Annotated in this window: 48 protein-coding genes (2 of these 48 cut by a window edge); 24 read left to right on the top strand and 24 right to left on the bottom strand. The window is 62.6% G+C overall.

Features of this window, described 5'->3' with window-relative positions:
• From BSG19_RS14750 to BSG19_RS14735, 4 genes are all read right to left on the bottom strand, one after another.
• Window positions 1-134: the beginning of an MFS transporter gene (locus BSG19_RS14750; protein WP_092988779.1), read on the bottom strand. It extends 1,192 nt beyond the left edge of the window; only the first 134 of its 1,326 coding nucleotides appear in the window; the start codon lies at window positions 132-134; its stop codon lies beyond the left edge, outside the window.
• An 83-nt stretch (window positions 135-217) separates the two neighbouring features.
• Window positions 218-2,344: an acetate--CoA ligase family protein gene (locus BSG19_RS14745; protein ID WP_092988778.1), complete on the bottom strand. Its 2,127-nt coding sequence runs from the start codon at window positions 2,342-2,344 to the stop codon at window positions 218-220.
• A 106-nt stretch (window positions 2,345-2,450) separates the two neighbouring features.
• Window positions 2,451-3,290, bottom strand: coding sequence for a p-hydroxycinnamoyl CoA hydratase/lyase (locus BSG19_RS14740; protein ID WP_092988777.1), 840 nt, complete (start codon window positions 3,288-3,290; stop codon window positions 2,451-2,453).
• 131 nt (window positions 3,291-3,421) lie between these two features.
• On the bottom strand, window positions 3,422-4,885 hold the full coding sequence (locus BSG19_RS14735) for an aldehyde dehydrogenase (RefSeq protein WP_092988776.1): 1,464 nt from the start codon (window positions 4,883-4,885) through the stop codon (window positions 3,422-3,424).
• A gap of 87 nt (window positions 4,886-4,972) precedes the next feature.
• Here BSG19_RS14735 and BSG19_RS14730 point away from each other — a divergent pair, with 87 nt between their 5' ends.
• Window positions 4,973-5,446 carry a MarR family winged helix-turn-helix transcriptional regulator gene (locus BSG19_RS14730; protein WP_092988775.1) on the top strand — a complete coding sequence of 158 codons (474 nt, stop codon included), beginning with the start codon at window positions 4,973-4,975 and terminating at the stop codon, window positions 5,444-5,446.
• 136 nt (window positions 5,447-5,582) lie between these two features.
• On the opposite strand, the gene BSG19_RS14725 is transcribed toward BSG19_RS14730, so the two are convergent.
• Window positions 5,583-6,500, bottom strand: coding sequence for a LysR substrate-binding domain-containing protein (locus BSG19_RS14725; protein WP_092989087.1), 918 nt, complete (start codon window positions 6,498-6,500; stop codon window positions 5,583-5,585).
• A gap of 124 nt (window positions 6,501-6,624) precedes the next feature.
• On the opposite strand from BSG19_RS14725, the gene BSG19_RS14720 reads away from it, so the two are divergent.
• The 7 genes from BSG19_RS14720 to BSG19_RS14690 all read left to right on the top strand — a co-directional run bounded on the left by BSG19_RS14720 (window position 6,625) and on the right by BSG19_RS14690 (window position 15,884).
• Window positions 6,625-7,590 carry a tripartite tricarboxylate transporter substrate-binding protein gene (locus tag BSG19_RS14720; RefSeq protein WP_092988774.1) on the top strand — a complete coding sequence of 322 codons (966 nt, stop codon included), beginning with the start codon at window positions 6,625-6,627 and terminating at the stop codon, window positions 7,588-7,590.
• Between the two features lie 52 nt (window positions 7,591-7,642).
• Window positions 7,643-8,095, top strand: coding sequence for a tripartite tricarboxylate transporter TctB family protein (locus tag BSG19_RS14715; RefSeq protein WP_092988773.1), 453 nt, complete (start codon window positions 7,643-7,645; stop codon window positions 8,093-8,095).
• 6 nt (window positions 8,096-8,101) lie between these two features.
• A complete protein-coding gene (locus tag BSG19_RS14710) occupies window positions 8,102-9,607 on the top strand; it encodes a tripartite tricarboxylate transporter permease (RefSeq protein ID WP_092989086.1) in 1,506 nt (501 codons plus the stop codon).
• 18 nt (window positions 9,608-9,625) lie between these two features.
• Entirely contained in the window at window positions 9,626-10,708 is a 1,083-nt protein-coding gene (locus tag BSG19_RS14705) for a tartrate dehydrogenase (RefSeq protein WP_244529258.1), read from the top strand.
• Window positions 10,709-11,001: 293 nt separating this feature from the next.
• The gene (gene dctA / locus BSG19_RS14700) at window positions 11,002-12,309 is read left to right on the top strand and encodes a C4-dicarboxylate transporter DctA (protein WP_092988771.1); all 1,308 of its coding nucleotides are present in this window, start codon (window positions 11,002-11,004) and stop codon (window positions 12,307-12,309) included.
• Window positions 12,310-12,373: 64 nt separating this feature from the next.
• Entirely contained in the window at window positions 12,374-13,537 is a 1,164-nt protein-coding gene (locus tag BSG19_RS14695; protein ID WP_092988770.1) for a mandelate racemase/muconate lactonizing enzyme family protein, read from the top strand.
• A 61-nt stretch (window positions 13,538-13,598) separates the two neighbouring features.
• Window positions 13,599-15,884, top strand: coding sequence for an NADP-dependent malic enzyme (locus BSG19_RS14690; protein ID WP_092988769.1), 2,286 nt, complete (start codon window positions 13,599-13,601; stop codon window positions 15,882-15,884).
• On the opposite strand, the gene BSG19_RS14685 is transcribed toward BSG19_RS14690, so the two are convergent.
• Together BSG19_RS14685 and BSG19_RS14680 are read right to left on the bottom strand one after the other, a co-directional pair.
• Entirely contained in the window at window positions 15,873-16,496 is a 624-nt protein-coding gene (locus BSG19_RS14685) for a TetR/AcrR family transcriptional regulator (RefSeq protein ID WP_092988768.1), read from the bottom strand. The two genes, BSG19_RS14690 and BSG19_RS14685, sit on opposite strands and share 12 nt — an antisense overlap.
• 193 nt (window positions 16,497-16,689) lie before the next feature.
• Window positions 16,690-17,772 carry a LacI family DNA-binding transcriptional regulator gene (locus BSG19_RS14680; protein WP_092988767.1) on the bottom strand — a complete coding sequence of 361 codons (1,083 nt, stop codon included), beginning with the start codon at window positions 17,770-17,772 and terminating at the stop codon, window positions 16,690-16,692.
• A gap of 143 nt (window positions 17,773-17,915) precedes the next feature.
• Between BSG19_RS14680 and BSG19_RS14675 the strand changes: the two genes are divergently transcribed.
• From BSG19_RS14675 to kduD, 8 genes are all read left to right on the top strand, one after another.
• Window positions 17,916-19,016 carry a beta-galactosidase BglB gene (locus BSG19_RS14675; protein WP_092988766.1) on the top strand — a complete coding sequence of 367 codons (1,101 nt, stop codon included), beginning with the start codon at window positions 17,916-17,918 and terminating at the stop codon, window positions 19,014-19,016.
• On the top strand, window positions 19,013-19,849 hold the full coding sequence (kduI, locus tag BSG19_RS14670) for a 5-dehydro-4-deoxy-D-glucuronate isomerase (protein WP_092988765.1): 837 nt from the start codon (window positions 19,013-19,015) through the stop codon (window positions 19,847-19,849). Before BSG19_RS14675 ends, kduI begins: the two co-directional genes overlap by 4 nt.
• Window positions 19,846-22,338: a hypothetical protein gene (locus tag BSG19_RS14665; RefSeq protein WP_092988764.1), complete on the top strand. Its 2,493-nt coding sequence runs from the start codon at window positions 19,846-19,848 to the stop codon at window positions 22,336-22,338. The genes kduI and BSG19_RS14665 overlap by 4 nt, the downstream gene beginning before the upstream one ends.
• A 55-nt stretch (window positions 22,339-22,393) precedes the next feature.
• Window positions 22,394-23,662, top strand: a complete 1,269-nt coding sequence (locus BSG19_RS14660) for an ABC transporter substrate-binding protein (protein WP_092989085.1) — start codon at window positions 22,394-22,396, stop codon at window positions 23,660-23,662.
• A 157-nt stretch (window positions 23,663-23,819) separates the two neighbouring features.
• Window positions 23,820-24,776 (top strand): carbohydrate ABC transporter permease, encoded by a 957-nt coding sequence (locus BSG19_RS14655; RefSeq protein ID WP_092989084.1) that lies wholly within the window; start codon window positions 23,820-23,822, stop codon window positions 24,774-24,776.
• Window positions 24,773-25,840: a carbohydrate ABC transporter permease gene (locus BSG19_RS14650; protein WP_092988763.1), complete on the top strand. Its 1,068-nt coding sequence runs from the start codon at window positions 24,773-24,775 to the stop codon at window positions 25,838-25,840. The genes BSG19_RS14655 and BSG19_RS14650 overlap by 4 nt, the downstream gene beginning before the upstream one ends.
• Window positions 25,841-25,850: 10 nt before the next feature.
• Window positions 25,851-26,936, top strand: coding sequence for an ABC transporter ATP-binding protein (gene ugpC, locus BSG19_RS14645; protein WP_092988762.1), 1,086 nt, complete (start codon window positions 25,851-25,853; stop codon window positions 26,934-26,936).
• Window positions 26,920-27,678 carry a 2-dehydro-3-deoxy-D-gluconate 5-dehydrogenase KduD gene (kduD, locus tag BSG19_RS14640; RefSeq protein ID WP_170865984.1) on the top strand — a complete coding sequence of 253 codons (759 nt, stop codon included), beginning with the start codon at window positions 26,920-26,922 and terminating at the stop codon, window positions 27,676-27,678. Before ugpC (BSG19_RS14645) ends, kduD begins: the two co-directional genes overlap by 17 nt.
• 223 nt (window positions 27,679-27,901) lie before the next feature.
• Here kduD and BSG19_RS14635 read toward each other — a convergent pair whose 3' ends face one another.
• On the bottom strand, window positions 27,902-29,035 hold the full coding sequence (locus tag BSG19_RS14635) for a GGDEF domain-containing protein (protein ID WP_244529257.1): 1,134 nt from the start codon (window positions 29,033-29,035) through the stop codon (window positions 27,902-27,904).
• 358 nt (window positions 29,036-29,393) lie between these two features.
• The gene (locus BSG19_RS14630; protein WP_092988759.1) at window positions 29,394-30,794 is read right to left on the bottom strand and encodes a helix-turn-helix domain-containing protein; all 1,401 of its coding nucleotides are present in this window, start codon (window positions 30,792-30,794) and stop codon (window positions 29,394-29,396) included.
• A gap of 126 nt (window positions 30,795-30,920) precedes the next feature.
• Between BSG19_RS14630 and BSG19_RS14625 the strand changes: the two genes are divergently transcribed.
• Window positions 30,921-32,513, top strand: coding sequence for an isocitrate lyase (locus tag BSG19_RS14625; protein WP_092988758.1), 1,593 nt, complete (start codon window positions 30,921-30,923; stop codon window positions 32,511-32,513).
• Window positions 32,514-32,597: 84 nt separating this feature from the next.
• Here the strand turns inward: BSG19_RS14625 and BSG19_RS14620 are convergent, their stop codons facing one another.
• The 6 genes from BSG19_RS14620 to BSG19_RS14595 all read right to left on the bottom strand — a co-directional run bounded on the left by BSG19_RS14620 (window position 32,598) and on the right by BSG19_RS14595 (window position 39,311).
• Window positions 32,598-32,801 carry a hypothetical protein gene (locus tag BSG19_RS14620; RefSeq protein WP_092988757.1) on the bottom strand — a complete coding sequence of 68 codons (204 nt, stop codon included), beginning with the start codon at window positions 32,799-32,801 and terminating at the stop codon, window positions 32,598-32,600.
• Between the two features lie 150 nt (window positions 32,802-32,951).
• A complete protein-coding gene (ugpC, locus tag BSG19_RS14615; protein ID WP_092988756.1) occupies window positions 32,952-34,055 on the bottom strand; it encodes an ABC transporter ATP-binding protein in 1,104 nt (367 codons plus the stop codon).
• Window positions 34,056-34,065: 10 nt separating this feature from the next.
• The gene (locus BSG19_RS14610) at window positions 34,066-36,009 is read right to left on the bottom strand and encodes a glycoside hydrolase family 127 protein (RefSeq protein ID WP_092988755.1); all 1,944 of its coding nucleotides are present in this window, start codon (window positions 36,007-36,009) and stop codon (window positions 34,066-34,068) included.
• Window positions 36,010-36,038: 29 nt separating this feature from the next.
• Window positions 36,039-36,908: a carbohydrate ABC transporter permease gene (locus tag BSG19_RS14605; protein ID WP_092988754.1), complete on the bottom strand. Its 870-nt coding sequence runs from the start codon at window positions 36,906-36,908 to the stop codon at window positions 36,039-36,041.
• A complete protein-coding gene (locus BSG19_RS14600) occupies window positions 36,908-37,834 on the bottom strand; it encodes a carbohydrate ABC transporter permease (RefSeq protein ID WP_092988753.1) in 927 nt (308 codons plus the stop codon). Before BSG19_RS14600 ends, BSG19_RS14605 begins: the two co-directional genes overlap by 1 nt.
• A gap of 232 nt (window positions 37,835-38,066) precedes the next feature.
• A complete protein-coding gene (locus BSG19_RS14595) occupies window positions 38,067-39,311 on the bottom strand; it encodes an ABC transporter substrate-binding protein (protein ID WP_092988752.1) in 1,245 nt (414 codons plus the stop codon).
• Between the two features lie 197 nt (window positions 39,312-39,508).
• On the opposite strand from BSG19_RS14595, the gene BSG19_RS14590 reads away from it, so the two are divergent.
• Together BSG19_RS14590 and BSG19_RS14585 are read left to right on the top strand one after the other, a co-directional pair.
• Window positions 39,509-40,522 (top strand): LacI family DNA-binding transcriptional regulator, encoded by a 1,014-nt coding sequence (locus BSG19_RS14590; protein WP_092988751.1) that lies wholly within the window; start codon window positions 39,509-39,511, stop codon window positions 40,520-40,522.
• A complete protein-coding gene (locus BSG19_RS14585) occupies window positions 40,483-40,752 on the top strand; it encodes a calcium-binding protein (protein WP_092988750.1) in 270 nt (89 codons plus the stop codon). Before BSG19_RS14590 ends, BSG19_RS14585 begins: the two co-directional genes overlap by 40 nt.
• 525 nt (window positions 40,753-41,277) lie before the next feature.
• Here BSG19_RS14585 and BSG19_RS14580 read toward each other — a convergent pair.
• The 4 genes from BSG19_RS14580 to BSG19_RS14565 are packed head-to-tail and all read right to left on the bottom strand — an operon-like array spanning window position 41,278 to window position 46,049.
• Entirely contained in the window at window positions 41,278-41,961 is a 684-nt protein-coding gene (locus BSG19_RS14580) for a hypothetical protein (RefSeq protein ID WP_092989083.1), read from the bottom strand.
• A 5-nt stretch (window positions 41,962-41,966) separates the two neighbouring features.
• Window positions 41,967-43,097, bottom strand: a complete 1,131-nt coding sequence (locus tag BSG19_RS14575; protein ID WP_092988749.1) for a glycosyltransferase — start codon at window positions 43,095-43,097, stop codon at window positions 41,967-41,969.
• 13 nt (window positions 43,098-43,110) lie between these two features.
• Entirely contained in the window at window positions 43,111-43,986 is an 876-nt protein-coding gene (locus BSG19_RS14570; RefSeq protein ID WP_092988748.1) for a glycosyltransferase family 2 protein, read from the bottom strand.
• Window positions 43,983-46,049: an HAD-IIB family hydrolase gene (locus BSG19_RS14565; RefSeq protein ID WP_092988747.1), complete on the bottom strand. Its 2,067-nt coding sequence runs from the start codon at window positions 46,047-46,049 to the stop codon at window positions 43,983-43,985. The genes BSG19_RS14570 and BSG19_RS14565 overlap by 4 nt, the downstream gene beginning before the upstream one ends.
• Before the next feature lie 30 nt (window positions 46,050-46,079).
• Here BSG19_RS14565 and BSG19_RS14560 point away from each other — a divergent pair, with 30 nt between their 5' ends.
• From BSG19_RS14560 to BSG19_RS14540, 5 genes are all read left to right on the top strand, one after another.
• A complete protein-coding gene (locus BSG19_RS14560; protein WP_092988746.1) occupies window positions 46,080-47,150 on the top strand; it encodes a glycosyltransferase family 4 protein in 1,071 nt (356 codons plus the stop codon).
• Complete coding sequence (locus BSG19_RS14555) at window positions 47,150-48,352, top strand: glycosyltransferase family 4 protein (RefSeq protein WP_092989082.1); 1,203 nt, start codon at window positions 47,150-47,152, stop codon at window positions 48,350-48,352. The genes BSG19_RS14560 and BSG19_RS14555 overlap by 1 nt, the downstream gene beginning before the upstream one ends.
• Window positions 48,349-48,942: a hypothetical protein gene (locus BSG19_RS14550; RefSeq protein ID WP_092988745.1), complete on the top strand. Its 594-nt coding sequence runs from the start codon at window positions 48,349-48,351 to the stop codon at window positions 48,940-48,942. The genes BSG19_RS14555 and BSG19_RS14550 overlap by 4 nt, the downstream gene beginning before the upstream one ends.
• Before the next feature lie 10 nt (window positions 48,943-48,952).
• Window positions 48,953-49,948: a glycosyltransferase family protein gene (locus BSG19_RS14545; protein WP_092988744.1), complete on the top strand. Its 996-nt coding sequence runs from the start codon at window positions 48,953-48,955 to the stop codon at window positions 49,946-49,948.
• Between the two features lie 94 nt (window positions 49,949-50,042).
• Window positions 50,043-51,236, top strand: coding sequence for an SMP-30/gluconolactonase/LRE family protein (locus BSG19_RS14540; protein WP_244529256.1), 1,194 nt, complete (start codon window positions 50,043-50,045; stop codon window positions 51,234-51,236).
• A gap of 42 nt (window positions 51,237-51,278) precedes the next feature.
• Here the strand turns inward: BSG19_RS14540 and BSG19_RS14535 are convergent, their stop codons facing one another.
• From BSG19_RS14535 to BSG19_RS14515, 5 genes are all read right to left on the bottom strand, one after another.
• Entirely contained in the window at window positions 51,279-53,675 is a 2,397-nt protein-coding gene (locus tag BSG19_RS14535) for a trimethylamine N-oxide demethylase (RefSeq protein WP_244529255.1), read from the bottom strand.
• Window positions 53,676-53,712: 37 nt separating this feature from the next.
• On the bottom strand, window positions 53,713-55,068 hold the full coding sequence (locus BSG19_RS14530) for an NAD(P)-binding domain-containing protein (RefSeq protein WP_092988742.1): 1,356 nt from the start codon (window positions 55,066-55,068) through the stop codon (window positions 53,713-53,715).
• A 66-nt stretch (window positions 55,069-55,134) separates the two neighbouring features.
• On the bottom strand, window positions 55,135-56,268 hold the full coding sequence (locus tag BSG19_RS14525; protein WP_092989080.1) for an aminomethyl transferase family protein: 1,134 nt from the start codon (window positions 56,266-56,268) through the stop codon (window positions 55,135-55,137).
• 57 nt (window positions 56,269-56,325) lie between these two features.
• Complete coding sequence (locus BSG19_RS14520) at window positions 56,326-57,366, bottom strand: heme-dependent oxidative N-demethylase family protein (protein ID WP_092988741.1); 1,041 nt, start codon at window positions 57,364-57,366, stop codon at window positions 56,326-56,328.
• Window positions 57,367-57,378: 12 nt separating this feature from the next.
• On the bottom strand, window positions 57,379-57,671 hold the end of the coding sequence (locus BSG19_RS14515) for a PDR/VanB family oxidoreductase (RefSeq protein WP_092988740.1). It continues 673 nt past the right edge of the window; 293 of the gene's 966 nt are visible here — the last part of the coding sequence; the start codon falls outside the window, past its right edge — the gene reads right to left on this strand; it ends in the stop codon at window positions 57,379-57,381.

Raw genomic sequence — 57,671 nt, 5'->3', positions numbered from 1 at the left:
CCGGGTGACGCGAAGCTGATCGACAGAACGTCGAACCCGTCGAGCGCGTTCAGAAGAACGCAAAGACCGACGGCCCAGATCTGCATCGGGCTCATCGGCGTCTGCGCAATAATGTGTTTCGGATCCTCGTTCATGGCTGCTCCTCCCTCAAGGTTGAAATGAAATCCAGGGTCCTGCCCGCGCGGCGCGGATGCAGGACCCTGCCGTCGCGTCCGTCTCAGTCGCCGACCGTCATCAGCGCGTCGAGAATGATGGCGCCTTGGCGTCCGGGATGGACGACGACGGGATTAAGGTCGATCTCGCGGATCGACGGTTCCGCTCGGAGAATCCGGCCGAGATGGCCGACGATGTCGGCCACAGCTCCGACATCGCAGGGGGCGGCCCCGCGAAAGCCGCCAAGAAGAGCGGCGCATTTCAGCCGTCCGATTTCCCCGATGATGGCCTCCGGTGTCAGGTCCGGTGCGAGCAGGCGGACGTCTTTCAAAATTTCCGCCTGGACGCCGCCGAAGCCGAGGAGAATGACCGGACCCCATTCCGGATCGTTTCGCGCGCCGACGATCAGTTCGATGCCGCGCGGGCTCATCGTCTCCACCAGAACGCCGTCGAGCACGATCCCCGGCCTGTGGCGGGCGATATTGGCCGACAGTTCGGCCCAGCCCTTTGCGACGGCGACGTCGTCGGACAGGCCGACGACAACCCCGCCCGCATCGCTCTTGTGCGAGAGATCAGGGGACTGGGCCTTGAGAACGACTGGGTAGCCGATCTCGCGCGCGATGCGGCAGGCATCTTCCGGCGTTGTGGCCAGCGCACCATCCGGGAAAGTGAAACCGGCCTGCCGCAGAAGGTCCTTGGCCCGGTATTCCGGAACGACCGCCGGGCCGCCGGGCAATCCCGCCAGTGTCGCCGGCTCGACGCCGCTTACCGCAAGGTTACGGCGCGCGCGCTCGTCCAGTCTTGAGACGGCCCGCATCACCCGGTCGGTGGAGGGGAAATAGGCGATGCCAAGGGCGCGAAGGCCATCCACATAGGCGGACGGGATCGGCGCACCCTCGTCCAGGCCGGCAATGATGATGGGCTTTTTGGGCTTCAGGTCCGCGATGGCGCTGAGGATGGAAGGGAATTTCAGGGTGCAGGTGGCAGCGTCCGTCTGGATGATGCCGAGCACGATGGTTTCGACGCGATCGTCGCCGAGAAGGGCCGCGAGCGTGCGCCGGTAGAGGTCCGGATCGACCAGCGATTGCGCCGTGAGATCGACCGGGTTGCTGACCGGCACGAAGGGCGGCAGGGCGGCGCGAAGGTTCGGGCTGTCCTCGTCGGTCATCGGCGGCAGGGGCAAAGCGAGTGCTTCCGCCAGATCGAGCGTCAAGGCCTTGAAGGCGCCGGATTCGCCGACCACCGCAGTGCCGCCGCCGCCGATCCTGCCGTAGCGGGCGGTAAGCTCCAGGCAGTCGCCGAACTCCTCGAGCGTCTCCACGAGTATGACGCCCACCCGCTCGACACTGGTCTTCATGACCTGATAGTCGCCAGCCATGGCGCCGGTGTGGGTGGCGGCCGATTCCCGCGCGGCGCTGCTGCGGCCGGGATGCAGGAGAACGATGGGCTTGCCCGTCGCGATGCAGCGCCGCGCGGCTTTCAGGAAGCGCGCCGGCTTGCGGAACTGCTCGACGACCATGCCGATGACGCGGGTATGGGGATCGTCGATCAGATAGTCCACATAGTCCTCGACGCCGCTTGCCGCTTCGTTTCCGGTCGAGATCGAGAAGGACAGGCCGAGGCCGCGCGCAAGCAGTGTGGTATCAACGACGGCAGCGATCGCGCCCGATTGGGAGACGATGCCGATGCCCGGACGGCCGTTAAGCCTGATGTCGGGCGTCTCGATGAATGTCAGGGGAATGCCATCGACGAAGTTGACGAGGCCGAGGCAGTTCGGCCCTTCCACGATCATGCCGCTGCGCGCGGCGATGGCGGCGATCTCGCGCTGTTCCGCCAGCCCTTCCGGGCCGCCCTCGGCAAAGCCGGCCGAGAAGATCACCGCCGCGCCGGTCTTGCGCAAGGCGAGCGCGTTCACGGCCTCCAGGACGGAGGCGCGCGGTATGGCGAGGATCGCCACGTCGACACCCTCCGGCAGGTCGGCGATGGCCTTCAGGCAGGCACGGCCGCCGATCTCCGCCCGGTTGGGGTTGACGAGAAAGACCTCGCCGGGAAACCGCAGACGGTCGAGATTGGCAAGAACGGAAGCCCCGAGGGCGCCGGGCTTGTCGGATGCGCCGATGATCGCCACGGAGGCCGGACGAAGCAGGCGGCCGATGGCATGGGCAGGCAGGAACCGGATGTCTTGGTCCATAGTCGTCTCTCCTCCACGGGGCCGCGCGTCCATGGGATGGCGGCTTTTGCTGCATGCGATTGATGGGGCCGCATCGCCTCCCGGTGCGATGCGGTTCCGATACGGCTTACGCTTGCGACTTCGACCGGTCGTAGGCGCCAAGACCCGGCTTGTAGCTCTTCTCGTCGATGAACTGCCGGATGCCTTCCTTGCGGCCCTCGTTGTCGTAGCTGTTGGCGGCTTCCTGCGCGCGGACCAGATAGTCTTCCGCTTCCTCGTAGGTCATGGTGCCGACCCGTCGCACGGCATCCTTGGTGGCCTTCAGGGCAACCGGGTTCTTCTTCAGCAGCACCTGAGCGACCTCGCCGACGCGGGCTTTCAGCTGGTCGAGCGGCAGAGCCTCGTTGACGAAGCCCCATTCGGCCGCCTTCCTGCCGTCGATGTTCTCGCCGGTCAGCGCGTGGTACATCGCGTTGCGGAAATTGGTCAGTTCGAGCGCGACCTTGGTGGCCCCGCCGCCCGGAAGGATGCCCCAGTTGATCTCGGAAAGCCCGAACCGGGCCTCTTCGGCGGCAAAGGCGAGGTCGCAAGCAAACAGCGGGCCGTATCCTCCGCCGAAGCACCAGCCGTTGACCATGGCGATGGTGGGCTTCTGGTACCACCGCAGGCGGCGCCACCAGCCGTAGCTTTCGCGCTGCGCCTTGCGTGTGCCGCGCAGGCCCTGGCTCTCGGTCTCGCGGAAATACTCCTTGAGATCCATGCCGGCGGACCATGCGGTGCCTTGCCCGGTGAGCACGAGAACGCCAACATCCTCGGAAAATTCGAGTTCGTCCAGAACCTCCATCATCCGGCGGTTGAGCGCCGGGTTCATGGCGTTACGCTTGTCGGGACGATTGAAACTGACCCACGCGACCCGATCGACGATCTCGAATGTGACGGTGTCCTGATCCTGGCGATGCAGATCCATGGCTTATCTCCTTGTTGACGAATGTCGGTGGTTTGATGAAGTCTCGTGAAGACAGTCGACCTCCTCAAGGCCGGCCGGTTCTCAACCGGACACGCACCCCGTGGATGTCGTTTGCTTTTTTGCAGGAGGCGTCAGATCGGGAAGTGACCGTTCTGGGTCTCGATGGTGATCCAGCGCAGTTCCGTGAAGGCGTCGATGCCGGCCTTGCCGCCGAAACGGCCGTAGCCCGAGTTCTTGACACCGCCGAACGGCATCTGCGCCTCGTCATGGACGGTCGGTCCGTTGATGTGGCAGATCCCGGATTTGATCCGCCGGGCGACACGCAAACCCCGCGCGGTATCGCGGGTGAACACGGCGGACGACAGGCCGTATTCGGTATCGTTCGCCAGTTCGATGGCGTGCTCCTCGTCCCGCGCCCTGACGACGGCAACAACGGGACCGAAGCTCTCGTCGCGAAACAGCCGCATGGCCGGCGTCACGCGGTCCACGACATGGGCCGGCATGAGGACGCCTTCTGCGGGGCCGCCATTGACGAGCGTGGCCCCGGCGGCGACAGCATCGTCGACCAGCGATTGCACATGATGGACGGTCTTCATGTCCGCGACGGCGCCGAGCGGCGCGGCACCCGTGCGGGGATCGCCGACATCGAGCGTTGCGACCTTTGCCTGGAAGCGGGCGATGAAGGCGTCCGCAACGGCATCCACCACGATGATCCGCTCGGTCGACATGCAGATCTGGCCCTGGTTCATGAAGGCGCCGAAGGCCGCAGCCCTGACCGCTTGGTCCAGATCCGCATCGTCGAGGACGATAAACGGCGCCTTGCCGCCCAGTTCCAGCAGAACCGGCTTGAGATGTTCGGCAGCCCGCTTCGCGATGATCCGGCCGACCGCGGTCGATCCGGTAAAGTTGATACGGCGGATGGCGGGATGGTCGATCAGCGCTCCGACGACCGCGCCGGCATCTGCCGCCGCATGGGTGACGATGTTGACCGCGCCGTCCGGCAGCCCGGCATCCATGAAGGACGAGACGATGAGGCTGTGCGTTCGGGGGCAAAGCTCGGACGCCTTGAGAATGACCGTGTTGCCGCAGGCAAGCGGCATGGCGATTGCCCGGACGCCGAGGATGATGGGCGCGTTCCACGGTGCGATGCCGAGAATGACGCCAACCGGTTCGCGGATGGTCATGGCGAGGCATCCGGGCTTGTCCGAGGGGATGACCTCGCCGCCGATCTGCGTGGTCATGGCCGCGGCCTCGCGGATCATTCCGGCGGCCAGCATGATGTTGAACCGCGCCCAGCCCTCGGTCGCGCCGATCTCCGACATCATGGCATCGATAAAATCGGCGGCCCTCGCCTCCAATGCCGCCGCCGCTTTGGATAGGGCCGCGCGCCGGGCATTCGGCCCGAAGCTGCTCCAGACGGCAAACGCCGCCTCTGCCTTCTCGGCAATCCCGCTGATATCGTCGACCCGGAAGGCGCTTGCGACAGTCGCCACCGTGCCGTCGAGCGGGTTGATCCGCTCGAATGTGGCCTGACGATCCTGCTGGTCCGGTTGAGCCGGCCGATGGGACTGAGCCGGAATTTGAACGATGGTCATAACCTTTGAGCCTCCCGCCTCATTGCTATGTTATATAGCATGACAAATTTGTTTGAGTTGGCAAGAGAAATTTTCTAAAATCGAAAGATGACAGCCAACGACGCCGATACGCCTACAAAAAACACGCCCACCTCAGCCACCCCGAGCAATACGCTCGAAGACCATCTCGGCTACCAGCTTCGCAGGGCTTCGAGTTATTTGATGGGCGTGCTTGCCCAGAGGCTCGCGCAGATCAATCTGACACCGAGCGAAGGGTCCGTCATCATCCTGATCGCCGGCAATGAGCGCATTATCCAGAGCGAGATCGGCCGGATCCTCGGCATCAAACGGGCCAATATGGCGCCGCTTACGGCATCTCTCGAGAGACGCGGCCTGGTCGAAAGGCAGGCGATCGGCGGAAAAGCCTTCGGGCTCACGGTGACGCCGAGCGGCAGGCAGGCAGCGGAGGATGCCGAGCGCGTGATGCTGGAGCATGACCGCGAATTCTTCGGGGCAATATCCCCCCAGTCGCGCCAGTTGCTGACGGACTTGCTGGGTCAATACTGGAAGAACGCCGAATGAACGGACGCACTGCCGTTGACACGGGTTTGCCTGTCCATCATCGACCGCAGCATCATGCAAATGCGTGTTACCTCCGCTACTGCGTATTGAGATCGCACGACCATTCGGCTCATCAAGGGCTATCGTGAAACAGGCGTCAGACCGTCTTCCGCCTGGATGCACTTTCGACCGTCGTCCAGAATTTTTCGGCCAACTCCGTCATGCGTGACCGGGATCGGATCAGCACGATCTTGACCGGCACGTTCCACTTTTCGTCGCCGGCAACCGTAAGCTTTCCCTCCGGTTCCAGCTCGGAAATGGCCAGGCTGCGTGGTATCCAGGCGACGCCTTTCCCTTCCAGCGCCAGTGCTTTCAAGACCATCGCCAGGTGAGATGTGAACACACGGGCGAGATGCAGTTCGCTCCCGACATGCGGCAGGTTCGCGGCCAGGATTCTGCCCATTCCAGACTTCTCGTCGAACGATATATGCGCGACAGGATCTGATGGCGTGCCGGGCAGCCTGTGGATTGGCGCTCCATGCTTATCTTTTTGCGCCACCGGGAGAAGAACGTCGCTGGCTAGTTCCAGATATTTGAAATCCGTGTCGTGCAGGCGAATTTCGCTGTTTGGATGAAAGTGGCAGAGAAGAAACTGGGCTCGCCCTTCGGCCATCATCTTCTCACACGCGTTCATATTGTCCGAGAGCAGCCGGATCGGGACAGTCGCGACCGATGAGCCCAGACTTTGAACCCAACCGGGGAAGAAGGTGAACGACAAGGCGTGCGTTGCCGCGAATGTCAGGGTGGCGGTTGCGGAGCGTTCCTGACTTAATTCCTGGGTTGCCCTCTCGATCCTCTGGAGAATGTCGTTTGCGGCATCCAGCATGATTTCGCCTGCAGGCGTAATCCTGATGCGGTGCGTCGACCGGTCGACCAGGACCGATCCGCTCCAATCTTCAAGGGCCTTTATCCGGCGACCAAAAGCGGGCTGGGTAATGTTGCGCGCCTCTGCGGCCCTCGAAAAGTTGAGGGTGTCGGCAAGCGCGCGCAAATCCAGAAGCCAGGCAGTATCCATCCTCATCCCCTCACTTACGGCACCAATTGAAGCCGAAACGGCATTGGACCGTCAATCGCTTGTTCGCGACTGTGTTGCATTGAGGAGTGCCGTTGTTGGAGACGACGGCAAATGGAGGAAGAAAATGAAACTAATACCAATCATAGCTGCATTGACGCTATCCGTCACCCCGGTTTTTGCGGCCGATTACCCGGAACGCAATATCTTCATGGTGGTCCCATACGCCGCGGGCGGGCCGACCGATACCATTGCCCGCCTGACCGCCGATGCGATGTCGAAGTCCCTCGGCCAGCAGATACTCGTGGAGAACGTCGCAGGAGCGGGCGGAACGATCGGCGCGCGCCGTGTCGCGGATGCCGACCCGGACGGCTATACGATCCTCGTCCATCACATCGGCATGGCCACGGCTCCAGCCCTTTACAGGCAGCTGCCCTACAAGCCGATGGAGGCCTTCGAGCCCATCGGCCTCGTGAGCGACGCCCCGATGACCGTCGTCGCGCGCAACGATTTTCCGGCCGGGACCTTTCAGGAACTCGTCGCCTACATCAAGCAGAACAGCACCCAGATCACCTATGCTCATGCCGGGATCGGGGCTGCGTCCCACCTCTGCGGAACGCTGTTCATGTCCCTGATGGGCACGCAGATGACCACCGTTCCCTATAAGGGAAATGGCCCGATCATGACCGACCTGCTGGGCGGCCAGATCGACATGACCTGCGACCAGGCGACGAACACCGTCGGCCCGATCACGCAGAAACAGGTCAAGGCCTATGCGATGACGGGAGAAACACGGGCCGCCACGCTGCCTGACGTGCCCACGACGACCGAGGCTGGAATGCCCGAATTCAAGCTCGGTGTCTGGCATGGCCTCTATGCGCCCAAGGGCACCCCGAAGGAGATCACGGACAAGCTGACCTCGGCTCTTCAGGCCGCGATGGACGACGCCGTTCTGAAGGAGCGCTTCGCACAGATCGCTACCCTTCCGGCAACGAAGGAGCAGGCGACGCAGGACGCGCTCCGCTCCAAGCTCGACAGCGAAATCAAGCGCTGGGATCCCATCATCAAGGCGGCCGGTCAGTTCGCAGATTAACGGTGATGGTTCGGCTGGGGGATGACGTCCCCCGGCTGAACGGAGGTCTTCCATGGATATCAAGAATATGGCCGCCTCCGGCACGCTTCTGGCTGTCGGCCTAGGCTTCGGCATATCGTCGGTCTTCACGATGGACGTCGGATCGGCGCTCCGGATGGGCCCTGGTTATTTTCCCCTGATCCTGTCGATCGTCATCACGGTGATCGGGGCCGTGATCGGCGTAAAGGCCCTTCGCGATACCGAGGCCTTCCGCCCGCAGATCGCGCCCTTGCGCGCTCTCGCTGCCCTCATCGTCGCGCCGATCCTGTTCGGCCTGACGGTTCGTGGATTTGGCTTCATTCCGGCAGTGGCACTCACCACTCTGTCTGCCGCATCCGCCGCCAAAGGGCAGAAGCCGCTCATCGTCATGGCGATCACGCTCGGCATCACCGTCTTCTGTCTCGGCGTTTTCTACTACGGCCTCGGGCTTCCCGTCCGTCTCATTGGCCCCTGGTTTGGAGTTTAGGCCATGATGGACCTCATCGGAAATCTGGGGATGGGCCTGAGCGCGGCCCTGACGCCTTACAATATTCTCTTTTGCTTCGTGGGCACGCTGCTCGGAACGCTGGTCGGCGTTCTCCCCGGCATCGGCCCGACCGCGACGATTGCGATGCTTCTGCCGATCACGCTGTCGCTTTCGCCCGAAACATCGCTGATCATGCTTGCCGGCATCTATTACGGCGCACAATACGGTGGCTCCACCACGGCGATCCTGATCAATCTGCCCGGCGAGTCCTCGTCGGCCGTAACGGCTCTGGATGGATACCAGATGGCACGGCAGGGCAGGGCAGGGCCGGCGCTTGCAGCCGCCGCACTCAGTTCCTTCTTTGCCGGCACCATCGCGACCATCGTCGTTGCCGCTCTCGCACCGCCACTGACCTCGATCGCGCTGAAATTCGGCTCGCCGGAATATTTCGGGCTGATGGTGCTCGGCCTTGCCGCCTCCATCGTTCTTGCTCGCGGCTCGGTGCTGAAGACGATCGCCATGGTCTCGATGGGCCTCGTCTTCGGGCTCGTGGGAACAGACATCAACACCGGCGCAATGCGTTTCACACTCGGTCGGCCCGAGCTGGCGGATGGCCTGAATTTCGTCGCCGTTGCCGTGGGGCTGTTCGGCATCGCCGAAATCCTGCGGAACCTGGAAACGACGATGGAGCGAACCGCCGTCGTCAAACGCGTAGCGGGCCTCTGGCCCAGCCGCGCGGATCTGAAGGCCATGATCGGGCCGGCCTTCCGTGGAACGGTGCTCGGCTCCGCACTCGGCGTCCTTCCGGGTGGCGGCGCGATCCTTGCGTCCTTCGCTTCCTACGCGCTGGAGAAGAAAATCTCCAAAACGCCGGAACGCTTCGGCAATGGCGCGATCGAGGGCGTCGCCGGACCGGAGGCCGCCAACAATGCCGGGGCTCAGACATCCTTCATTCCGATGCTGACCCTCGGCGTGCCAGCCAATCCCGTCATGGCGCTGATGATCGGCGCGATGATCATCCAGGGCATCGTGCCGGGCCCGCAGGTGGCAACCGAGCAACCCGTCCTTTTCTGGGGATTGATCGCCTCGATGTGGATCGGCAATCTGCTGCTCGTCATCCTCAATCTGCCATTGATCGGCCTGTGGGTTAAGCTTCTGACCGTTCCCTACACGGTGCTGTTTCCGGCAATCCTCGCCTTCGCGTCGATTGGTGTCTATAGTGTGAACTCCAACACCTTCGATCTCTATGTGATGGCGGCGTTCGGCATCTTCGGCTATGCCTTGTCGAAACTTGATTTCGAGCCTGCGCCCATGCTGCTGGGCTTTGTGCTCGGCCCCCTGCTGGAGGAGCATCTGCGCAGGGCGATGACGATTTCGCACGGCGACATCTCCGTCTTCTTTACCCGGCCCATCAGCGCAGGACTTCTGACGGTTGCCGTCATCGTGCTGATCGTCGCCTTTCTCCCCAACATCGCGAGACGTCGCAACGAGGTCTTCGTCGAGGAAGACTGATTGAATTGGAGCATGACTTTGGAAAACAGAACCAACCGCATCCACAAAATCGCTTCTATTGCCGGAGACGGCATCGGTAAGGAAGTCGTACCGGAAGGGCTGCGGGTTCTCGAAGCGGCATCGAAGAAATTCGGCTTCGAACTCCGGATCGACACATTCGACTTTGCCTCCTGCGACTACTACGTCAAGCACGGGCAGATGATGCCGGATGACTGGAAGGCGCAGATCGGCAGCCATGACGCGATCTTCTTCGGCGCGGTTGGCTGGCCGGATGTCGTGCCCGATCATATCTCGCTCTGGGGCTCACTCATTCAGTTCCGGCGCGAGTTCGACCAGTATGTGAGCCTGCGGCCCGTGCGGCTGATGCCGGGCGTAACCTCGCCGCTCGCCGGCAGAGGACCCGGCGATATCGACTTCTACGTCGTGCGCGAGAACACCGAAGGAGAATATTCCTCGGTCGGCGGGCGCATCTTTCCGGGGACGGAGCGGGAAACGGTCCTGCAGGAAACGGTCATGACGCGCATCGGCGTCGATCGGATCCTCAAGTTCGCCTTCGATCTTGCCCAGACCCGCCCTCGCAAGCGGCTGACGTCAGCAACCAAATCGAACGGTATCTCTATTTCGATGCCCTATTGGGACGAGAGGGTCGAGGAGATGGCGAAAGCCTATCCGGATATCGCCTGGGACAAATATCACATCGACATTCTCTGCGCCCATTTCGTTCTCAACCCGGACCGCTTCGACGTCGTCGTCGCTTCGAACCTGTTCGGTGACATCCTGTCGGACCTCGGGCCTGCCTGCACCGGCACGATCGGCATCGCGCCGTCGGGAAACATCAACCCGGAGCGGAAATTTCCCTCCTTGTTCGAACCCGTTCACGGATCGGCGCCTGACATTGCCGGGCAGGGGATTGCGAACCCGATCGGCCAGATCTGGTCGGCTGCGATGATGCTGGATCATCTCGGAGAACATGAGGCCAGCGCGGCCGTGATGGCAGGAATCGAGACAGTGCTTGCTGATGGCAGGCTTCGAACACGCGACCTGGGCGGCAGCGCCGACACTGTCACGTGCGGGAAGGCTGTTGCGGAGACGCTTCGGTAGGTGCCAACCCGCGCGGGCCATCTGCCTGCGCGGTGCACCTTGAAGCCGGATCGGCATCGCATGCTAGCCGCGATGCAAAGCGGCAGCGGGCATAACCATGAAAAGTAAATCCTTTTTGCCGTGAAGGCGACCCACTTCAACAGGGAAAGTCCGAATATTAGTGCCGAAATGGCATCAATACAAATCATTTAGGCATTGGGGATTTGCGCCGCCTTCCGATAATTTCGACCTCAGCCGGCTGGTCCGGCGCTGCGCTGCGGAGGTCAGCAAAGAATATCCAGGAGGAGGTCGCCATGGCACGAAGGTTGCTAGGTCAGCTATATGTACAGGTTCTCATCGGGATCGCCATCGGCATCGCGGTAGGGCTTGCATTCCCGGACGTGGCCACGAAGCTCCAGCCGCTTGCGGATGGCTTCATCAAACTCATCAAGATGCTTCTGGCGCCCGTTATCTTCGCGACGGTAGTGCTCGGCATCGCCAAGATGGGCGATATCAAGGAGGTCGGCAAGACCGGCGCTCTCGCGCTGCTCTATTTCGAGGTCGTCTCGACCATAGCTCTCGTGCTCGGCCTGATCGTCGTCAATATCATGCAGCCGGGCGTTGGCATGAACATCGACGCCAGCACGCTCGATGCCGGCGCGATCTCCCAATACCAGCAGACCGCGCAGACGCAGGGCGGCTTCGTCGAGTTCGTGATGAACATCATCCCGACCACGATGGTGGACGCTTTCGCCAAGGGCGCGATGCTGCAGGTCATTCTTCTGGCCGTGCTGGTCGGTATCGCCCTCGTGCAGATCGGCGAGCGCGGCAAGCCTGTCGTCGATGTGCTCGATGCGTTTCTCCTGGCCCTGTTCCGCATCGTCGGAATGGTGATGCGGCTTGCGCCCATCGGTGCCGGCGCCGGCGTCGCCTACACCATCGGCAAACACGGCATCGGCACGCTCTGGTCGCTGGGCCACCTGATGCTCGCCGTCTACCTGACCTCGGCGCTGTTCGTCGTCTTCGTTCTCGGCACGGTCGCGCGCTGGTCGGGCTTTCCGCTGCTGCATTTCTTCCGCTACTTCAAGGACGAGATCCTGATCGTCCTTGCCACCTGCTCCTCGGAAGCCGTGCTGCCGCGCATGATGACGAAGCTCGAGCGCCTCGGCTGCAAGAAGTCGGTCGTCGGTCTGGTCCTGCCCACAGGGTACACGTTCAATGCCGACGGGACCTGCATCTACCTGACAATGGCCGCCGTCTTCGTCGCACAGGCCACCAACACGCCGCTCGGCATCGAGGGCCAGTTGCTCATCCTCGGCGTTCTCCTGCTGACGTCGAAGGGCTCGGCCGGCGTTGCGGGCGCTGGCTTCGTGACGCTTGCCGCCACGCTTTCGAGCTTCCACGCCATTCCAATTGCCGGCCTCGTGCTGCTGCTCGGCGTCGATCGCTTCATGAACGAGGCGCGGGCGGTCGTTAATCTCATCGGCAACGGCGTGGCGACCATCGCCATCGCCAAATGGGAAGGCGCGCTCGATCGGGAGACCGTCGAAGCCGTCATCGCCGAACAACGCGGAGAGATCCCTCGCCGTATCACGGCTGTCGCACACGAGGCGACGCACTAGCTTGCCGTTCCAGCCTTGCCTGCCCATTACCGAACACCGTCTTTAACCTGAACCGGAGATTACAATGCGTATCATCGACGTCTGCGAAGTCACAAAGCCCATCGCTTCGCCCATCCGCAACGCCTATATCGACTTCTCGAAGATGACGGCGAGCCTTGTCGCCGTCGTGACGGATGTCGTGAAGGACGGCCGGCGCGTCGTCGGCTACGGCTTCAATTCGAACGGCCGGTATGGTCAGGGCGGCCTGATCCGCGAGCGGTTCAAGGACCGTATTCTCGAAGCAGACCCGGCAGAACTGATCAACGACGCCGGCACAAATCTCGACCCGCACAAGATCTGGGCGAAGATGATGATGAACGAGAAGCCCGGCGGTCACGGCGAGCGCTCGGTCGCCGTCGGCACCATCGACATGGCGATCTGGGATGCCGTCGCCAAGATCGAGGGCAAGCCGCTGTTCCGCCATCTCGCCGACATGAAGGGCCGGGAAGCCAACCCGAAGGTCTTCGTCTACGCCGCCGGCGGCTACTACTATCCCGGCAAGGACAACAGCGCGCTCCGCAAGGAAATGCGCGGCTACCTCGACCGCGGCTACAATGTCGTGAAGATGAAGATCGGCGGCGCTTCTGTCGATGAAGACCGAGGCCGGATCGAGTCCGTACTGGAGGAAATCGGGTCCGAGGCAAAGCTCGCGGTGGACGCGAACGGCCGCTTCGACCTGGAAACTGGTATCGCCTACGCCAAGATGCTGCGCGATTATCCGCTCTTCTGGTACGAGGAAATCGGCGATCCGCTGGACTACGCGCTTCAGGCCGCGATTTCGGAATTCTACGATGGCCCGATGGCCACAGGCGAAAACCTGTTCTCGCACCAGGACGCCCGCAACCTGCTGCGCTACGGCGGCATGCGGCCTGACCGCGACTTCCTGCAGTTCGACTGCGCCCTGTCCTACGGTCTCGTCGAATACCTGCGCACTCTGGATGTCTTGCGCCAGTTCGGCTGGTCGCCGTCGCGCTGCATCCCGCACGGCGGTCACCAGATGTCCCTCAACATCGCTGCCGGCCTCGGGCTCGGCGGGAATGAGAGCTATCCCGATCTGTTCCAGCCCTATGGCGGCTTTCCGGACGGCGTCAAGGTCATCGACGGCCACATCACCATGCCGGAACTGCCGGGTATCGGCTTCGAAGGCAAGTCTGACCTGATCAAGGTCATGCGCGAACTCGCCGAGTAACGGAGACGGCGCGGGGAGGGGACGCCGCTCCCCGCGCTTTCATATCAAGGATAACCTCGCCATGATCGATGACGTGCGCCAAGCCGCTCTTGACTATCATCGTCATCCGGAACCGGGGACACTCGGTATTCAGACGACCAAGCGGATGGAAACGCAGCGCGATCTGGCGCTTGCCTATTCGCCCGGCGTCGCGGCTCCATGCGAGGCCATCGTCGCAGATCCAGCCGCCGCTCGTGATTATACCGCACGCGGCAATCTCGTCGGCGTCATCACCAATGGAACGGCGGTCCTGGGCCTCGGCAACATTGGACCCCTCGCCGCCAAACCGGTCATGGAGGGCAAAGCTGTCCTCTTCAAGAAATTCGCGGGCATCGACTCCTTCGACATCGAGGTGGATACGACGGACGTCGATGCCTTCTGCGATGCGGTCGCCCTGCTGGAACCGACATTCGGCGGCATCAATCTTGAAGATATCAAGGCGCCGGAATGCTTCCTGATCGAAGCCAACCTTCGATCGCGGATGAAGATCCCGGTCTTCCACGACGACCAGCACGGAACCGCCATCGTCTGCGCAGCGGCCGTGACCAATGCGCTGCTGCTACAGGGCAAGCGGATCGAGGACGTCCAGCTCGTCACATCCGGCGCGGGGGCGGCCGCCATCGCCTGCGTGGAACTCTTGACCGCGATGGGAATGAAGCACGAAAACATCACGCTGACCGATATCGACGGCGTCGTGCATGCCGACCGCACGACCCCGATGCTGCCCAACATGCGCCGGTTCGCCCACCGGACCGATGCGCGCAAGCTGGCCGATGTGATCGCCGGTGCCGATATCTTTCTCGGCCTGTCTGCCCCCGGCGTCTTCAAGCCGGAATGGCTGCCGCTGCTAGCCCCCAAACCGCTTATTCTGGCGATGGCCAATCCCAATCCGGAAATCATGCCGCATCTGGTAAAAGACGCGCGCCCCGATGCCATCATCGCCACCGGACGCTCCGACTTCCCCAATCAGGTCAACAATCTTCTGTGCTTTCCCTACATCTTCCGCGGCGCGCTCGATTGTCAGGCAACCGAGATCAATGAAGCGATGAAGATGGCGGCGGTGTCGGCCATCGCAGCGCTGGCTCGCGTCGAACCGGATGAGACCGTCGCAAACGCCTATGGCGGAGAGGCGCTGTTGTTCGGCCCCGAACACATCATTCCCAAGCCCTTCGATCCCCGCCTGATCCTCGAAGTCGCACCCGCCGTCGCCAAGGCAGCGGAGGATACAGGCGTGGCACTCAGTCCGATCGCGGATCTTCCAGCCTATCGCAGTCGGCTGGAACGGCATGCCTTCAACTCCACGCAGCTGATGATGCCCGTCTTCGAGGCGGCACGGCGCGCGCCGAAACGCGTGGCCTACGCTGCGGGGGAGACGGACCCAGTTCTGCGCGCAGCCCAGATCATCGTGGATGAGAAGCTCGCCCGCCCGGTCCTCGTCGGCCGCACGTCCGTGATCGAAGCGGCTATCGGCAGGCTTGGTCTGCGGGTACGGGTAGGCGAGCATATCGAGGTTTTCGATCCAACGGTTGAAACCGAGACCCTCGTCATGCTTCAGGATCGATATGTGGATATCGTCGAGCGCAGGGGCGTCACGCCGTTGGCCGCACGGCGTCGCCTGCGCCAGCAGCCAACCGTCGTCGCCGCCATGCTGCTTCAGGCAGGTCTTGTCGATGGTGCACTCTGCGGAACGCCTGCCGACTGGTCGCAGGAAACGCGGCTGGCGCTGGAGATCATACCCAAGGCTCCCGGCGTCGGGCGCGTGTCGGCTTTGACGGCCCTGATCCACAGCCAGGGCACGCTGTTCTTCGCCGACACCCACCTCAATGTGGAACCGGATGCCGAGCAGATAGCGGAACTGACGATGATGGCAGCCGAGCAGATCCGCCGCTTTGGCCTCACCCCCACCGTCGCGCTAACCTCGCATTCGAATTTCGGGGCGTCGAAATCCCCGAGCGCCCGGAAGATGCGCGATGCCCTCGAGATCCTGAGGAACCGCGCGCCGGATCTCGACATCGATGGCGAAATGCATGCGGATGCCGCGATCAATCCCGCCATTCGTGCAAGGGCGATTTCCAAGAGTACCCTTGATGGCGCGGCCAATCTTCTGGTGATGCCATCCCTCGACGCGGCCAATATCTCCCTGACCTTGCTGACCTCGGTCACGAAGGGCGTGGCGGTCGGTCCTCTGCTCCTTGGCTTGTCGAAACCGCTGCATGTCCTTGTGCCATCGACCACAACCCGGGGCATCGTCAACATGACAGCGCTCGTGGTGACCTACGGGCGCCTGCCTGACGGATCATTCCGATAAGGCATGCTCCAATAGCAGTTCGGCTGCCTCACGGTTCGCCTCGACAATTCCAAGACCGGGAAGGGATTGGGCCATCACAAACGAACCCTGAACAAGCGATAGAATCTGGACGACGGCTCGCTCGGGATTGTCTAAGTCGAGCGGCTTGATGAGCGATGCTACGAATTCATGGAGTTCCGCGAAATACTCCGCAATCGTCGCCTGCACCTCCGGCGTATTTGCCTCGGGTCCGAATTCTGCCAGTCCTCTCGTGATTGAGCACCCGCGGAAAGTGGGTGCCCGCAGCGGTCCATCGATCGCATCGAAAATCGCCAGAACGCGCCCGGTCGATGATAGGCCAGGCTCTTCTGTCGCGGTCGCAAGCATCTGGAACCACATGGCTTTCTGGTGACGCAAGTAGCTCGCGATGAGGGTGGCCTTCGAGGGGAAGTGCTTGTAAAAAGTCATCTTCGCCACGCCGCTCTCGGCGATGATCCGGTCTATCCCGACAGAGTTGATGCTGAGCCGGTAAAACAGGTCCGATGCAGTCTTCAGGATGCGTTCTCGCGGTGCGAGGGCATCGAGCGACTTTCCATCCACATCCGCAAAAACAAGCTCGCTGCGCCTCTGCATTTCCGTCACCTCAGTTCAGCATATGTACATAGACAGACTACTCCGTATATCTTCGGATTTCAAATATATACAGGTCTGTCTATGCGGCTGTGTCGCGGATGTCAGAAAAAGAACTGAAGTTGAGCGACCTAGTCGTTGTTGACGGGCGCAAGCTCGGGTTTTGGATATAATGCCAAGGTCCGAAAAGGGCGATCTAGACGCGGCGAGAGCCGAGCGACGAAGTGGAAACAGATGTCCTGCCTGTCACGGATGCGCGTTCGACGAGATGGCAGGCCAGTTCGATCCGCCGGGCGGGCATGGGGGAGCCTGTAATACTGTCGCGCAGGAGGTCGAGCGCGACGGAGCCGAGTTCGCGCATGGGAATATGCATGGTCGTCAACGGCGGATGGACGAATGCTGCCTGGGGCAGATCGTCTATGCCCATGACGGAGACATCCGCAGGTACCGAGTAGCCTTGTTCCTGAAGGCCTGTCATGGCGCCAACGGCAAGACTGTCCCCGGCCGCGAGAATTGCGGAGAAGTCCAGCCCATTCTCCCTGATGCGCGCCGCGATAGCTTGGGCTGCGAGATTGGGGAGCCAGTCGTCCACGAGCACCACGAGATCATCCGGACAGGCAAGGTTTCTGTGAAGGAACGCATCACGCCAACCTTCGCGACGGCGCTCGATCGTATGGCGGCCGGGCCGCATCAGGAAGAGAATGCGTTCGTGACCGAGACCAATCAGGTGCTCGGCGGCAAGTCGCGCTGCGGAGCGATTGCACGGCGTTACGCTTGACAGGCGCATCAGCGGATCGTCCCCGTTGATCATCACGACAGGCTTGGCAAATGCGCGGGTGGCGGCAAGCATGGCTTCGTCATCGACGGTGAGGAAGAGAAGGCCCAGCACATCCGGATCGGCTGCGGCCTCGTCCAGCATCGTTCTTTCCTCGGCCTGGCCGGCTACCGACCGCGTGACGATTTCCAGACCAAGTGCCTGTGCCCGGTCGCGCAGTCCTTCCAGAACGTACAGCGTGAACTGGTTGCGGACATAGTCGATCATCGCCGCACTCGATGCCGCGAGAATGACCTTCTTGCCAGCAATCGGTGTCGGGACCACGTAATTCGCCGTTCTCGCCGCCTCCAGAATGCGCTCGCGGATGTCGGCGCGCACGCCCTTTTCGCCGGATAGCGCGCGCGAAACAGTGCTGAGCGAGACGCCTACCTTTTCGGCGATATCCTCAAGCCGCACACGGCGGCTTCTGGTTCCGCGTTTACCGGGCAGGGGCGATATAGCCATGAGCGCGTTCTCCTTGAGACCGCATACTGCAAAAAATTTTCAGATTGCGCAAACTTTGCGAGAGTGATTTCATCAGCTCACCGCTCGGGAGAAGCGGAACGGCCGGTCGGTTCCAAACCGTCCGGGGGAGAGGAGACAACACCATGCTGCTATCCGCAGGAGAGATCCGTGCGAAGCTCGACCTGATCGTTGCGGGCATGACCGGCCTGCGCCACGACGGTCGCTTCGATGAGCCGAACCTGGATGGCACGGCTGGCGATTACATCTCGTTCGACAGCTGGGAATGGCCGCAGGGCGTCGGGCTTTACGGTCTCGTCCGTCTCTGGCAGTTCACGGGCCGCGACGATCTCAAGCTTCTCATCGAAGGATGGTATGAAAAGCGGCTCGCTGCCGGTCTGCCCCTTCTCAACGTCAACACCACGGCGCCCATGTTGGGGCTTTCCGTGCTCTGGAACGAGACTCGCGATCCGCGCTGGGAAAAGCCGCTGGACGAATGGGCAAGCCGCGTGATTGCCGAAATGGGCCGGACGTCCGAAGGCGCCTTCGAGCATCACGTTTCCGATAAGGTCAACGACAACGAACTCTGGGACGACACGCTCTACATGGTCGCCTTGTTCCTTGCCTCCTACGGACAGGCAAGCGGCCGCAAGGAGCTGACCGATGAGGCGGCCCTTCAATTTCTCGTCCACACCCGCTACCTCGCCGACACCAAAACCGGGCTCTGGTTCCATGGATGGACGTTCGACGGACGGCATAACTTCGCGGAGGCACGCTGGGCGCGGGGCAATGCCTGGATCACGGCCGGCATGCTGGACCTTTTCGATCTCGCCGAGATGCCGCAGCCGGTGAAGACGTATCTGCTCGGTGTGCTCGTTGCGCAGGTGAATGCCCTCCTGCCGTTGCAGGCGCGGTCGGGCGCCTGGCGGACGCTGCTCGACGATGAAGGCTCCTATGAGGAGATCTCCGCCACGGCCGGCATCGGCTACGGCCTTCTCAAGGGCTACCGACTGGGACTGGGTACGCCGGGCTGGAAGGAGGCCGGCCTGCGGGCGGTGCAGGCGGTCCTCGACAATATCGACGAGAGCGGCACCGTGCTCAACGTGTCCTACGGAACCCGCATGGGCCACGACCTTCAATTTTACCGGGATATTCCCATCCAGCCGACGGGATACGGGCAGGCGCTCGCCATTCTCTGCCTGTCCGAGGCACTGCGGCACGTCGAAACCGGAGACCAGACGTCATGACGATGAACATTCTCTACGGAGCCGGTCCAACCGATACGAAGAGCTACGATACCGCGCGGCTGCGGGCGGAGTTCCTGATGGAAGACCTGTTCCAGCCGGGCAAGATGCAGTTGACCTACACGCATGTCGATCGCCTGATCGTCGGCGGCGCGGTTCCCACCGGTGAACCGATCGCCTTCGGCGCCGGCGAGGAGATCGGCACGCCGTTTCTCCTGTCGGCGCGGGAAATGGGCGTTGCCAATCTCGGCGGCTCCGGCACGATCTCCGTCGACGGCGAGAGCTTCGCGCTCGATAATCGCGACGTGCTCTATATCGGGCGCGGCGCGCGCGAGATCGTCGTCGCAAGTCGCGATCCGAATGCTCCGGCCCGCTTCTATATGAATTCGGTTCCGGCGGGTGCGGATCTGCCGCACCGGCTGATCAGGGCCGCGGACTCCAAGCTGCTTTCGCTTGGCGATGCAAAGCGCTCCAATGTGCGGCAGCTCAGGATGTATATCCATCCGGAAGTATCGCCATCCTGCCTGCTGCTCATGGGCATAACGGATCTTGCCGAAGGCAGCGTCTGGAACACCATGCCGCCGCATCTCCACGAGCGGCGGATGGAGGCTTACTGCTATTTCGACCTTGCACCTGAAGACCGCGTCATTCACCTGATGGGCCGCCCGGAAGAAACACGCCATCTCGTGGTGGCCGATCTTCAGGCGCTCATCTCGCCCGCCTGGTCCATTCATATGGGCGCGGGGACGGGTCCCTATGCCTTCGTCTGGGGCATGACCGGTGAAAATCAGGAATATAACGACGTCTCCCCCGTAGCACTGGCGGATCTGAAATGAGCACGCAAACCCACTGGATTGAAAAGCCTCTTCAGCCGGGTGCCGCCATTTGCTACTGGCAGGTCGGCAGGACGGAAGAGGCGCGTTTCGACGTTCCCGACATGCCCATGAAGGGCGAGATGGATCCGTTCTTCTTCCTGACGAAGGTCAAGAACTTCATTCCGCATGAATATCCCTGCCGCACCATCTTCGCTGACACCTATCGCGGTAAGCGCCCAGACGTGCGCGGTACGTTCGACGGCACGCGCTGGTGGCTGCCTTTCGGCTCGCCGCGCCTCGATCTCTCCGGCTTCTGGTTTCGGCCCACCCGGCTTGCCACATGGGCCAGAACGACCATCGACGCAGACGTCGCGGGCATGGCGAGCATTCGGCTGGGCACCTGCGGCGGCGCCGTTCTCTGGCTGAACGGCGAGGAAATCGGCTGGATGGCGCCCTACAGCCGCAATCTGGAGGTCAAACAGGATTTCGCCTTGCCGCTGGTCGAGGGCCGTAACGAGATCACGCTGTTCTTCGACGATCTGGCCGAGCGCGACGCCCGCTATTTCTATCAGATGGATTATCTCTCCGGTCCGGCGGCCCGTGTCTGCGTTCCTGTTCCGGTGCCGGGCGTGGTTGCCGAAAGCCTGGAGGCCGCTCTCGACGGCATGCATCTCGACCGCCCGCACTATTTCGGCGGCGACATCACCTTGTGTCTGGCAGAACCGCTCGCGCTGGATGTCGATGTGAACGTCGCCATCGAGGGCGATTTCATGTCGCGCGAACGCTTCGACTTCGATTTCAAGCTGAAGGCCGGCGAAACCACGCTGCTGATCGGCCAGGCGGAAAGCGCGCCCGCCGATTTCCGGCACTTCCGCATCACGCTCGACGCCGGCGGCTTCGTGGCGGCGCGTTCGCTCGGCGTCGAAATCTGCCACGCCGAACGGCAGGGCGACGCACCGGCTGCTCTGAAAGACCGCATCACGGAAACACTCGACGCGATTTCGCAGGACTCCGAACGCGACACCGTGCGCGCTTTTGCCCGTCTTGCCAGCGGTCGGGGCGGGGCGGAGACTGACGCCATGATCGCCGAGATCCTGCCCTCGATCGAGGATTGCCACGACTGCGCCGATTTCTCGCTCGTGCCGCTGATCTGGTCGCGAACCGTCTGGGGCGCCGATATCGAGGCGGGCCTTCGCGACCGTATCGACGCCGCGATCCTCAACTACCGCTTCTGGATGGACGAGCCGGGCAATGACGTGCAGTGGTACTTCTCCGAGAACCACGCTCTGCTTTTTCACACCTGTGCCTATCTGGGTGGCGCGCTGTTGCCGGACGCGACTTTTACACGCTCCGGCCGCAAAGGCGCGGAACAGAGCGCCGTCGGCGCTGCCCGTGTCCGCACATGGCTCGATCATTTTGAACACTGGGAAATGGCTGAGTTCAATTCGGCGCCGTATTTCCCGATCGATCTCAAGGGGCTGACGGCGCTGGCCGCGCTTTCACCGCACGAGGATATCGCAAACCGCGCCAAGGCCGGCATCGTGCGCCTCTGCGAGATCATCGCCCGCTCCGCCCATCACGGCATGGTCACCGCGGCTCAGGGGCGATCCTACGAGCACACGCTGTGCGCCGGACGCTCGCTGGAGCTTTCGGGCGTTGCCCGTCTCCTCTGGGGCCGCGGCTGGTATGGGCGACGGGTGCATGCTCTGCCGCAACTCGCCGTCTGCCTGCGCGACCACGGGCTGGTCATACCGCCAGAACTGGCCGACATCGCAAACCATCGGCGTGAGGAACATCAGGAGTGGCGCTTTGCGCAAGGCGAGAACGCCTTCGCCGCGCTCTACCACTACAAGAGCGCCGATTTCGCCATGGGTTCCGCAGCGCATTACCGCTGGAACGAATGGGGCTATCAGGAGACGATCCTGCATCTGCGCATCGGAGAGACGCCCGAGGCCGCGATCTGGATCAATCATCCCGGTGAAACGATCCAGTTCGGCTACGGTCGCCCGTCCTACTGGGGCGGCTGCGGAACGATTGCCCGCACCCAGCAGTATCGCGGTCTCGCCATTCTGGAGTTCACGGTCAATGAGGAGCAACCGGGCTTCACGCACGCCTGGTTCCCCGTCGCAGAGTTCGACGAATCCACCGTTTCCGGCCACATCGCTCTGGCGCGATCCGGCTCCGGCGCGGTGATGCTGAAGGCGGCCTCGCCCCTCGTTCCCGTGACCGAGGGTCCCTCGGCCGGGCTTGAGCTTCGCCAGTACGGTACGAAAACGCGATGGATCGTGCGCGTCAGCAGTGCCGCAGATCTCAGGACCGTGGAGACGAGATTTGCAGCGCTCGAAGCCAGCGAAGAGGGTGACGGCACCATTGTGATCGAAGATCCCGATTACGGCACCGTGCATTTTCATGCAGACGGCAGCGTCGAAGCGGAAGGCCGCCGCCTTGCCCGATCGGACTATACCGTCAAGGGGGAGGCGACGATGCTTTCATCCGAAACCGCATCCTAGACGGCGTCATCACAGACGGGTGGAGGCCCGTCTTCACAAGGAGGAGGATATGCGCATGACACTGAGATCGCTTCTGGCGGGCGCCACGCTCGCCCTTTTAACCTCGACCGCCGCTCACGCCGGCGACGTGCGGATCATGTGGTATTCGGACGGGATCGAAGGCGAGGTTCTCGCCGATCTGATCAGCCGTTTCAAGGCCGACAACCCCGACATCAACGTGATCATCGACAACGTTGCCTATGGTGTCGTCAAGGAGCAGTTGCCCATTCAACTCGAAGCCGGCAACGGGCCTGACATCGCCCGCGTGACCGCGCTGAAGGACCTCAGTCGCCACTGGCTGGACCTGCGCCCTCTCGTTGCCGACGCGGCTTACTGGGACACGAACTTCGGCGCGCAGGCGGACTGGATGCGCCCCGACGGCTCGAACCAGATCTCCGGCTTCATGACGCAGATTACGCTGACGGGCGGTTTCGCCAACAAGACCTTGTTCGAGCAGGCGGGTGTCGATCTTCCGGGTAAGGACGCCACCTGGGACGACTGGGCTGCGGCGTCACGGAAAGTCGCCGAAAGCCAGAAGATTCCCTTCGCCATGGCGCTCGACCGCTCCGGCCACCGCATCTCCGCGCCGAACATTGCCTATGGCGCAAACTATATCGGCGAGGATGGCAAGCCAGCGCCGCTCGACAAGGGCGCCAAGGACTTCATCGGCAAGTTCGTCGGATGGGCGGAGGACGGCACCATCAGCAAGGATGTCTGGGTCTCTGCTGCCGGTCAGACCTATCGCGCCGCGGCGGACGACTTCATCAACGCCCAGCTTGCCTTCTATTATTCCGGATCCTGGCAGGTCCCGAACTTCTCGACCAAGATCGGTAACGGCTTCGACTGGGTTGCGACGGGAAGCCCTTGCGGCCCGGCCTCCTGCACCGGCATGCCGGGCGGCGCAGGGCTGGTGGCGATCAAGTACACCAAGAACCCGAAAGACGTCGCCAAGGTGATGGACTACCTCGCGAGCGAAGCGGTCGTGAAGGAGTTCTCCGAGCGCACGCTGTTCATTCCCGCCCACAAAGGCGTGATCGACAAGGGCGATCTGGCCTTCAAGACGCAGGATCCTCAGGTCAAGGCGGCCCTCGACATCTTCGTGAACGCGACCAAGACGACGTCCGAACAAGCCTTGAAGATGCCGGGGTGGCGCTGGTCCGATACGGTCTATGGCGCGCTGGTTGCCCGTATCGGTCAGGCGATTGCCGGCGAATTGCCGGTCGATGATGCGTTCGCCCGGATCGACGCCGACGTGGCGTCCAAGGTCAAGGACTCCGCGCTCTGACGCTCGTCATCGAGAAACGGGAAGGGCCGGGGCAGCATGCTCGGGCTCTCCGGCACAAAAGGGCGCACAGGAGAGACCCGTGACCGTATCCAACGCCGACAAGCCAACCCTGCCGGAGCGTCTTGGCACCATCGTCAAGACACCTGTCGGCGTTGTGATGGGGCTGATCGATGCACCCATGCGCGCCTTGCAGAGACTGACCGGCCTCAGCGGCATGGCGCTGTTTTTCCTTGCGCCGAACATGCTGATCTTCGGGATCTTCGTTCTCCTGCCGCTCGGCATCAACGTCGTCTATTCCGTGACGGGCGGATCCGCACTTTTCCTACCGGAGCGCACCTATGTCGGCGGCGATCAGTATGCGCGCCTGTTCGACTGCGGCAACTATCTCGATGCCCTGACCTGCCAGGAAGACGCTTTCTGGACTGCCGTCGGTAACACCTTCTGGTTCGTGGTGTTGCAGGTCACGTTCATGATTCTCGCAGCGCTCGTCACTGCGCTGATCCTCAACCGTAATCTTGCCGCCCGGTCCTTCTGGCGGGCGGTTTTCTTCTTCCCGGTGCTGTTGTCGCCCGTGGTCGTCGGCCTCATCTGGCGCTGGATCCTGCAGCGGCAGGGTTTGCTGAACTTCATTCTCTACCCCTTCGGCATGGAGCCCTACAACTGGCTGACGGATCGCGACTGGTCGTTCATGGCTGCGGTCGGCGTTTCGCTCTGGGCGCATATGGGCTTCTACACCTTGATCCTGCTGGCAGGCCTTCAGGCCATCCCGAAGGATCTTTACGAGGCGGCGGCCATGGACGGCACCCGGCCGGGGCGGGTCTTCTGGCGCATCACGCTGCCGCTGCTGGCGCCCAACCTCATCGTCGTCATCGTCCTCGCGCTCATCCGTGCGGTGCAGGTTTTCGACGAGGTCTACATTCTCACGGGCGGCGGGCCGGGAACGAGCACGCTGTTCTTGACCCAGTACATCTACGAAACCGGCTTCGTTTCGCAGCCGAGAAATCCAGGCCTTGCCGCCGCTGCTTCCATCCTGATGGGGCTCGTGCTGGTGGTGCTGACGCTGTTACAGCTCGGGCTCGGCAAGCGTGGCGAGAACAAGGGGAAACGCAGATGAGCCGCGCCGCAAGCTTCATTTTTCGCCGCAGGGGTAGCCAGAAGCATGGCCGGGGGTGGCACTGGACCGATATCGTCACATGGCTGTGGCTGATCGGCGGGCTGATCGTGATGTTCGGCCCCGCTCTCTGGCTGATCTTTTCGTCCTTCAAGACCCCGGCAGCACTTGCCGAGTTCCCACCCTCCATTCTTCCCTACGCCAGCCAGCAGGTCACGGTCGCCGGCCATGAACAGCCGCTGACGCTTTACGACGCGAAAATGCCGGACGGCACCACGAAACGCATGGCCGAGATCCGCCGGATCGGGCTTTTCAGCCAGATGATCGATCCCGCGGACCCCGGCGCGCCGCCCGTCCGCATCAATATCGACGACCGCCAGCCGGTGCGTAAACTGTCCTTCGCCACCGAAAACTACACCGAGCCGTTCGTCCACTTCGACTTCTTCCGCTACCTGTGGAATTCCGTCTTCGTCACGGTCATGGCGACCGTCATAACGCTGGTCGTCAATTCCATGGCGGCTTTCGCGCTCTCGAAATACGAGTTTCGGGGCCGCAGCTTCGCCATGCTCATCATTCTCGCGACGCTGATGGTGCCGCTGTCCGTCATCATGGTACCGCTCTACTCGATCATCTCGTCGCTCGGGCTGTTCAACAATCTCTGGGGTGTGATCTTGCCGACCGTGGCGACGCCCACGGGCGTCTTCATCCTGCGGCAATACATGCTGACCATTCCGGACGAGCTTCTGGATGCGGCGCGCATGGACAAGGCCTCGGAATGGCAGATCTACTGGCGCATCGTCCTGCCGCTCACGGCGCCGGCGCTTGCGGTTCTCGCCATCTTTTCGGTCGTCTGGCGCTGGAACGACTTTCTCTGGCCGCTGATCGTCCTGTCACGCAAGGAGCTTTATACGCTTCAGGTCGGCCTCAGCATCTATTCCGGCGAGCTGAACGTGCAGTGGCACTTTATCCTCGCCATGACGGTGGTCACCATGATCCCGGTCGTGCTCGTCTTCATCTTCCTGCAGCGCTTCATCACCACCGGCATAGCCGGCACCGGGCTCAAGTAAGGAAACGCCAATGGGCCAGATCAAACTCTCCAATGTCAAGAAGTCGTTCGGCGCGATCGACGTGCTGCATGGTATCGACCTCGACATCAGGGACGGCGAGCTCGTCGTCTTCGTCGGACCGTCCGGCTGCGGAAAATCCACGCTCCTGCGGGCTATCGCCGGACTGGAAAAAATTACGAGCGGCGATATCGAGATCGATGGCCGCAACGTCAATAGCGTGACGGCAGCCGATCGCGGTCTCGCCATGGTCTTTCAGTCCTATGCGCTCTACCCGCATATGAGCGTGCGGCAGAACCTCGCCTTCGGTCTGGAGAACGCGCGGATGCCCAAGGCGGAGATCGACAAACGGATCATGGAAGCAGCGCGGATGCTGGAAATCGAACCTTATCTCAAGCGTCGGCCCGGACAGCTTTCCGGCGGCCAGCGCCAACGCGTCGCTATCGGCCGGGCTATCGTTCGCAGCCCCGTCGGCTTTCTGCTCGACGAACCTCTGTCCAACCTCGACGCCGAACTTCGCGTCTCGACCCGTGCAGAACTCGCAGCGCTTCATGCGCGGCTGAAAGCCACGATGATCTACGTGACCCATGATCAGGTGGAGGCGATGACGCTTGCCGATCGCATCGTCGTGCTCCGTTCCGGACGCATCGAGCAGGTCGGCACGCCTCTGGAACTCTACAACACACCCGGAAATCGCTTCGTCGCCGGCTTCATCGGCGCCCCGCACATGAACTTCCTGCAAGCCGCAGTAGAGAATGCCCGGCCCGGACATGCCGTGCTGTCTCTACCCGACGGTTCTCGGCTGGAGGTCGATGCCGGTCGGCAGGTTCTACAGCAAGGCGCAGCCTTGACGCTCGGTGTTCGCCCGCAACATCTCACGCTCGGCAAGGGCAACCGGTCCCTGCGGGCGACTGTCCGCATGATCGAGGCGCTCGGTTCGGAAACTGTTCTGCACACCGAGCTTGGCGGGCAAAAGCTTCTCGTGGTCCTGCCCGGCCAGCACCGCTTCTCACCGGGCTCGGAGATCGACCTCTCGCTCGATGCCGCACCGCTTCACTTCTTTGACGAAAAGGGTCTTCGCCTTGAAACATCTGTTTGACCTCACCGGCAAGACCGCGCTCGTAACCGGCGCACGAACCGGCCTCGGCCAGGGTCTCGCCCTTGCGCTGGCGGAAGCCGGGGCCGACGTCGCTACCATCGGCTCCTCGCCGATGCCGGATACGGAGCGGCTGATCAAGGCGACGGGCAGGCGGTTTCACGCACAGCAGATCGATCTCTCCAAGCCATTCAACGCGCAGGCCGTTCTCGACGCTGCTATTTCGGCCATGGGCGGTGTCGATATCCTCGTCAACAATGCCGGGATCATCCGTCGCGCCGATATCGTCGATGTTCTGGAGGAAGATTGGGACGCCGTGATCGACGTCAACCTCAAATCGGTGTTTCTCCTCTCGCAGGCAGCGGCACGCCATATGATTGCGACCGGTCGCGCCGGCCGTATCGTGAACATTGCCTCCATGCTCAGTTTTCAGGGCGGCGTGCGCGTGCCGGCCTATGCCGCCTCCAAACACGGTGTCGCCGGCCTGACCAAAGCCATGGCCAACGAACTCGCGCCGAAGGGCATTACGGTGAACGCGATCGCACCCGGCTACATGGAAACCGACAATACCGAAGCCTTGCGTAACGACCCCGACCGGCACGCCCAGATCTCGGCGCGCATTCCCGCCGCACGATGGGGCATGCCCGCTGACCTCGCCACCGCGATCCTCTTCTTCGCAGCGCCCGGCTCTCCCTATGTCACGGGCACAGTCTTGCCTGTCGATGGCGGCTGGATGGTGCGATAGCGAAAAACGAAGCTGAATTTGGTCGACATGAAGAGTGCGTGAAGCCGTGATTTCGGAATAGGCACTTCATTGGCAACGACAGCAGAGCGCAGTCTGGCTTCTCCTGTGCGCCGCCTCAACCCATTTCCACGCGAGAATGTTGGTCTGAAAAGCTGACGCGATGGTGCTCTTCTCCGAAAGCGCGACGTCGGATGAGAGCGGACCCGCCACCGCTACCCCCGACTCAAGATGCGAGAGAACGGCTCAAGGCCGCAGCGGGCAATTCGTGTGGACCGGCGGTCTCGACGCGATTGCGACCAAGGGCTTTCGCCCGGTACAATGCGCCATCGGCGCTTGCGAGCATTCCGGCGAGGTCATAGCAGCCCGGTGCCGCGAGACCGATGCTGACGGTAGCCTGGGTGTTGAGGCCCTCTGCCCGCGCGGCCGCCATGGCGAACCGGCGTGCGATCACCGAGCCACGACGGAGAGCTTGATGATGATCACACCGTGGCAGGAGCGCGGCGAATTCCTCACCTCCGAGCCTGACAAGAAGCGCGTCTGGGCCCGCCTCCTCGCGGGCGGTTTCTGCGAACAGCTTGAGAACCTTATCTCCGACCGGGTGGCCGTAGCGGTCGTTGATCGCCTTGAAATGGTCGAGGTCGAAGGCAAGCAGGGAAACGGGGTGGCCTTGCCGCTCCCTGAGGATCCGCGTTGCCTGCTCAAAAAAGGCGTGGCGGTTCGCGAGCCCGGTCAGCTGATCGGTTTGCGACATGCGGAGCAGGTGCTGCTTCTCCTCCTCCCGAACGATCATCAAAAAGGACATCGGCATCGCCACCGAGTACAAGACGGCCTCGTACATCGTAGCCTTCCCGATGGCGGAAAGAATGTCCGGCCCGTACCGCTGAAGAAGGATAGGGGCGACGAACGCACGGCCGAGGTAGAACACGGCATGAACGGCCGAGATCGCTACTGCGATCGGACGTGAGCGCAGTCCCTGAACCGTGCGGCTGCGCAGAAGAATCCAGGCGGTGAGGCCGCAGGTCAGCGCGATGGGGAGAGACGAGACGTGGTTCCAGAAGGCGGCCGGGAAGTGTGTGCCAGCGATCGCCCAGGCGAAAGCCAGGATGACCAGCGCTCCGGCAGACGACCAGACATACCGACGACCGTCGAGGCCGGCGATGGCGTTGAGGACCAGAAGGTAGCCCAACACCATGAGGATGTTGGTCGCTCCCATGCCGAGCGTGACCGGGAAGTGGCTGCGGTTCATCGCAATGACGCAGCCGAGAACGAAAGCGAAGAGTCCCGCGGCCAGAATGCCGAGCACGCGCGCGCGACCTGGATGAGCCTGCCGTTCCCAGAGGAGCAGCGAAGCTGACACAAGCAGCGTTCCGACCGTCAAATACCAGAGAGTTTGTAAATCGATCTGCATAGCTCTGCCTGCCTCACGTCAAAGCCTACAGGGCGGTGTTTATCAGATTCTTTACGCTGCTCCCGATACCGCCGACATGGTTCGCATAACGTTAATCGAGGTGTTCAGGCCCGGCACCTGATGGATGGGATGTTGATGGGCAGGTGGAGTTTGCGCTCCACCCGTTACCTTGGTCAAGATATAAGCGCTCGCATGCTTTTTAACGCCGCCCTAAAACGTGCGGAACAGGACAATCATATCAGCACCATGGGTGATGAGAGAGCAACGTATCGGAGCGGCCGGTCGGGCGAGGGCTCCCGTTGGACGCTCACGTATCCGCAAAACCGAACGGTGCGGCCGTGCGGCGGAAGTCGTCGATGAGGATCTGGCGGCCGATCGGGGGCTCGGCGCGCGAGGTGCAGGTGGCGCGCTGGCAGAGGCGGCAGGCGATGCCGACCAACGTCGGCGTGCGGTCGCTGTCGGGCCGGACGTAGATCAGGCGATCGGCGTGCTGCGCATCGCAAACCAGCGCCACGGCGCGATCAACACGCGTGACGCCATAGGCGCCGCCGCCGGCGCTGACCGTGCGGGCGATCGAGAAGAAGCGCTGCCCGTCGGGAAACTCCAGCCATTGCGTCACGATTTCGCCCGGCATGCGGAAGACCTGATGGACATTCCAGAGCGGGCAGCCGCCGCCCGAAGCGGAAAAGGGAAAATGCGCGCCATCGAGCCGCTTGGACACGTTGCCGGCTGCATCCAGGCGGATGAAGAAGAAAGGGATGCGCTCCTGCCCCGGCTTTTGCAGCGTCGTCAGCCGATGGGCCGTCTGCTCGAAACTCGTGGTGAACTGACGCGACAAGGCCGCCAGATCGTATCGCCGCGTTTCCACCGCCTTGGCAAACGCGCTGTAGGGCATCAGCAGAGCTGCTGCGCCGTAGCTGGCAAGCGACCGGCGGGCGAGCCGGGAGCTCGTTTCCGTCTGGAAGTTCCCCTCGTGAACGGCGTCCGCAATCTCCTTGCCGAATTCGAGATAGGCGAGTTGCTGAGCAAGCTGAAACTGCTGGCTCGCCATATCCAGCGACTCGTCAAGCAGGATCTGCTTGTGATGCAGATCGTGCCGGCGCAGGCTGTCCGACATGATGGACGAGGGGAGGCGGCGGATGCGAAGCCCGTGCCGCTCCAAAAGATAATTGCCGATGCCGCCCTTGTCCTTGACGGTTGCTGCCAGTCTCTCGGCCACCGTATCGAGCATCGGAAAGCTGTTTCGCCGGGCGGCAAGGAACCGGCGCGTCGCCGCCACGGGATCGACGGTCTCCCGTCTCTGGGCGTCCTGATCCGGCAAGCGTTCGGCAAGAGCGATCTGCTCCTCGCGATAGGCGGTGTAAAGCCGAAGCATAGCTTCGCTGAAGCCGGGAAACCCGTTTGCCACTTCCGAGATCTCGGTGGTGGAGAGGTCGATATCGGCGAAGATCGGATCCTTCATCACCGTCTGCAGCCGTGCGGAATGATCCGCGCCGCCATCGCCAGCAAGGTCCGCCATGTCGATCTTGTAAGATCGGGCCAGCCGCAGCAGCACCTCCGCCGTCACGGGCCGATGATTGCGCTCCATGAGGGCGATGTAGGATGCCGAGATCTCAAGGTCTGCGGCCATATCGGACTGTGTCAGGCCGAGGTTGCGCCGCAGCCGTCTCAAGCGCGCGCCGACATACACACCCTGCTTGTCCGACACGACGCTTCTCCACCCTTACAACATTACAAGCAAAGTTTGTAAGGTTTGACAAGTGCACACCGAAGCCTCTGACGCATCTCGAAAACAGGCGATATCAGAGCGTCATCACAACTGAGGAGTGTTCTGATGGCTTACAAGACAGATTACCGTGGCATCGAAGACCTGATCGCCGTCAATCCGAACTGGAGTGGCGTCACGCCTGAAGCCGTCAGCCGCATGCGGCTGCAGAACCGCTTCAAGACGGGTCTCGACATAGCCCGCTACACCGCCGACATCATGCGCGCCGACATGGCAGCCTACGATGCCGATCCGGCCAGCTACACCCAGTCGCTCGGCTGCTGGCACGGATTCATCGCGCAGCAGAAGATGATCTCGATCAAGAAGCATTTCGGCACGACGAAGGGTCGTTATCTCTACCTCTCCGGCTGGATGGTCGCGGCGCTGCGCTCGGAATTCGGCCCGCTGCCCGACCAGTCCATGCACGAGAAGACCAGCGTTCCCGCGCTGATCGAGGAGCTCTACACCTTCCTGCGTCAGGCCGATGCCCGCGAACTCGGCATGCTGTTCCGCGACATCGATGCGGCTCGCGCTGCCGGCAATTTCGCCCGGGAGCGCCAGCTCCAGCAGGCGATCGAGACCTACCAGACGCATGTCGTCCCCGTTATCGCCGATATTGACGCCGGTTTCGGCAATGCGGAGGCGACTTATCTTCTGGCCAAGAAGATGATCGAAGCCGGTGCCTGCGCCCTTCAGATCGAAAACCAGGTTTCCGACGAGAAGCAGTGCGGCCATCAGGACGGCAAGGTCACCGTTCCCCACGAGGACTTCATCGCGAAGATCCGCGCCTGCCGCTATGCGTTCCTCGAAATGGGCATCGACAACGGCATCATCGTCGCCCGCACCGACTCGCTCGGCGCCGGGCTCACCAAGCAGATCGCCGTCAGCACGCAAGCCGGCGATATCGGCGACCTCTACAATTCCTTCCTGGATTGCGAGGACGTCGCCGACATCAGCTCGCTCAACGGCGATGTCATCATCAACCGTGGCGGCAAGCTGATGCGCCCGAAGCGCCTGCCGTCCAACCTCTACCAGTTCCGTGAAGGCACCGGTGCGGACCGCTGCGTTCTCGACTGCATCACCTCGCTCCAGAACGGCGCCGACCTGCTGTGGATCGAAACGGAAAAACCGCATATCGAGCAGATCGCCGGCATGGTCGATCGCGTTCGCGAGGTCATTCCGAATGCGAAGCTGGTCTACAACAACTCGCCATCGTTCAACTGGACGCTCAACTTCCGCCAGCAGGTCTTCGACGCCTGGGCGAAGGACGGCAAGGATGTCTCGGCCTACGAGCGCGCCCGCCTGATGAGCGTCGATTACGACGCGACGCCGCTGGGCCGGGAAGCGGATGAGTGGATCCGGACGTTCCAGCGCGATGCTGCCAAGCGCGCCGGCATCTTCCACCACCTGATCACGCTGCCGACCTACCACACGGCGGCCCTGTCGACGGACAATCTGGCGAAGGAATACTTCGGCGACGCCGGCATGCTTGGCTACGTCAAGGGCGTCCAGCGCAAGGAAATCCGGGAAGGCATCGCCTGCGTCAAGCACCAGAACATGGCCGGCTCCGACCTCGGCGACGACCACAAGGAATACTTCGCTGGCGACGCAGCCCTGAAAGCGGGCGGTTCGCACAACACGATGAACCAGTTCGCGGCCTGAGGAGGGCAGCGAAGGAGCGCGGGCGACCGCGCCCTACGGCATTCGGAGTGTCACCCCCGTCTTCCGTCACCCGGCGGCGTGTCCTCACAGAGGGCGAGGCGAGATACCGAAGGAAAGCCCACGCTTGCGCCATGCCATATTGAGCTTGTCGATGATGTCGATGATGGGCGTCTCGGGAAACTCATCGTGAAGGGCATGAGCAAGTCTTGTGCGGTCAAGCATCTTTTCAGGGTTCTTTGCAGCACGATCGGCTTGATCGTTCACTTCGGCCATCAGGTCACGGTTCATAAGGATTCCAGACTCAGCCGATGACCATCTCACGCGATGCCCGGCGAAAGACGTTCGCCGATAGATCACAGGATTACAAGCGCCATTGTGATACGGCGCGCGAGGCGCGATGCTGCTGCAAGGCCTCGGCTTGCCGACCCCTGGATGTGCTTATGGGACCGGGGTGAGCGAAACGCCCGTCTCGGCATCGAACAGGTGCATCTGGTTCATATTGACGGACAGAACGATCTTCTCTCCCGCCTTGGCGCCCGCTTCCGGGTCGATGCTTGCGCAGAGGGTCGTGGCGCCCACATCGAAGTAGATCATGGTCGAGGGGCCAAGGGGTTCCACAAGATCGATCCGGGCGGTCAGCGGAGCATATCCCGGACGTTGCTGTTCGGCGCTCAAGGCTTCGGGGCGAATGCCGAACGTGACCGGGCGGCCGATAGTGCCACTGTAGAAGGCAGCACGTTCGCGCGGCACAGGCAGATCGGTGCCATCTTCAAGACGAACGACGAGTTGGTCCGCTGCCTCGACCAGCCGGGCTTCCAGGAAGTTCATCGAGGGCGAGCCGATGAAGCCCGCAACGAAGCGGGTGGCCGGGTGATGGTAGAGGTGCTGCGGCGGGCCGCATTGTTCGATCAGCCCGCCATTCATGACGACGACGCGGTCCGCCATGGTCATCGCCTCGATCTGGTCATGCGTCACATAAACCGTGGTGGTCGGCAGGATCTGGTGCAGGCGCTTGATTTCCGTGCGCATCTGCACCCGCAGCTTGGCGTCGAGGTTCGACAGCGGCTCGTCGAACAGGAACACCTTCGGATTGCGCACGATCGCCCGACCCATGGCAACGCGCTGGCGCTGGCCGCCCGAGAGCTGGCCGGGGCGGCGGTCGAGAAGCTCCTCGATGTGAAGCGTGCACGCGGCAGTCTGAATGCGGCTCTCGATCTCGCTCTTCGGCAGACGCTGCTGTTCCAGGCAGAAGGCAATGTTTTCGCGTACCGACATGTGCGGGTAGAGCGCATAGTTCTGGAACACCATGGCGATGTCGCGCTTGCCCGGGCCTAGACGGTTGACCACCTGATCACCGATGACGATGTCGCCGCCGGTGATGTGTTCGAGGCCGGCAATCATCCGGAGCGTCGTCGATTTGCCGCAGCCGGACGGGCCGACGAAGACGACAAACTCCTTGTCCTCGATCTGAAGATCGATGCCGCGGACGGCCTCGTAGATGCCGTAGGATTTGACGACGTTTCGCAGTTCGAGCCTAGCCATCGTTTGTCTCCTACTTCTCGTTCAGCCAGACGAGCATGGCGCCGGGGTCACGGTTTGCCCAGAGATGGTAGGGGATCGCCTTGAACGTCCGGGGTTTCAGCGCCGGTGGGGTCGTGCGGTAGAGGCCATCCCAATCGCCGGCTTCCGCCTCCAGCGCCTCGCCCGTCAAAACGGCGGCGCCGCCGAGCAGATCCGGATCATAGGCGACGTCGAGTCTTGCGTCTGCCGGCAGTCGCAGCCGCTGCGGCTCGGTGCCGATGTCGGTCTCCTCGACGCAATAGACCACCGGGCCGCGCTTCAGCGCTACCCGGCCGGCATCCTCGCCGACGGCGGGATGCGCATAGAGCCGATCGACCGGCATATCGAGGGAGAGCCGCACCTCGTCGCCGTCGGCCCATGTGCGCCTGATCGCCAGATAGCCTCTGGTCGTCGCGGCCTCCACGTCGATGGTCTCGCCATTGACGGTCACGCGGGCCGTCCGGCACCAGCCGGGAATGCGCAGATGCAGCGTGAACGATGAGGGCGTGTCGAGCCCGAGCGCGAGCCGTATGTCGCCGTCCCAAGGATAGCGCGTCTCCTGCGCAAGCCGGACGACTGTCCCGCCGAGCGCGATCTCCGCAGCATTTCCACCGTAGAGATGAACCGCGAGATCCGCATCCGTCGCGGAATAGACGTATTGGCCGAGCGAGGTGATCAGGCGAGCGATATTGGTCGGGCAGCAGGGGCAGTAGTGCCATTTCCAGCGGCGGTTCTGCCCGTGGCTTTCCAGCACGTTCTCGTAGAAGTAATGCTCGCCGTCTCGCGAGATGCCGGAAAGAGCGCCGTTGAAAAGGACGGTTTCCAGCTTGTCGGTATATTTGGCGTCGAGATCGAGCTGTGCCATGCGGTGGCTCCAGAAACCGAGCGCAACGGCAGCGCAGGTTTCCGCATAGGCCGTCTCGTTGGGCAGATCGTATTCCCGCGTAAAACCTTCGTTGGAGGCGGAGGGGCCTAGCCCGCCGGTTACGTATAGCTGGCGGCCGGTCAGGTTGTCGAACAGCCGCTCGCAGGCTTGCTTCAGGGTCGGGTCTTCATTTTCATGCGCGAGATCGACCATGGCCGAGAAGAGGTACATGGCACGCACGGCATGGCCGACGACCTGGGTCTGCTCGCGCACCGGCATATGCGCCTGGCTATAGGCGTAAGTCTGGTAGACGTAATCATCCGGGTTCTCGCCGCGGCGACGCGCCTCCTCATCGTAATAGGACGGCATCTGGCCACGCTCGTCGACGAAGTAGGTGGCGAGCGCCAGATGCCGCGGATCGCGCGTCACACGATAGAGCTTGACCAACGCCAGCTCGATTTCTTCATGGGCATCATAGCCGCGTAGCTTGCCGGGTTCCGGGCCGAACGTGTCGATGATGTGATCGACGGCGCGGATCATCACATCGAGGAAGCGGCGCTTGGCCGTCGCCTCGAAATAGGCAACTGCGCCTTCGAGCAGATGCCCCATGGAGTACATTTCGTGGAGATCGCGCAGGTTCGTCCAACGCTTTTCCGGCTCGCGGCGGATGAACCAGCTGTTGAGGTAGCCGTCGGCCATCTGCCCCTGTTCGAGCTTCTCGACAATGGCGTCGATCTTCGCCTCGATATCGGGATTCGGATGCGTTTTCAGCGTGTAGCTCGCCGCCTCGATCCATTTGCCGAAATCGCTGTCGAAGAAATGCTGCATCGATAGCCCGCTCGGCTGGATGCGGCGCACCAGCGGCGAAGGTGGTTTGTCGAAATCGAGGACCTCGAGAAAGCCTTCCTCCTCCAGCCGCATGTGCTGGGTGGGGATGGTTACGTCGCGCACGGTCTTCGACCAGCTTTCCCAGAAACCCCCGGTAAAATCCACTTTGGCGTGATCGACGGGCACGAAACGGCGGGGCGGGGTCAGCGGCTGTACACGCGAGGAAGCGGGCTTGGACGACATGGGAGAAGCCTTTTGGGAATGCACGATGCTCATTTCACGGCGCCGGCGGTGAGCCCGCGCACGTAATAGCGTTGCAGGAGAAGAAAGAGGATGATGCAGGGGACCATGGTGACGGTGACGCCGGCTTGCAGCGCACCCCAGTCGATAATGCCGTAGATGCCGGAGGAGACATTGACCAGCATGATCGGCAGCGTGAACTTGTTCTGATCCGAGAGGAAGATGAGGGCGGCGAGGAACTCGTTCCAGGAGTTGAGGAAGGCGAACATGGCGACCGTTGCGACGCCCGGCAGGGCAATCGGCAGCATGATCCGCCTGAGGATCGTCCATTGCGAAGCCCCGTCGATCCGCGCTGCCTCGATCAAGGCACGGGGAACGGCGTCGAAGGCGTTGCGCATCATGAAGATCGAGAAGGGCAGCTGGAAGGTGACGTAAATCAACACGAGACCGAACAGATTGTTCTGCAGCTTCAGCACCTTGAGGATGAGAAACAGCGGCGTCAAGATCGACTGGAACGGGATCATCATCGTCGCCATGACCACGATGAACAGCGCCGACTGCCCGGGAAAGCGGAACTTGGAAAAACCGTAGCCTGCGGGAACGGCGACGAGCACCGTCAGCACAACGGTTCCCAACGCAATCATGACCGAGTTGCCGGCATAGACGGTCCAGCCTGCGCCGACCGTATCCAGCCGGCGGTAGTTCTCCAGGGAGAAGGCCTTGGAGAACAGCGCCACGGGATGGGCAAGCGCCTCTGCCGCAGGCTTGAAGGAATTGGCGAACGACCAGACGATCGGCAGCAGGAAGAAGAGGGCAAAGACGATCGAGACGAGAATGAAAGCGGCAAAGCCAAGTCGTTCACGGGCTGGCAACGGCGCGGATGTTCTTAAGGTACGGCTCATCAGCTTTCCTCCGGCCGCTGGCGCAGGAAGGCGAGCTGGATGGAGGAAATGGCCACGAGGACGACCAGCAGCACGAAGGACATAGCCGAGCCATAGCCGAGGCGATAGGAGGAGAACGAGGCGAGATAGATCGAGAACACGGCGGAAACGGTGCTGTTCGACGGCCCGCCCTGCGTGATAATGAAAAACTGATCGAAGGCGAGCATGGACGACGTAACATTGAGCACCAGCGCCAGCAGAAGCGAATTTCGCATCAGCGGCAGCGTGATCCGGCGGAATCGGCTGAAGACACCCGCGCCATCGATCTTTGCGGCTTCCGTCACGTCGGCTGGAATGGCCTGAAGGCCGGTGAGCAGGATGACCATGGTGAAGCCCGCCGTCTTCCAGACGACCATGAGGATGATGACGCCAAGCGCCGGCCAGAAGCTTTCCAGCGGCCGCGGCGCGCTATCGACAAGCCCGAGGCCGCGAAGGAGATGGGCAAAGACGCCGTTGTCGGGATTGAGCAGCCACATCCAGAGCGTGGAGGCTGCGCCGAAGCCAATGACGACCGGCATGAAGTAGACCGTGCGAAAGAAGCCGGCGAGCCGCAGCGGCCGGTCCACCAGCAGCGCCAGCGGAAAAGCCACGGCCATGATGGCAGCCGTGACGAGCACGGTATAAAGCAGCGTAAAACCAAGGGAATGCCAGAGCTGCATGTCTCCGAGCAGTTCCGCGTAATTGGCGAGACCGATGAACTTGCGGCGCCCGAGCAACGGCCAGTTGTGCAGGCTCATCCAGAGCGCCATGACCAGTGGCACGACGAAGAGGCCGAGAATGAAGACGAGGCTCGGTGCCATGAAGGCAAGCCCGAGCCAGCCCTTGGGTTCGGGGTCGTTGCTCGCCGTCACCGCCAGCGTCGGTCTTTGGGCCGTCGAAGCCAAGATTTCGCTCCTTGTTGATGATGGACGTGCGGGGTGCGTGACTTTTAACGTTTCGGTCGCAGCAGCCCCTCATCCGCCTGCCGGCACCTTCTCCCCGCGTTCGGGGAGAAGGGACTCGGAGCGACCTTGGGGCACGTCCCCTCTCCCGCTTGCGGGGAGAGGGCTAGGGTGAGGGGCGGCCAAGACCGCAAACATGCTTGGTCGTGACGATCCCGGACGGCGATCCGTGAAGCCCTTAAGGGTTGGTTCGCTCAAGAATCTTGGTGAAGGCATCCTGCGCGGTCTTGATGGAGCCATCGACATCTTCCCCGAAGATCGCGCCCTGGATCAGGTTGACGAAGGGTCCTGTGCGGCTGACGAAGAGTTCGTCCGAGGAGAAGGTGTAAGGCGTGCGTGCCTTTGCCAGGATGTCGTAAGAAACCAGATTGCGCTTGTCGAAGTTCGCATAGGCATCGCCTGCGAGATCGGTGCGCGAGGGCATGCCGGATTCCTTCGTGATGTAGACCTGCTGCTCCGGTGTCATGTAGAAATCGACGAAGTCGAGCAGGACCTTCTTCTTTTCCTCATCGATGCCCTTCATGACGGCCAGCGTGTCGCCACCGGCAAAGCTGGAGGCTCCGCCCTTGGGGCCGGGGATCGGCGCGACGGCGAACTTGACGTCGGGATACTTGCTCGTCAGCAGATTGACGATATAGGAGCCGGTCATGAGAACGCCGACCTTGCCGGAGGCAAAGGCTTCGACCGCATTGTTGCCATTGCCTGAGCGGGACGTGGGATGGATCGCGCCCGCCTTCCACATGTCGCGATAGGCGGCGATCGTCTCGCGCAGAGCCGGTGTGTCCACGGTGGCGGTGCGCCCGTCTTCGCTGAGGATGTCGGCACCCGCCGCCCAGAGATGCGGCAGGAAGTCGTAGATTAGCCAGCTGCCGGAATTGGCGACGAAGTAGAAGCCGTAGGTCTCGTTGCCGAGCCCGGTGATCTTCTTGGCGTCGGCTGCGATCTCCTCCAGAGAGGCCGGTGCCTTGTTCGGATCGAGGCCTGCTTTCTCGAAAAGGTCGGTGTTATAAGCGATGATCGAGGCATCCGGCAGGGCGGGAACGCCGTAGATCTTGTCTTCATAGGTCGCAAGGCGGATATGGGACGGGCTCATGGCGCCGCCGTATGGGCGGCTCTTGACGAAATCGGTAATGTCTTCCAGGCCTTCGGCTGCCGCAAAGGTCGGCAGGTAGATCAGGTCGAGCACTGCGCCATCCGGTGCCGCGCCGCCGGCAATGGCGGCACCGAGCTTTGGCACCATTTGCTCGGCCGTGATCTGCGTGACGACGATCTTGTCGGAATGGGAGGCATTGTAGTGATCGGCGAGACCCTGAAGCACGGCGCCCGACGAGGTGCGAACCCACAAGGTAACATCGGTTGCATTCGCCAGCGTGGTGCTGGCAACAAGCGAAAGCGCGGCGAGCGCCAGTGTGATCTTCAGCATGGTGCGTTCCCTTTTTCGTTGTCGCCAACTCTCCCCGTAACACGCTGGGACATTGACGTGACACAAACGGTAATCGAGAATAATTATCTTGTCGACAGCGTGAACACACAACTGAGGTTACGAAATGCTAAAACCTTTTATCTACTGGAATATTTCTTGATGAAAGGTTTTATCAGGTCAGTTACGAGGGTTGAATCATGACGCTTGGGCACGGGCGGCGGGCGACAATCCGCGACGTCGCGCTGGCTGCGGGCGTCAGTATCTCGACAGCGTCCAACGCACTTAACGGGCAAGGCCGTACAAACGCCGAGACCCGCGACCGGGTAAAGCGCGTCGCCGAAGAGATCGGATTTCGGCCGAATGCGCTCGCGCGAGGGTTGCTCAGCCGGCGCAGCCACTCGATTGGGATCATCACCAACGACACCTATGGACGGCTGACCCTGCCGATGACGGCCGGGGTGTCGGAAGCGCTCGTCGATCACGGCGTGTCCGTCTTTCTCTGCGCCACCAACAACGATCCGCGGCTTGCCCGGCTCCACCTCGAAGCGCTGCTGGACAAGCAGGTGGACGGGATCATCTTCACGGCGACCCGGCTCGATCTTGCCCCTCCGGTCGATCTCTCAAGCCTGCCCATGCCGGTGGTCTATGCCTTCGCGGAAGGGCCGGATACCAGCGTATCTTTTGTCCCCGACGACAGTCAGGGCGCGCGTCTGGCGGTCGAGCATCTTCTGTCCCTGGGGCATCGCAGGATCATGCATATCACGGGACCGGAGGATTTCGTTGCCGTGCGCCGTCGCGCGGCGGCTTATCGTGCCTGCCTCGACGGCAGAGGGGACAAAGGCGAGGTAATGTTCGGGCCGTGGGGCGAGGACTGGGGGCACGAAGCGGTCCGCCGGATGCTCGCCCGCCCGGAGCCGCGCCCCGATGCGATCTTCTGCGGGAGCGACGAGACCGCACGAGGCGTGATAGACGCGTTGCGAGATCACGGCCTTTCCGTGCCGGCAGACATCGCGGTCGTCGGCTTCGACAACTGGCACGTGGTCGCCGCCCAGACACGTCCAGCCCTGACCACGGTCGACATGGGTTTGAAGGAACTCGGTCGACGGGCCGGTTTGGCGATGCTGGACCTCACTCAAGGGAAACCGGTCCCGCTCGGGATCAAGGCCCTCGGATGCAGCCTCGTCGTGCGAAAATCCTGCGGGGCGGTCTAGGTGCAGGAAATGACATCCTCGATGGCGGCGGAGGGTTCAACGAACTGAGCGGCGGTCGCGGATCCGGCACCTTCGTCTTCAAGACAGGCATCACCGAGATCGATGATGTCCAGTCGGGCGTCGATCGTCTGCAGATCTCCAAGACGCTCGGCGTGACCAGTTCCGACGATATTCTGGACCTTGCTCGGTCAACGGGCGGTGATGACGATATCTCAGATCCAAGATCATAAGCATCACATCAGAGCTTCACGTCACGCAAGACGTGAACCTCTTGACGTTCCTTGATGCTGCGCACGCCTGCACGGCAGCCATGCGAAATCGCGCCTACCGGTACTTCGCGCCATCGCGTAGATAAGGATCAGGAATGATCAGGACAAAGACCATGAAGACTGAAGCCCCCCGTAACCGTATCGCATTCGGCCAGAAGATCTGGGAGGCGATCGCCGTCACGCGCTCGCACGAGACGCGCCGTATCGTCAACAATCACGGCTACAAGGGCTGAAGATTTAGGGGGCATCGCGCTCCCTGGATCGAAGCGTGGCCTTCGTTCCGCGTTCCGGCATCGATGCCGTGAGCGTTGACGTCGTGAGGTCGCCGCACGGATATCTGCTACAGGCTGCCGCCCGTCCGGGCTGGCAGCCTTTTTGTTGCGGGTTTTTCGCGGGGATTCCGCATAGATATAGACGGCAATTTCGGAAGACAGCCTTGTGCGAAGGTTAAGCATCCGCTTTGAGCGATCTTGCAGGCAACAGGCGTTAAACGAGATGCCATGCGCTGAGCCGGTCTGTGGCTGTCCGTACACTGCGCCAGGCATCCTGAACCGCCTGAGTCGCTGTATCCGGCTTGGAATCACCAATGAAGATGATGATCGGGCCCTGCTCCGTGTGAACGGGATCGTAGAAGTCGAGCAGACCAGGATGGCGGGACTGCAGGAACTCCGGCATGCCACCGTCGCGTCTCAGCAGATGATCGACCACGACCTGATCGCCGTGAACGGAATTGGGCACTTTGCCGCAGGAGCCGGGTTCCATCCAGCGGTCGGGTTCGGCCTTGAACGTCTCGTAGAGATGGTCGAGTTCATCTCCGCGCCAGCGCATGATGGCGGTGGAGAGGTGGCCTTTCAGGAAATAATCCTCCATGGCGACCATGCTGTCGTCAACAAGAGCGCCCGCGTCTCCGGTAAAGACCGTATCGAGATCGCACAGGATCGTGAGATCGTCGGCGAGATCGGCCCGAAAGGATTCGAATTTCGACCACCATGCCGGCCAACCGTGGCGTAGGGGCACGATCTCGACCCCCGCGACCTGAAGGTCGAGATCCGTGAGGCAGACGACGCGATCAAGGCCGGAGATCGACCGGCGCGCGCCCGCGTTCAACCTCTCGACCCAGGTTGCGTCGTAGCGGCCACCGCTTTTCAGAACCGTCGTGAGCGTGACCATGCAGGTCACACCACTTTCAACAGCGGCTGCTCGTTGGCGGCGCCCTGCCAGAGGTCGTCGCAGAGCGTCTCGAGCCAGTTCGCGGCTTTGCGCGCTGCATCCGGATCGTGAAGGGCGTGAAGAATGGCCGGGTCGATTGCCTCTGCGGCATTCAGGAGCTGCTGCCATCCACGATAATCGCCCGGCCAGGCAGGTGCTGTCACGGCAGCGCCGAGCGCAACCAATGCTTCAGCCTTGCGGTGCTGCTCGGCGAAGTAGCGCCATTCCGGCATGACGACGAATTTTGAGCCTGCGCGGGCTATCTCGTGGACCGTGTTATCGCCGGCCGAGGCGACGACGATGTCGGCCGCCGCGATATAGTCAGTGACGTTCTCGACCCAGCCAAGCTCCTTGAGATTGGCGAAATCCGTTTCGTGGCCTTCCCTGTGGACGGGTCCGGCAACCAGCCAGAGGGCCTCCGGCACGGCACGCGCGGCAATCGTCAGCGGTGCAAGCGGCGTCCCGCTGCCGCCACCCCCGGTCAGCACCAGAATGACCTTGCGGTCTTCGGCAAGGCCGAGCTTTGCCCGCGCTGCCTCTCGTGTCGGCACCGCGTCCCGCGTCGTGCAGAGCCCGCCGGTATAGATCGTCTTGGCGCGGAGAGCCTGCGGATAATCGTCCTGCTCCAGACGGGCGTCGAATGGCGCAATCATGCCGACGCACGCCTCGTAAGAGCCGATATGCCCGACATCGCTGCGATCGCCATGCATGCGGATCTGCACCGTCGGCGTGCTGACGATGCGGCCAAGCATGCCGATTTCGGCGGAGACATCGACCACGAAGAGACCGACATCGCGGTCATCCAGATGATCGACGATGGTCCGCATCGTGCGGCGCATGGAGGGCAGGCCGAGCGGCACGCAATGCATGACCGACGGCGTAGGCTCGGCAAAGAGCCGCGGCGTCGGCACGGTCTCGCCGATCATGTTCGGCAGCGCGATGACCTCGATGCGGGGATCGGCCTTGGCAAAATGCTCAGGGCCGGCGGTGAGCACGGAAACGGGGCGATCCTTGCTGAAATGCTCGGCCATCGCCATCGTACGATTGGCATGGCCGCGGCCCTGATGGTGGACGAAGAAGGCGATCGGTTTTTTCATGAATGTGGTTCCATCAGGAAAAGAGAACGTGGTCGGGCTGTCGTGCGGCGTCTGTTTCCCGGGCGTCCGGGCGGCGTAGCAGGCGGATTTCACGTGCCCCGCTCGTCCAGTCGATCAGCCCGCGCTCCGCGAACTGCCCCAGCCAATAATCCATGCACCAGACGCCGTGCTTCGCGCGGTAGAGGCGCGCATTGCGCAGGATATGATCGAAGTGCTGAAGCGGCGGAATATGGACGGTATGGTGCTGGTGATAGGCGCGCGCGCCGCCAACGCGGTAGGTCGGAATACCGGCTTTCGATGCTCTGCGCGCAAGGTCCGTCTCTTCGCCGCCATAGCCGTGGAAGTCCTCGTCCATGCCGCCAAGCGACATCCAGGTCGCCTTGCGCAAGGCAAAGGACAGGCCCCAGAGTTGTCCCGAATCCGGCTCTTCTACGACACCGATGTCAGGGAATGCGGGCTTGGAAGGATGAGCGACGCCATGTCTCTCCAGCGCGGCGATGTCACCAGCAAACGTTGGCAGGCCACCGGGGAGATAGTGGACCTCACCGAGCATAACGCCGTCGTGCCGGGTCAGCGCTTGGGTGTAGGCCTCGACGGTGGTCGGCGAGGGGATGCAATCGACATCGAGGAAGACGAGGTGCGTGCCGGATGCGGCCTGCGCCGCGCGGTTGCGGGCGGCAGCAAGCGGCATGTCGTCACCTTCGACGAAGACGTGGTTGACCGGGAAGGAGAGAGCAGGGAGCGCTTCTGCCTTTTCGGCCTGCATCCACGCGATCACGAGTTCACCGGGCGGCGCGCTTTGTTGAGAAAGCCCCGTCATCAGCGCCCGCAGATGATCGGCCCGTCCGCGGACGATCGTCAGGACGCTCGCGGAAACCGCTGCCGTCATCGTGCCAGACCTGCGGCCTTGGCCTTGTTGCGGAAGTGGAGAACCCCTTCGATGATGCCGGCGGCGTGGGTGCTGGAGGCGATGTAGGAGTGCTTCAGTGCGGGCAACTTGCCGAGATTGTCGGAATAGTTGGCAACGATGATCGACTGCGGAATGGCCTGCAGCATCTCGATGTCGTTGCCGCTGTCGCCCGCCACAAAGACGGAGCTTTCCGGCAAGCCGTAGCGACGGCGCACATGATCGACGGCCGTCCCCTTGGAGGCCTTGATCGGCAGGATATCCAGATATCGCCTGTGGCTGTGGATGACGGAGGCGAGCACGCCGGCTTCCTGAAGTGCCGTGCGCACGCGCTCGACAGTCGCGTGGTTGCCGTCGCTGAAGTAGCTGAGCTTGAAATCCCGCTGTTCCAGCGGCGCTTGCGGCGTCAGACCGGATACGCCACGCAAGACGCGCTCGACAGCCGAGCGCTGCCAGTTTGCCGCAATTGCCTTCAGCCAGCCTTCGTCCTGCTCGTAGGAAACGCCGTTCTCCGAGAGCGTATAGATTTCCGAGCCGACCGAGGTGATCATGACTTCCGGGCGTGGCACGTCCTGTTGTTCCAGCACCGCCATGGCGCTGTGGAAGGAGCGCCCGGTCGCAACGCCGAAGGCAAGGTTCTCCTGCACGCGGCGCCAGTTGCCGAAAGCGTGCAGATGCGGAACGGAGCCGACAAGCGTGTTGTCGATGTCGCTGATCAGGAGCTGGATGGCGCGCTGGGTGGACATTTCCGGTGGGCGAACGAGATCGTGCACCAGCCCATGATACCGCGTGACGTGCCGTTCCCAGTCATAGGTCTTCACGGCCCTGTCGCCGGACGCGGAAAAGCAATCCCACATCTCGCCATTGCGGAAAATCTGCAGCAGGGCATCGGCAATGCCATCGGCGTCGCGTGGATCAACCAGAAGTCCGTTGCCGCAGGTCTCGATAATGTCGTTCGGCCCACCGCTGTCGGTCGCGACCAGCGGCAGCCCGACGGCGGCAGCTTCCAGAAGCGTCAGGCCGAACGGCTCGTTGAAGGCCGGGTTGACGAAGACGCCGCGCCGGTCGCGGGCATAGGCATAATATCCGGGAATATCCTCGCCACGATGGCTCTTGGGATAAGCCACCTTGCCGTAGAGGTCGTAGCGATCGATGAGACGCAAGAGCTCGCGAAGGTTGGCGGCCATATCTGCCTCCAGCGCGTCGATATCGTCCCGCGAACCCGCGACGATCACCAGGTTGGCCGCAGCCTGCAAGGCTTCCGACTGGCCGTAGGCCTCGATCAAGCCTGCGAGGTTCTTCTTGGCGACCGGTCTTGCAATGGCGAGGATGACAGGCTTGTCCGGCTCCGCCAGAAATCGCGCCATTTCCCGCTCGACGACAGGCGAGGCCGCTGCACCGCGAAACGCTTTCAGGTCGCTGCCCGGCGGCAGCACGCGGATCTTGCCGGGGTCGTAATTCCGATAGGCCTTGTATTGCAGTTCCGCCTCGTCGCGGGAGGATGCGATGACGAGCGAGGCTCTGGCAAGCGCCAGTTCTTCCGCTGCAATCCGCTCGGCAAAGCCGCGGTCGGCCTCGCAGGAGGGCAACGCCTTCTGCTTGACCTTGCCCAGCGAGTGGCCGGTGAAGACGAAGGGAATGCCGAGCGCATCCTCGACGCGTGCAGCCACCACTGCTGCATCGGCATAATGCGCATGGAGGATGTCCGGCCGGGTGCCGCCTGCCGCGATGTGCTCGATCAGCGCGTTTGAAAAGCTGTCCAGTTCGGTATGCAGGTCCTCTTTCGCGAGGTAGCCCGGATGCGTCGTGCGGAAGCGGACGATGCGGGTCGTCTCGTCCACGATTTCAACCGGCTTGATGTAATCGTCACCGAAGCCTTCGAAGGCACGAGTGGCGATGACGATGCGTTCGGCTTGTCGCTCGTTTCTGCAAGCATCGACGAGATCCAGAAGGTAGCGGATGTGCCCGCCCGTATCCGTCGTCAGTCCATATTCGACATTGTTTCCGCGAAGGCACCCTTGAAGTGCGACGTGAAGAACGAACATACATGATCTCCCGTGCAGTCAGGACCAGAAATGCCGAACCGCGACCGTGAACTGAGTGAGCCCATAAAAGTTGCACAGGTTGCACCAAGTATTTTCCCCGTGCCTCCGCTCAACCATGGCGGGACGGAGCGGGTGATCCATGACCTGTCTGTCGGGCTGCAGGCGCTCGGCTGCGAGGTGACGCTGTTTGCCCCCTCCGACAGTGCATGCCCTGTGCCTCGGATCGGTGCCTTGCCGAGCCTGCAATTCCTTGAAAAGAAGCATGGTTCCGTGCCGCCGTCGATCCCGTCCGTGCTTGAAACCGTGCGGATGGAGGAGGTCCGCCGCGCGCTGTCATCGTTCGATATCGTGCACTTCCACGGAGAGTTTTTCCACGCCGTCACGCTGGGCGAAAAACGCAAGACATCGCTGACGACAATCCACTGGCGCGTCGACGAACTCGACCGTGAGTTGTTCTTTTCCGCCTTTCCTGATCTGCCTGTCGCGGCCATCTCGCAATCGCAGGAAGAGGCGCTGCCGGTATCGAACCGTGCCGGCGTCGTGCTGCATGGCGTCGATCCCGAACGGTTCGAGCCGAACGACGCGCCGGAACCCTATCTCGCCTTCATCGGCCGCATGACCGACCAGAAGCGGCCGGATGTCGCGATCCGCGTGGCAGAGGCGGCGGGTCGGCCGATCCGGCTCGCCGGGACCGTCGATGTCGGCAACCCGCTTTACTTCGATACCTATGTTCGCCCGTTTCTCTCCCCGACTGCGGAATATGTCGGTCCTGTGGACGATGCGGCCAAGAATGTTCTGCTGCGCGGCGCAAGCGCGCTCTTGTTTCCGATCGACTGGCCGGAGCCGTTCGGGCTCGTAATGATCGAAGCAATGGCCTGCGGCACACCTGTCATCGCCTGGAACCGGGGCTCCGTTCCCGAGGTCGTTGAGCATGGCGTGACCGGCTTCATCGTGAACAGCGAAGAGGAAGCGGTAGCGGCCATCGGGCAGATCGACCGGCTCGACCGGCGCCTGATCCGCGCGCGCTTCGAGCAGCGTTTCACCGCACGGCGCATGGCGCAGGATTATCTGGATATCTATCGAAGGCTGCTCCAGCGATGATGCGCACCGCTCTCATTGCATGGGATTATCCGCCATCGCCGAGCGGGCTTTCAACAGCGGCGCGAGAGATCGCGGAAAGCCTTGTCGCGCAAGGCTGCGACGTCACGGTGTTTTCCGGCGACCGAAGCGGCACGAGCATGAGCGACGGCGTGCGCATCGTCGGCTGCGCGATACCGGAGCGCTCGGGGCTCGGGCGTTTGCGAACCTATGCCGGCATCGGCCATGTTGCTGCACCCCGGCGGTTTCGCGATGCGTTGCTTTCCGCCCATGCCGCGGTGCCGTTCGACGTCGTCGAAGCGACCAACTGGTATGCGCCGGCCGTGCTGCTGGGCGGGCGTCGGGATCTGCCGCTCGTCACGCGCAACTCCACGCCCGCCTCCTGGTCGCGGGAAAGCCGGCTGTCTCCCCGCAACCGTCTGGATGCCTGGGCGGCGGATATGCTGGAGCGCCGGCAGGCGAACGGCAGCGCGGCGCTGATTTCCAATACCGCCGAGCATGGCCGTCGCATTGCCGAACTCTACGGTCTGGATGCGCGCCGCCCGCACGCCACGATCGGCCTCTCCCTGTCTCAGACCGTTCTGACGCGGGCGGGCGAGGCGGAATACCCGCCCGCCGAAGAGCCGTTCCGCCTCCTCTTCGTCGGCAGGGCCGAAGCACGGAAGGGGTTTCATGAATTCATGGATGCCATTGCTCGTGTCGCTGAGGAGGCAGATGCGGGTCTCGTGCCGGATTTTCAGGTGGACCTCCTGGGTGTACCCGATAGCGACCTGCCGGAGAAATTGCCCGCCAGCGCCCGCCGGCGCGTCCATGCCCTCGGTCGACAACCGGACGGGGTTCTGTTCGATCTTTACGAGGCTGCCCATATCGTTGCAGCACCGTCGCGTTACGAGAGTTTTGGCCTCGTCTATCAGGAAGCAATCGCCTTCGGCCGCCCGATCCTTGCCTCGGCGGAAGACCCGAGCGCGCGCGAATTCGTCGGCCAGACTGGCGCGGGCCTGCTTGCTTCGGCAACCGAGGGCCGGGCCATCGCGGAACGCCTGCGTGAACTCCTGACGTCCGGCACTCTTCGCGAAGAGCTTCGCATGAAGGCTCTGCGGGCGGCAGGAACCTTTACCCGCGCCACGCTCGGCCGCCAGACGCTCGAGGTTTACCAGCAGGCTATTGCAGGCCATCGCGGCACCGGAGCGGCGAGGGCATCATGAAGCGAACGGCTATCATCGGCAACGCGCCGGAGTTCGACGGTCGGGATCTCGATATCGACGGCTACGATCATGTCGTCAGGTTCAACAACACGGCCGGGCTCGGCTCCACGAGCGGCACCAAGACATCCGAACTGGTGCTGGTCAGCCGGGGCGGACAGCCGGCGGAATGGCTTGCCGATCCCGCATTCACGCGGCGGAAGGCCGTAGAGGATGCCAAGCGCATCACGCTCGTTTTTCCACCATCGGAAAAGCCGGAAGACGAGTGCCATGCCGAGGGCCTTTGCCGGCGCCTTGGCCCGCTTGGTAAGGCGATCGGGTGGATCGATGCCGCGAAGGAAGGCAGGGCTCGCGCAGCACTTCTGACCCATGGGGCTCTGCCGACCTCCGCCCTGAGTTCCGGTTTTCTCTACAGTTTCAGGACGCTGGAGGCCGAGGAGCCCGGATCCTCATCATTCGATATCTTCGGCTTCGGTTTCGATGGCTGGGACGGGCATGCCTGGAGCGCCGAACGGGCGTGGTTCGAGGCGGCTCACGCTGCCGGCCGGCTGGTCCTGCACCCGTTGGCGAAAGACAGACGCAGGATCGGGTAGGGAGGACAGCATGCCAGACGCCATCACCGCCCGCTGCCCGCTTTGTCAGGCCCGTGGCCTCGAGCCAACGTCGCGAACCTTGCGATGCGGCGATGTCGTTCGGGCATTCTCCTATGCCTGCTCACACTGCGGACTGCTGCTGGATGCGCCCGCCGACATGCCGGATCCCCAGCACTTCGATACGCTCTTTCGCGATCTCTGCGCCCGAAAGCCTCCCATGGCTCAACCCGGTGACCCCTTCGGCTGCGATATTTATACGATGCGAACGATTGCAACCCGCTTCGGCCTTGCGGCGACGCCGGCAGATGCGATGCAGGAGGAGGAACTGCGCAAACCGCATGGCACGCTCGCGGCCGATGCCGATCTCGTACCCTTGCGAACGCTCCCACCGACAGCTGTTTCCGTCGGCGTCATGTGCAGCGAGCGGGAGGCGGGTGCCGTGCTGGAGACGGCGCCGCTTTATTCTTCCTGGGCGGCTTCGATCATCGTTCTCATCGATCGCGCCGGGCCGACATCCGAGCCCCGGCAGGAGAGCGGCGACAGCTTTGCCAGGGTGTTCTCACGCCCGTTGAACGGAGATTTCGCGGACCAGCGAAATGCGCTGCAAGCTCTCTGTCAGACTGCGTGGATGTTCCAGCTGGATGCGGACGAGGACATTTCGCCGGAACTTGGAGACAGTCTCACGCGTCTGGCCACGCTTGCCGAGCGGCAAAGCGTCGTCTCCATCGGTCTGCCGCGCGAAAATCTGGTCGATGGACGGCTTTCCGATCTCTACCCGGACCTGCAATATCGCCTCAACCGGCGTGAGATCTCCTATGAGGGCATCGTGCATGAACGACCGGCGCGCGTCTGGCAGAGCAGCTTCATCGCCCTTTCCGGCTCTATCCGGCACCACCTCACGGCCGAGCATGTCGCCCGGAGATCGAATGCCTACGAGACGCTGAAGCCCGGCGGTGGGCGCCTGTTCGAGAAGAATGCGCTTCAGCGTCCCTTCTCGGCTGTATGAGCCTCACCATCCGGCCTTTCGCTATGGGCGTCCCCGCGTCGGGAACAAAGGTTTCCCGTCGCGGTTCGTCGCGCTGAAACCGGAGATCTTCATCGTGACATCGACCTCTTTCCGCTTCCGCCCGCCCGCGCAGACCGTCCTGGCAATCGCTTTCGCCGCGACATTTCTTGGCTCAGGCCCATCCTTGGCGCAATCCTCGACGGTAGAGACCATCAAGAGCGAGACGCGCAAGCTGATCGCGCCGATCACCGGCAAGACGGATGAGCGCCTTGAAGAGGTGGCGAGGTTCGATCATCAGGTCACCGGCGTGACCGTGTCGGAAGACAACCGCATCTTCGTGAACTTTCCCCGCTGGAGCGAGGATGTACCCGTCTCCGTCGCAGAGGTGATGAAGGACGGCACCATCAAGCCCTATCCGAACGACGAGTGGAACGCATGGCGCAACGCCCGGATGAGCGAGGTTACGCCCGGCGATCACTTCGTCTCGGTGCAAAGCGTTGTCGCCGACGGCAAGGGATCGCTCTGGGTCGTCGATCCCGCGGCACCCAACACGGAAAAGACGGTGAAGGATGGCCCGAAGCTCGTGCAGATCGACCTGAAGACCAACAGCGTGAAGAAGGTCTACCCGTTTTCGCCGGATGTCGCCGGCCCTGCGAGCTACATGAATGATGTGCGCCTGTCGCCCGACGGCAGTTTCGCCTATCTCACGGATTCAGGCATGCCCGGCGGGCTCGTGGTCGTGGACTTGAAAGCGGGAAAGGCATGGAGAGTGCTAAGCGACGATGCCAGCACGCAAATGGAAAAAGACGCCGTCGTGATGACGGACGGCAAGCCGCTGAAGCGCCCGGATGGCCGCCAGCCCATGTTCAACGCCGACGGTCTGGCCCTGTCGAGCGATGGCGCGACACTCTACTGGCAGGCCGTCACCGCCAAGACCATGTACCGCATCGACACCGCCCTGCTTCAGCAGGCGGGCACTGATCCCGACGTGGCGAAGGGCAAGGCCGAGAAATTCGCCACGACCGAACCGGTGGACGGTCTCTGGACGGGCAAGGACGACAGCATCTACCTCAGCGCCGTCGGTGCCGATGCCGTAAAGCTGCTGAAGCCGGACGGGAAGATCGAAACCGTTCTCACCGACAGTCGCCTGCGCTGGCCCGACACATTTTCGCAAGGGCCAGACGGCTTCATCTACGTGACCGCGTCCCATATCCAGGATTCGCCCTGGTTCCACCCTTCGGGCTGGGCGAACAAGGACTTTACCCTGTTCCGCTTCCGGCCTGAGTAAGCCGTTCTTGCCACAAGATGTCGTGCCGACAGGGGGAGAGACCTACGCTCCCCTGTTTGCCGCGCCGCGCGGGTCGTCCACGACTGTCGAAGCCGTGCTGTCTTCACGGGCAAGACCTTTTGCGGCCTGATCCACGGGCGCTTCGGTTCGCACGCGGGTCTTCTGCGGGTCGAAATGCGGGAAGGGGACGATGGTGGCCGGAATACGCTTCTGGTGACCGTCCAGCTTTCCGATCTCGACGTTCGTTCCGACCTCCGCAAAGGCCACGTCGAGGCGCGCAAGCGCGATGCTCCGCCCGAGGATCGGGGATTTGACGGCGCTGGTCACCACACCCACCTGCGCACGCCCGACGTGCACACAGTCGCCATGGCCGATCGGCTCGTTGCCGGCGATGTCGAGGCCAACCATGCGGCGATGGGGATGGTCCCGGCGGCGCGCGATGGCGGCGTCGCCCACATAGGCGTCCGGCTTGTCCTTGGGAATGGTGAAGCCGATACCGGCCTCGAAGGGGTCGGTCTGGTCGGAAAAATCATAGCCGGCAAAGACGAGGCCTGCCTCGATGCGCACCATGTCGAGCGCTGCCAGCCCCATGGGCGTCAAGCCCTGCGGTTCGCCTGCCGTCATGACGGCATCCCAGACGATGCTCGCATCCTGTGGATGGCACCAGACCTCGTAGCCGAGTTCGCCGGTATAGCCCGTGCGGGAGACGAGGACCGGACGGTCGGCGATCCGGCCGATGGTGAAGCGGAACCATTTCAGCTCCGAGAGCGTCGGCTGATGCGGCGGTGTCACCGTCACCTTCGCGAGGATATCGCGTGAGCGGGGTCCCTGCACGGCGATATTGTGGAGCTGATCGCTCGAATTGCGCACGAAGGCCTTCAGGCCGTGCTTGTCCGCCAGTTCCCGCAGCCAGGCGCCGGAGAATTCATCGCCGCAGACCCAGCGGAAATTGTGCGGTCCCAACCGGAAGATCGTGCCGTCATCAATCATGCCGCCGGTCTCATAGGTCAGCGGCGTATAGACGATCTGCCCGACGGCCAGCTTCTTCACATTGCGCGGCACGGCGAGTTGCAGCAGGTCCTCGGCATCCGGGCCCGTGATCTCGAACTTGCGCAGGGCGGAAAGGTCGATCACGACCGCGCGCTCGCGGCAGGCCCAGTATTCGGCGATGGGGCCGGCATCGTTGTAGCAACTCGCCAGCCAGAAGCCGCGATAGTCCTCGAACTTACGTGTCAGTGCGGATGTCCGGGGGTGGAAGCCGGTTTCGCGGCTCATGCGGGGTTCGGCATCGGGTGTCATGCGGTGGGCGCTTCCCTTTTCAAACGGGCAGTCGGCGTCATAGACGCGGACATGGATATCGGTCGGCATCCAGCCATTTGCCGGGTCGATATCGTCGGCACAGGAGGACGTGGCGCAGACGAGATCGGTCAGCGCCCGCAAGAGCACGTAATCGCCCGGCCGCGACCACGGCTCGTCCATCGAGATCCGGTCCTGCGCATCGACGAAGGTGTTGTAGAAGAAATTGATCGCCGGCCAGCCCCGGCGCTCGGCAATGCCGTAGGGGGCGAGAACCCGGTTGAAGTTCTCCGTGCAGTTGGAGTGGCCGGGATAACCCATGTCCTCGTAATATTTGGCGGTGCAGGCCAGCAAAAATGTATCGTGCCGGCCGACCGTATCCTGCACCACCTCGACCAGAGGCCGCATACGCGCGTCGAAATATTTGGAATGCAGGCCGGGCCCTGAGAAGCTGGAACCCATCAGGGTGCGTGTGGTGGTGGGGTCGATGCCGAACTCCGAGCCTTCCGCCAGATCCCCAGCGTCAAAGGCCAGAAAGTCCGAGCATTGCCGGCCATCGACATCGATGATCTGGATATATTGGCCTGCCTTCACCCGAAAAGCCGAAGCCGTGGCTGCATGGATGCGCAGGTCCGTCACGACCTCGGGAGCCAGCGGCGGCGGAACTTCGCCGGTGCGCTCCACGAGCGGCAGGATATCGACCAGAATGTCGGTCGGCGTGTCCTGCGCGTCGGGCGCCATGGGTTGGCCGGGCACTGCCACGAGGCAGAGAAGATCCGCTCGGGCCTCCAGTGTCACCGCAGCGCCGGCGGGCGTCTCCGCGTCGAAGAGTGTCGCCGATACTGGCGGATCCTTCGTTTCCGCCTCAAGGATCTGCGCGACGGCGGTTGGGATCCTGTAGGAGGACGAGGACATGACAGGCTTGGGCGATGCGCTGGCGGCAAGGCCCTGCAGGCTCTCCGGCGGGCCGAAGCCGTGAACCTCGACCGGCTGCGCGCCTTCGAGGTTGCGCAGCGTCACCCGGTCGCCCGGTCGCAGGGCGAAGAGGCGTGCCTCACCGCCACGCACGATGGCGGATGTCGGCCGGAGCGCCGGCATGGGCGTGCCGGATTGCGCCGTGTCGCTTGTCCAGATCCGTGTCATGGTCCCTCCATGGTCCCGGTCTTCGCCGGGTCCGATATTATTCCGCAGCTTCCTGCACGCCGAGAAAGGCTTCGAGCGAATCGTCGAGCGCATCCATCCAGGGCGTATGATGGACCGGCGCCATATCGCCTGTGAGAACGGACGGATAGGATTTGTTGCGGTAGGTCAGAATGCCCTCGACCTTATGGTGCTCCCATTCCTTGAAGAGTTCGGCAACCCTCTCGACATCGAAATCGGGGTAGTCCGTCGCCGACAGCAGATCGCGAACGTAATCCGTCTGGTAGTCGATGGCTTCGAACGGGTTCGTCAGCGCTTCCTCGCGGGCGCGCCAGTCCTTGATGTCGGCATCCCGCGTTGCTGCGTCCGGCAACGCAATCCGGCCGATGATCACGTCGCGGGCAAACCACGCCTGCGCGTCGAACATGTTGAAGGTGTAATACTGGTCCTGCATGCCGATGTAGAAGAGATGCGGGTTCTGTTCCCAGACGATGCCCTTGTAGAGCCCGAGAGGATAGAGACGGTTGTTCGTCTTCAGGCGAAGCTCGTCCGGCAGGAAGGGAAAGGAATGCTGGTAGCCCGTGCAGAGCACCACGGCATCCACCGTCTTGCTCGTGCCGTCGATGAAATAGGCGGTCTTGCCGACGAAACGTGCAATCAGCGGCTTTTCCTCGAACGTATCCGGCCAGTCGAAGCCCATCGGTTTTGTGCGATAGCTGAATGTGACGGACGCCGCGCCATACTTGTGGCACTGTGTGCCGATGTCCTCGGCCGAGTAGGAAGAGCCGACGAGCAGCACGTTCTTGCCGGCGAATTCGTCGGCCGCGCGGAAATCGTGCGCATGCATCACCCGGCCGAGAAAGCCCTCGATGCCGGGGAAGGACGGCATGTTCGGCACCGAGAAATGGCCGTTGGCGACGACCACGTCATCGAACTCTTCGGTATAGTGCTCATCCTTCTGAAGATCCTTGACGGTCACCGAGAAGGTCTGCGTCTCCTCGGACCAGACGACATTGCGCACTGGTGTCAGGAAACGGATATAGGCGCGGACGCCGCTCTTCTCGACCCGCCCGGCAATGTAATGATGCAGCACGGCGCGCGGGGGGTAGGAGGGGATGACCCGGCCGAAATGTTCCTTGAAGGAGTAATCGGCAAATTCGAGGCACTCCTTCGGGCCGTTCGACCAGAGATAGCGGTACATGGAGCCGTGCACAGGCTCCCCGAATTCGTCGAGCCCGGTGCGCCAGGTATAGTTCCAGAGGCCACCCCAGTTGCTCTGCTTTTCGAAGCAGACGACCTCCGGCACATCGACGCCCGCGCGTCTGGCAGTCTCGAAGGCTCTGAGAACGGCCAGTCCGCTCGGACCGGCACCGATGACGGCAACGCGTTTCTTCATTTTCGATCTCCATGATGACGTGAAACCGGCAGCACGCTAGTCTTTTGGCGCCGGCGAATATGAGGCTCAGCCTTTGGCGGTGCGCTTCAGCTTCTTCGGATCGTCGAAGGGCAGAGCGTGGGCGGCGGCAGACATTGCGCCGCTCGCATTCATCACCTCGAGCTTCGTGCCGGGCACGGCGCAATCGACCGCAAGCCGGGCGATCGCCATCGATGCTCCGGTGAGCGGCGAGACCATGCCGCACGTGGCAACGCCCACCTGCCGGCCGTCCTGGTAAACCGGAGCGCCTTCGTCGGCCGGCACAGCGCCGTCGAGAAGCAGGCCGAAGATCCGGAAGCGCTCGCGTCCCTTGAGGCGCGCATGTTCTTCCGCGCCGCGAAAGCCCGTCTTGCCGGGGCTGACGGTGAAATCGAGGCCGAGCTCCCAGAGCGTGTCGCCCGGACCTTCGTCGGCAAAGGGATATTTTTGCGAATTGTCGAAGGGGTAGAACAGCAAGTAGCTTTCCACCCGCAGCATATCGAGCGTGGTGAAGCGGCACGGGATGATGCCCATCCCGGCGCCTTCTTCCAGAATCCGGTCCCAGATGACGGGCGCATCCTGTCCACGGCAGAAGATCTCGTAGCCGCGCTCGCCGGTATAGCCGGTGCGGGAGATCATCACGGGCAGGCCGAAGAGACGCGTCTGGAGATGATGGAAATAGGGGAGATCGCGGATGCCGGGAACGTGCGGCGCGAGGTAATCGACGGCGAGCGGCCCTTGCAGCGACAGGTCATGAAGGTCGTCGTCGAAGCGGATGGAAACGTCGCGGCCGATGGCGGCCTTCTGCAGTTCCTCGTGGCCCGTTCCCGAGCCGTGCACCACCATCCAGCTGTTGGTGGAGATGCGGTAGATGATGCAGTCGTCGGTGAACTTGCCGGCTTCGTTGAGCATGCAGGCATAGGCCGACTTGCCGGGATAGATCTTCTCGACGTCGCGCGTGGTGGCGAGGTCGATGACATGGGCGGCATGGGCGCCGGTAATGTGGACCTTCTTCAGGCCGGAAACGTCCATCAGGCCCGCTTTCGTGCGGATCGCCAGATATTCGAGATCGGCATCGCCATCATAGGACCAGGCGGTGCCCATCCCGCTCCAGTCTTCCAGCTTCGAGCCGAGCGACCGGTGGCGGTCCGCCAGGGTCGAAAATCTCCAGGATGCAGTCATGTCGTCCTCCAGTAACAGGCGATCGATGGGCGGGCTCGCGCCCATGCCGTGAACGGTTCAGTCCGGCGCAAAGCCGGGGGATGTGGGAAGGCCGTCATCATGGCGTGACAGCCATGCGACGGTCGTATCGCGGAAGCGGCCAAGGCCCTTATAGTCGGCAATCGGCTGCGGCAGGCTCGCAAGCACGCGATGGAACCGCCGCGCCCATTTCTTCTGGGTCACCAGCTCGTCCATCTTGATGAGGTAGCAGCGGATCGAGAACACGATGGCGTTGGAGCGCGGAAGCCGCCAGAGCGCCTGCAGCTCGACGCGCAGATGCACCTTGTCGCCGACGTTTTCCGGCGTCACGCTCGCCTTGTCGATGCCCCAGCGGTGGTAGTTCTCCGGGCTGGTGTCGAGGCGCGGATTGATCGTCATCGTCCAGTTCAGACGCCGCACCGGGCGGCCCTGCTGGAGGTTGAGCAGGAACTTGAGCGCCCGCTCGAAGACGCCGAGATCGTGCGCCAGCGGCACGGGCGCGTGCCACTCCATGAAGTTCATGCCGAGGTCGAAATCGAGCGACCAGTCGGCCTGCGTCGTCACCATGCCCGCATCCATCCAGAGATTGTCGTCCCGCTGATCGAGCAGGCAGAAATCGCCCTGGCACTGGCGGGTGATGTATTCCATCGGCCCCTGCGGCAGGGTCGATGCATCGCCGAACGTGAAATGCTGGTCGAGACCGAGCGGCCGGTTGATCCAGTGCCAGCGGTCGCCCTCGCGCGTCAGGGAAAACGTTTCCGGATAATGCGTCGCCATCGACGTCATCAGCAGTTCCAACAGATCCCATTCCGCCGTCATCATGTGCGGCAGCGACTGGCAGCGCAGGGGATCCTGCGAGAGGGTGATCGCGCGGTCCTGCATCTCGGCGACATAGTGCTCGTCGATGTGGATCGGAAACTCCGTCGCCGACTGGACCGGTCCGGGTACATGCTGCTCGATGTTGACGGTGTAGGTGTAGTCGTCGCGCTCGAAGGGGAAGGGAAACGCCCGGATCGCCTTCGGGCTGTTGGCGAAGGTGTAGTCGTCGCGAAAGGTCTCGGCATTGAACGAAAGGGTCATGGTGTCACTCCGTCACAGGTCGAGCACGAGCTCGCGGCCGCGCAGCCGCGAGACGCAGGTCATGATGGTTTCGCCGCGGGATTTCTGGCCGTCCGTCAGATAATGGTCGGCATGCAGCAGGTGGCCGTCGGCGGCGAGCACCCGCGTCTCGCACTGTCCGCACGCGCCGCCCCGGCAGAGATAGGGGGCATCCACACCGGCCGCCTCGATGGCCTCCAGCAATGTCTCGTGCTCACCCACAACGGTGGAAATGCCGGAGCGGGCAAGCCGGAGTGCGAAGGGCTCTCCGCCCTCAGGCGCCAGAA

Source organism: Rhizobium sp. NFR03, assembly GCF_900111275.1.
Lineage (GTDB): Bacteria > Pseudomonadota > Alphaproteobacteria > Rhizobiales > Rhizobiaceae > Ferranicluibacter.
Note: the sequence above shows the minus strand (reverse complement) of the source record. Positions and strands in the feature narration are given on the sequence as shown.

Coding starts and splice junctions, on each gene's coding strand:
- BSG19_RS14530 (WP_092988742.1), bottom strand. CDS start 55,068: ATGAAGAAACGCGTTGCCGTCATCGGTGCCGGTCCGAGCGGACTGGCC.
- BSG19_RS14660 (WP_092989085.1), top strand. CDS start 22,394: ATGACACTGAGATCGCTTCTGGCGGGCGCCACGCTCGCCCTTTTAACC.
- BSG19_RS14740 (WP_092988777.1), bottom strand. CDS start 3,290: ATGGATCTGCATCGCCAGGATCAGGACACCGTCACATTCGAGATCGTC.
- BSG19_RS14675 (WP_092988766.1), top strand. CDS start 17,916: ATGCTGCTATCCGCAGGAGAGATCCGTGCGAAGCTCGACCTGATCGTT.
- BSG19_RS14620 (WP_092988757.1), bottom strand. CDS start 32,801: ATGAACCGTGACCTGATGGCCGAAGTGAACGATCAAGCCGATCGTGCT.
- BSG19_RS14605 (WP_092988754.1), bottom strand. CDS start 36,908: ATGAGCCGTACCTTAAGAACATCCGCGCCGTTGCCAGCCCGTGAACGA.
- BSG19_RS14680 (WP_092988767.1), bottom strand. CDS start 17,772: ATGGCTATATCGCCCCTGCCCGGTAAACGCGGAACCAGAAGCCGCCGT.
- BSG19_RS14555 (WP_092989082.1), top strand. CDS start 47,150: ATGCGCACCGCTCTCATTGCATGGGATTATCCGCCATCGCCGAGCGGG.
- BSG19_RS14545 (WP_092988744.1), top strand. CDS start 48,953: ATGCCAGACGCCATCACCGCCCGCTGCCCGCTTTGTCAGGCCCGTGGC.
- BSG19_RS14590 (WP_092988751.1), top strand. CDS start 39,509: ATGACGCTTGGGCACGGGCGGCGGGCGACAATCCGCGACGTCGCGCTG.
- BSG19_RS14550 (WP_092988745.1), top strand. CDS start 48,349: ATGAAGCGAACGGCTATCATCGGCAACGCGCCGGAGTTCGACGGTCGG.
- BSG19_RS14650 (WP_092988763.1), top strand. CDS start 24,773: ATGAGCCGCGCCGCAAGCTTCATTTTTCGCCGCAGGGGTAGCCAGAAG.
- dctA (WP_092988771.1), top strand. CDS start 11,002: ATGGCACGAAGGTTGCTAGGTCAGCTATATGTACAGGTTCTCATCGGG.
- BSG19_RS14535 (WP_244529255.1), bottom strand. CDS start 53,675: ATGACACGGATCTGGACAAGCGACACGGCGCAATCCGGCACGCCCATG.
- BSG19_RS14715 (WP_092988773.1), top strand. CDS start 7,643: ATGGATATCAAGAATATGGCCGCCTCCGGCACGCTTCTGGCTGTCGGC.
- BSG19_RS14735 (WP_092988776.1), bottom strand. CDS start 4,885: ATGACCATCGTTCAAATTCCGGCTCAGTCCCATCGGCCGGCTCAACCG.
- BSG19_RS14525 (WP_092989080.1), bottom strand. CDS start 56,268: ATGACTGCATCCTGGAGATTTTCGACCCTGGCGGACCGCCACCGGTCG.
- BSG19_RS14560 (WP_092988746.1), top strand. CDS start 46,080: ATGCCGAACCGCGACCGTGAACTGAGTGAGCCCATAAAAGTTGCACAG.
- BSG19_RS14580 (WP_092989083.1), bottom strand. CDS start 41,961: ATGGTCACGCTCACGACGGTTCTGAAAAGCGGTGGCCGCTACGACGCA.
- BSG19_RS14685 (WP_092988768.1), bottom strand. CDS start 16,496: ATGCAGAGGCGCAGCGAGCTTGTTTTTGCGGATGTGGATGGAAAGTCG.
- BSG19_RS14570 (WP_092988748.1), bottom strand. CDS start 43,986: ATGACGGCAGCGGTTTCCGCGAGCGTCCTGACGATCGTCCGCGGACGG.
- BSG19_RS14520 (WP_092988741.1), bottom strand. CDS start 57,366: ATGACCCTTTCGTTCAATGCCGAGACCTTTCGCGACGACTACACCTTC.
- ugpC (WP_092988762.1), top strand. CDS start 25,851: ATGGGCCAGATCAAACTCTCCAATGTCAAGAAGTCGTTCGGCGCGATC.
- BSG19_RS14610 (WP_092988755.1), bottom strand. CDS start 36,009: ATGTCGTCCAAGCCCGCTTCCTCGCGTGTACAGCCGCTGACCCCGCCC.
- kduI (WP_092988765.1), top strand. CDS start 19,013: ATGACGATGAACATTCTCTACGGAGCCGGTCCAACCGATACGAAGAGC.
- BSG19_RS14745 (WP_092988778.1), bottom strand. CDS start 2,344: ATGGACCAAGACATCCGGTTCCTGCCTGCCCATGCCATCGGCCGCCTG.
- BSG19_RS14730 (WP_092988775.1), top strand. CDS start 4,973: ATGACAGCCAACGACGCCGATACGCCTACAAAAAACACGCCCACCTCA.
- BSG19_RS14625 (WP_092988758.1), top strand. CDS start 30,921: ATGGCTTACAAGACAGATTACCGTGGCATCGAAGACCTGATCGCCGTC.
- BSG19_RS14655 (WP_092989084.1), top strand. CDS start 23,820: ATGGGGCTGATCGATGCACCCATGCGCGCCTTGCAGAGACTGACCGGC.
- BSG19_RS14665 (WP_092988764.1), top strand. CDS start 19,846: ATGAGCACGCAAACCCACTGGATTGAAAAGCCTCTTCAGCCGGGTGCC.
- ugpC (WP_092988756.1), bottom strand. CDS start 34,055: ATGGCTAGGCTCGAACTGCGAAACGTCGTCAAATCCTACGGCATCTAC.
- BSG19_RS14725 (WP_092989087.1), bottom strand. CDS start 6,500: ATGGATACTGCCTGGCTTCTGGATTTGCGCGCGCTTGCCGACACCCTC.
- BSG19_RS14695 (WP_092988770.1), top strand. CDS start 12,374: ATGCGTATCATCGACGTCTGCGAAGTCACAAAGCCCATCGCTTCGCCC.
- BSG19_RS14710 (WP_092989086.1), top strand. CDS start 8,102: ATGGACCTCATCGGAAATCTGGGGATGGGCCTGAGCGCGGCCCTGACG.
- BSG19_RS14595 (WP_092988752.1), bottom strand. CDS start 39,311: ATGCTGAAGATCACACTGGCGCTCGCCGCGCTTTCGCTTGTTGCCAGC.
- BSG19_RS14575 (WP_092988749.1), bottom strand. CDS start 43,097: ATGAAAAAACCGATCGCCTTCTTCGTCCACCATCAGGGCCGCGGCCAT.
- BSG19_RS14720 (WP_092988774.1), top strand. CDS start 6,625: ATGAAACTAATACCAATCATAGCTGCATTGACGCTATCCGTCACCCCG.
- BSG19_RS14565 (WP_092988747.1), bottom strand. CDS start 46,049: ATGTTCGTTCTTCACGTCGCACTTCAAGGGTGCCTTCGCGGAAACAAT.
- BSG19_RS14690 (WP_092988769.1), top strand. CDS start 13,599: ATGATCGATGACGTGCGCCAAGCCGCTCTTGACTATCATCGTCATCCG.
- BSG19_RS14585 (WP_092988750.1), top strand. CDS start 40,483: ATGCAGCCTCGTCGTGCGAAAATCCTGCGGGGCGGTCTAGGTGCAGGA.